The sequence below is a fragment of the Rhizobacter sp. genome, assembly GCA_019635355.1.
Taxonomy (GTDB): Bacteria; Pseudomonadota; Gammaproteobacteria; order Burkholderiales; family Burkholderiaceae_C; genus Rhizobacter.
In genome coordinates, this window is the sequence record JAHBZQ010000001.1 from 4,766,261 (window position 1) to 4,822,690 (window position 56,430).

51 protein-coding genes and 1 tRNA gene (2 of these 52 only partly in view) are annotated in these 56,430 nt (G+C 69.0%); 27 read left to right on the plus strand and 25 right to left on the minus strand.

Translation table 11 applies throughout. The features are described 5' to 3' along the window. The 4 genes in view from KF892_22140 to KF892_22155 are tightly spaced (at most 34 nt apart) and all read left to right on the plus strand, a layout consistent with a single transcriptional unit that may run on beyond the window. On the plus strand, positions 1 to 1,273 hold the 3' portion of the coding sequence (locus KF892_22140) for a potassium/proton antiporter (protein MBX3627725.1). 209 nt of this gene lie to the left of the window's left edge; the window shows 1,273 of its 1,482 coding nt (coding positions 210-1,482); its start codon lies off the left edge, out of view; it ends in the stop codon at positions 1,271 to 1,273. After that, complete coding sequence (locus tag KF892_22145; protein ID MBX3627726.1) at positions 1,273 to 1,671, plus strand: DUF1232 domain-containing protein; 399 nt, start codon at positions 1,273 to 1,275, stop codon at positions 1,669 to 1,671. The genes KF892_22140 and KF892_22145 overlap by 1 nt, the downstream gene beginning before the upstream one ends. Beyond that, the gene (locus KF892_22150) at positions 1,668 to 2,135 is read left to right on the plus strand and encodes a thermonuclease family protein (GenBank protein ID MBX3627727.1); all 468 of its coding nucleotides are present in this window, start codon (positions 1,668 to 1,670) and stop codon (positions 2,133 to 2,135) included. Before KF892_22145 ends, KF892_22150 begins: the two co-directional genes overlap by 4 nt. A 34-nt stretch (positions 2,136 to 2,169) precedes the next feature. After that, positions 2,170 to 2,964 (plus strand): MipA/OmpV family protein, encoded by a 795-nt coding sequence (locus KF892_22155; protein MBX3627728.1) that lies wholly within the window; start codon positions 2,170 to 2,172, stop codon positions 2,962 to 2,964. Here the strand turns inward: KF892_22155 and rocF are convergent, their stop codons facing one another. The 8 genes from rocF to KF892_22195 all read right to left on the minus strand — a co-directional run bounded on the left by rocF (position 2,965) and on the right by KF892_22195 (position 12,727). After that, positions 2,965 to 3,885 carry an arginase gene (gene rocF, locus KF892_22160; GenBank protein MBX3627729.1) on the minus strand — a complete coding sequence of 307 codons (921 nt, stop codon included), beginning with the start codon at positions 3,883 to 3,885 and terminating at the stop codon, positions 2,965 to 2,967. It lies immediately after the preceding gene. A gap of 5 nt (positions 3,886 to 3,890) precedes the next feature. After that, complete coding sequence (locus KF892_22165) at positions 3,891 to 4,805, minus strand: TIGR00730 family Rossman fold protein (GenBank protein ID MBX3627730.1); 915 nt, start codon at positions 4,803 to 4,805, stop codon at positions 3,891 to 3,893. Between the two features lie 21 nt (positions 4,806 to 4,826). Next, complete coding sequence (locus KF892_22170; GenBank protein ID MBX3627731.1) at positions 4,827 to 5,585, minus strand: HesA/MoeB/ThiF family protein; 759 nt, start codon at positions 5,583 to 5,585, stop codon at positions 4,827 to 4,829. Between the two features lie 67 nt (positions 5,586 to 5,652). Next, positions 5,653 to 7,104 carry a S41 family peptidase gene (locus KF892_22175; GenBank protein MBX3627732.1) on the minus strand — a complete coding sequence of 484 codons (1,452 nt, stop codon included), beginning with the start codon at positions 7,102 to 7,104 and terminating at the stop codon, positions 5,653 to 5,655. A 194-nt stretch (positions 7,105 to 7,298) separates the two neighbouring features. After that, a complete protein-coding gene (locus KF892_22180; protein MBX3627733.1) occupies positions 7,299 to 9,851 on the minus strand; it encodes a diguanylate cyclase in 2,553 nt (850 codons plus the stop codon). Then, complete coding sequence (locus KF892_22185; protein MBX3627734.1) at positions 9,848 to 10,108, minus strand: hypothetical protein; 261 nt, start codon at positions 10,106 to 10,108, stop codon at positions 9,848 to 9,850. Before KF892_22185 ends, KF892_22180 begins: the two co-directional genes overlap by 4 nt. Before the next feature lie 108 nt (positions 10,109 to 10,216). Next, positions 10,217 to 12,499, minus strand: a complete 2,283-nt coding sequence (locus KF892_22190) for an ATP-dependent DNA helicase (GenBank protein ID MBX3627735.1) — start codon at positions 12,497 to 12,499, stop codon at positions 10,217 to 10,219. 30 nt (positions 12,500 to 12,529) lie between these two features. Further along, positions 12,530 to 12,727, minus strand: a complete 198-nt coding sequence (locus KF892_22195) for a hypothetical protein (GenBank protein MBX3627736.1) — start codon at positions 12,725 to 12,727, stop codon at positions 12,530 to 12,532. A 148-nt stretch (positions 12,728 to 12,875) separates the two neighbouring features. Between KF892_22195 and KF892_22200 the strand changes: the two genes are divergently transcribed. From KF892_22200 to KF892_22255, 12 genes are all read left to right on the plus strand, one after another. Next, positions 12,876 to 13,766: a hypothetical protein gene (locus tag KF892_22200; protein ID MBX3627737.1), complete on the plus strand. Its 891-nt coding sequence runs from the start codon at positions 12,876 to 12,878 to the stop codon at positions 13,764 to 13,766. Between the two features lie 47 nt (positions 13,767 to 13,813). After that, on the plus strand, positions 13,814 to 15,598 hold the full coding sequence (locus KF892_22205; protein MBX3627738.1) for a cytochrome C: 1,785 nt from the start codon (positions 13,814 to 13,816) through the stop codon (positions 15,596 to 15,598). Next, the gene (locus KF892_22210; GenBank protein MBX3627739.1) at positions 15,595 to 17,094 is read left to right on the plus strand and encodes a hypothetical protein; all 1,500 of its coding nucleotides are present in this window, start codon (positions 15,595 to 15,597) and stop codon (positions 17,092 to 17,094) included. Before KF892_22205 ends, KF892_22210 begins: the two co-directional genes overlap by 4 nt. A gap of 20 nt (positions 17,095 to 17,114) precedes the next feature. Then, positions 17,115 to 19,535: a hypothetical protein gene (locus KF892_22215; GenBank protein MBX3627740.1), complete on the plus strand. Its 2,421-nt coding sequence runs from the start codon at positions 17,115 to 17,117 to the stop codon at positions 19,533 to 19,535. Further along, a complete protein-coding gene (gene ccmA, locus KF892_22220; protein ID MBX3627741.1) occupies positions 19,498 to 20,142 on the plus strand; it encodes a cytochrome c biogenesis heme-transporting ATPase CcmA in 645 nt (214 codons plus the stop codon). Before KF892_22215 ends, ccmA begins: the two co-directional genes overlap by 38 nt. After that, positions 20,139 to 20,804: a heme exporter protein CcmB gene (gene ccmB / locus KF892_22225; protein MBX3627742.1), complete on the plus strand. Its 666-nt coding sequence runs from the start codon at positions 20,139 to 20,141 to the stop codon at positions 20,802 to 20,804. The genes ccmA and ccmB overlap by 4 nt, the downstream gene beginning before the upstream one ends. Before the next feature lie 22 nt (positions 20,805 to 20,826). Further along, the gene (gene ccmC, locus KF892_22230; GenBank protein ID MBX3627743.1) at positions 20,827 to 21,564 is read left to right on the plus strand and encodes a heme ABC transporter permease CcmC; all 738 of its coding nucleotides are present in this window, start codon (positions 20,827 to 20,829) and stop codon (positions 21,562 to 21,564) included. Then, a complete protein-coding gene (gene ccmD, locus KF892_22235) occupies positions 21,561 to 21,734 on the plus strand; it encodes a heme exporter protein CcmD (protein MBX3627744.1) in 174 nt (57 codons plus the stop codon). The genes ccmC and ccmD overlap by 4 nt, the downstream gene beginning before the upstream one ends. A gap of 34 nt (positions 21,735 to 21,768) precedes the next feature. Further along, positions 21,769 to 23,061 carry an NAD(P)-binding domain-containing protein gene (locus KF892_22240; GenBank protein ID MBX3627745.1) on the plus strand — a complete coding sequence of 431 codons (1,293 nt, stop codon included), beginning with the start codon at positions 21,769 to 21,771 and terminating at the stop codon, positions 23,059 to 23,061. 35 nt (positions 23,062 to 23,096) lie between these two features. Continuing rightward, positions 23,097 to 25,127 carry a TonB-dependent receptor gene (locus tag KF892_22245; protein MBX3627746.1) on the plus strand — a complete coding sequence of 677 codons (2,031 nt, stop codon included), beginning with the start codon at positions 23,097 to 23,099 and terminating at the stop codon, positions 25,125 to 25,127. A gap of 69 nt (positions 25,128 to 25,196) precedes the next feature. Continuing rightward, a complete protein-coding gene (locus KF892_22250) occupies positions 25,197 to 25,622 on the plus strand; it encodes a hypothetical protein (GenBank protein ID MBX3627747.1) in 426 nt (141 codons plus the stop codon). A gap of 87 nt (positions 25,623 to 25,709) precedes the next feature. Next, positions 25,710 to 27,782, plus strand: coding sequence for a TonB-dependent receptor (locus KF892_22255; GenBank protein MBX3627748.1), 2,073 nt, complete (start codon positions 25,710 to 25,712; stop codon positions 27,780 to 27,782). Here KF892_22255 and KF892_22260 read toward each other — a convergent pair. The 4 genes from KF892_22260 to KF892_22275 form a co-directional block, all read right to left on the minus strand. Beyond that, positions 27,766 to 28,302 carry an RNA polymerase sigma factor gene (locus tag KF892_22260; GenBank protein ID MBX3627749.1) on the minus strand — a complete coding sequence of 179 codons (537 nt, stop codon included), beginning with the start codon at positions 28,300 to 28,302 and terminating at the stop codon, positions 27,766 to 27,768. The genes KF892_22255 and KF892_22260 overlap by 17 nt on opposite strands. Continuing rightward, a complete protein-coding gene (locus KF892_22265; protein MBX3627750.1) occupies positions 28,302 to 28,514 on the minus strand; it encodes a DUF2892 domain-containing protein in 213 nt (70 codons plus the stop codon). Before KF892_22265 ends, KF892_22260 begins: the two co-directional genes overlap by 1 nt. 87 nt (positions 28,515 to 28,601) lie before the next feature. Next, a complete protein-coding gene (locus tag KF892_22270; GenBank protein ID MBX3627751.1) occupies positions 28,602 to 28,904 on the minus strand; it encodes an antibiotic biosynthesis monooxygenase in 303 nt (100 codons plus the stop codon). A 54-nt stretch (positions 28,905 to 28,958) separates the two neighbouring features. Then, on the minus strand, positions 28,959 to 29,822 hold the full coding sequence (locus KF892_22275) for an AraC family transcriptional regulator (protein MBX3627752.1): 864 nt from the start codon (positions 29,820 to 29,822) through the stop codon (positions 28,959 to 28,961). A 110-nt stretch (positions 29,823 to 29,932) separates the two neighbouring features. Here KF892_22275 and KF892_22280 point away from each other — a divergent pair, with 110 nt between their 5' ends. Beyond that, entirely contained in the window at positions 29,933 to 30,478 is a 546-nt protein-coding gene (locus KF892_22280; protein ID MBX3627753.1) for a carboxymuconolactone decarboxylase family protein, read from the plus strand. On the opposite strand, the gene KF892_22285 is transcribed toward KF892_22280, so the two are convergent. Then, complete coding sequence (locus tag KF892_22285; GenBank protein MBX3627754.1) at positions 30,405 to 31,583, minus strand: helix-turn-helix domain-containing protein; 1,179 nt, start codon at positions 31,581 to 31,583, stop codon at positions 30,405 to 30,407. The two genes, KF892_22280 and KF892_22285, sit on opposite strands and share 74 nt — an antisense overlap. Positions 31,584 to 31,676: 93 nt before the next feature. Between KF892_22285 and KF892_22290 the strand changes: the two genes are divergently transcribed. After that, a complete protein-coding gene (locus KF892_22290; GenBank protein ID MBX3627755.1) occupies positions 31,677 to 32,942 on the plus strand; it encodes a M20/M25/M40 family metallo-hydrolase in 1,266 nt (421 codons plus the stop codon). Positions 32,943 to 32,954: 12 nt separating this feature from the next. Here the strand turns inward: KF892_22290 and KF892_22295 are convergent, their stop codons facing one another. From KF892_22295 to KF892_22320, 6 genes are all read right to left on the minus strand, one after another. Beyond that, entirely contained in the window at positions 32,955 to 33,230 is a 276-nt protein-coding gene (locus KF892_22295) for a hypothetical protein (protein MBX3627756.1), read from the minus strand. 148 nt (positions 33,231 to 33,378) lie between these two features. Continuing rightward, on the minus strand, positions 33,379 to 33,792 hold the full coding sequence (locus KF892_22300) for a hypothetical protein (GenBank protein MBX3627757.1): 414 nt from the start codon (positions 33,790 to 33,792) through the stop codon (positions 33,379 to 33,381). Positions 33,793 to 33,867: 75 nt separating this feature from the next. Next, positions 33,868 to 33,942 (minus strand) — tRNA-Arg (locus tag KF892_22305). Between the two features lie 238 nt (positions 33,943 to 34,180). Beyond that, positions 34,181 to 38,425, minus strand: a complete 4,245-nt coding sequence (locus tag KF892_22310; GenBank protein MBX3627758.1) for a translocation/assembly module TamB domain-containing protein — start codon at positions 38,423 to 38,425, stop codon at positions 34,181 to 34,183. Between the two features lie 10 nt (positions 38,426 to 38,435). Continuing rightward, entirely contained in the window at positions 38,436 to 40,322 is a 1,887-nt protein-coding gene (locus KF892_22315; protein MBX3627759.1) for a BamA/TamA family outer membrane protein, read from the minus strand. Between the two features lie 25 nt (positions 40,323 to 40,347). Next, positions 40,348 to 41,532, minus strand: a complete 1,185-nt coding sequence (locus tag KF892_22320) for a VWA domain-containing protein (protein ID MBX3627760.1) — start codon at positions 41,530 to 41,532, stop codon at positions 40,348 to 40,350. 108 nt (positions 41,533 to 41,640) lie between these two features. Here KF892_22320 and KF892_22325 point away from each other — a divergent pair, with 108 nt between their 5' ends. Both KF892_22325 and KF892_22330 read left to right on the plus strand, forming a co-directional pair. Then, positions 41,641 to 42,810, plus strand: coding sequence for a diguanylate cyclase (locus tag KF892_22325; protein ID MBX3627761.1), 1,170 nt, complete (start codon positions 41,641 to 41,643; stop codon positions 42,808 to 42,810). 85 nt (positions 42,811 to 42,895) lie between these two features. Further along, complete coding sequence (locus KF892_22330) at positions 42,896 to 43,534, plus strand: hypothetical protein (GenBank protein ID MBX3627762.1); 639 nt, start codon at positions 42,896 to 42,898, stop codon at positions 43,532 to 43,534. Positions 43,535 to 43,537: 3 nt separating this feature from the next. Here the strand turns inward: KF892_22330 and KF892_22335 are convergent, their stop codons facing one another. Together KF892_22335 and KF892_22340 are read right to left on the minus strand one after the other, a co-directional pair. Continuing rightward, positions 43,538 to 44,128, minus strand: coding sequence for a GNAT family N-acetyltransferase (locus KF892_22335; GenBank protein MBX3627763.1), 591 nt, complete (start codon positions 44,126 to 44,128; stop codon positions 43,538 to 43,540). Continuing rightward, positions 44,128 to 44,970 carry a MoxR family ATPase gene (locus tag KF892_22340; protein MBX3627764.1) on the minus strand — a complete coding sequence of 281 codons (843 nt, stop codon included), beginning with the start codon at positions 44,968 to 44,970 and terminating at the stop codon, positions 44,128 to 44,130. Before KF892_22340 ends, KF892_22335 begins: the two co-directional genes overlap by 1 nt. 165 nt (positions 44,971 to 45,135) lie before the next feature. On the opposite strand from KF892_22340, the gene KF892_22345 reads away from it, so the two are divergent. The 5 genes from KF892_22345 (at position 45,136) to KF892_22365 (ending at position 51,013) form a co-directional block, all read left to right on the plus strand. Beyond that, entirely contained in the window at positions 45,136 to 45,798 is a 663-nt protein-coding gene (locus KF892_22345; protein MBX3627765.1) for a cytochrome c4, read from the plus strand. 132 nt (positions 45,799 to 45,930) lie between these two features. Continuing rightward, positions 45,931 to 47,181, plus strand: coding sequence for an HD-GYP domain-containing protein (locus KF892_22350; GenBank protein MBX3627766.1), 1,251 nt, complete (start codon positions 45,931 to 45,933; stop codon positions 47,179 to 47,181). A gap of 68 nt (positions 47,182 to 47,249) precedes the next feature. Continuing rightward, entirely contained in the window at positions 47,250 to 48,815 is a 1,566-nt protein-coding gene (locus tag KF892_22355) for an ABC transporter substrate-binding protein (GenBank protein MBX3627767.1), read from the plus strand. Between the two features lie 11 nt (positions 48,816 to 48,826). Further along, positions 48,827 to 50,233 carry an FAD-binding oxidoreductase gene (locus KF892_22360; GenBank protein MBX3627768.1) on the plus strand — a complete coding sequence of 469 codons (1,407 nt, stop codon included), beginning with the start codon at positions 48,827 to 48,829 and terminating at the stop codon, positions 50,231 to 50,233. 24 nt (positions 50,234 to 50,257) lie between these two features. Then, positions 50,258 to 51,013 carry a sulfite exporter TauE/SafE family protein gene (locus KF892_22365; GenBank protein MBX3627769.1) on the plus strand — a complete coding sequence of 252 codons (756 nt, stop codon included), beginning with the start codon at positions 50,258 to 50,260 and terminating at the stop codon, positions 51,011 to 51,013. A gap of 6 nt (positions 51,014 to 51,019) precedes the next feature. Here KF892_22365 and KF892_22370 read toward each other — a convergent pair whose 3' ends face one another. Continuing rightward, positions 51,020 to 51,451: a DUF1841 family protein gene (locus KF892_22370; protein MBX3627770.1), complete on the minus strand. Its 432-nt coding sequence runs from the start codon at positions 51,449 to 51,451 to the stop codon at positions 51,020 to 51,022. 111 nt (positions 51,452 to 51,562) lie between these two features. Here KF892_22370 and KF892_22375 point away from each other — a divergent pair, with 111 nt between their 5' ends. Next, positions 51,563 to 52,717 carry an iron-containing alcohol dehydrogenase gene (locus KF892_22375; GenBank protein MBX3627771.1) on the plus strand — a complete coding sequence of 385 codons (1,155 nt, stop codon included), beginning with the start codon at positions 51,563 to 51,565 and terminating at the stop codon, positions 52,715 to 52,717. Between the two features lie 3 nt (positions 52,718 to 52,720). On the opposite strand, the gene KF892_22380 is transcribed toward KF892_22375, so the two are convergent. The 3 genes from KF892_22380 to KF892_22390 are packed head-to-tail and all read right to left on the minus strand — an operon-like array spanning position 52,721 to position 56,177. Further along, positions 52,721 to 53,692 (minus strand): succinylglutamate desuccinylase/aspartoacylase family protein, encoded by a 972-nt coding sequence (locus tag KF892_22380; GenBank protein ID MBX3627772.1) that lies wholly within the window; start codon positions 53,690 to 53,692, stop codon positions 52,721 to 52,723. Next, positions 53,689 to 55,542: a glutathione-regulated potassium-efflux system protein KefC gene (gene kefC, locus KF892_22385; protein ID MBX3627773.1), complete on the minus strand. Its 1,854-nt coding sequence runs from the start codon at positions 55,540 to 55,542 to the stop codon at positions 53,689 to 53,691. The genes KF892_22380 and kefC overlap by 4 nt, the downstream gene beginning before the upstream one ends. After that, the gene (locus KF892_22390; protein MBX3627774.1) at positions 55,542 to 56,177 is read right to left on the minus strand and encodes an NAD(P)H-dependent oxidoreductase; all 636 of its coding nucleotides are present in this window, start codon (positions 56,175 to 56,177) and stop codon (positions 55,542 to 55,544) included. Before KF892_22390 ends, kefC begins: the two co-directional genes overlap by 1 nt. Before the next feature lie 135 nt (positions 56,178 to 56,312). Here KF892_22390 and KF892_22395 point away from each other — a divergent pair, with 135 nt between their 5' ends. Then, on the plus strand, positions 56,313 to 56,430 hold the 5' portion of the coding sequence (locus KF892_22395) for a ParA family protein (GenBank protein MBX3627775.1). 500 nt of this gene lie beyond the right edge of the window; 118 of the gene's 618 nt are visible here — the first part of the coding sequence; its start codon is at positions 56,313 to 56,315; the stop codon falls past the right edge of the window.

A 56,430-nucleotide genomic window follows, 5' to 3' on the forward strand; every position in this document is an offset into this window, starting at 1 on the left:
CCTGCTCGAAGGCGGCGTGAGCACGCCCATCAAGACCTTCCGTGCCGGCATCAAGCCCGCGGTGCTGCTGGCCACGGTGGGGGTGCTCGTGACCGCCGGCGCGGTGGGCGTGGCCGCGATGCTCGCGATGGGGATCGACTGGCGCTACGGCCTGCTGCTCGGCGCCATCGTTGGCTCCACCGACGCGGCGGCCGTCTTTTCGCAACTGCGCCAGAGCGGCGTGCACCTGAGCGAGCGGGTGGCGGCCACGCTCGAGATGGAGTCGGGCCTCAACGACCCGATGGCGGTGTGCCTGGTGCTGGCGCTCATCGACGTGATCCGCGCCGAGGCCGGGCCGGGCGAAGTGGCGATGCTGCTGCTGCGCCAGGGTGGCTTTGGCGCAGCGTGCGGCCTGCTCGGCGGGCTCGGTGTGGCGTGGCTGCTGCGCCGCGTGGCGCGCCGGCTCGAGCTCACCGCGGCGCACAGCGGCATGCTGGCGCTCATCATCGTGTCGGCGGGTGTGGTGGTGTTCGCGGTGGCCGGCCTGCTCGAAGGCTCGGGCTTTCTCGCGGTGTACCTCTTCGGGCTGATGGTGCGCGAGCGGGCCGACGTGGCCGCGCATGCCGCCTCGTCGGCACTCGACGGCTTCGCCTGGGCGGCTCAGGCGAGCATGTTCCTCCTGCTGGGCCTGCTGGTGGCGCCACATCAGCTGCTGGCGAGCGCCGGGCCCACGCTGGCGATCGCGGCGGCGCTGATGTTCGTCGCGCGGCCATTGGCGGTGGGCCTGTGCCTCGCGCCGCTGCGCTTCAGGCGCGGCGAGATCGCATTCATCAGCTGGGTGGGGCTGCGTGGCGCGGTGCCCATCGTGCTGGCGCTCTTCCCGCTGCTCGCGCGTGTGCCCGACAGCTACCGCTTCTTCAACGTCGCGTTTGCCGTGGTGCTGGCCTCGCTGCTGCTGCAAGGCACGACGCTCGCCCGTGCGGCCCGCTGGACGGGCGTGGCCCTGCCGCCACCCGAGCCGCCGCCCGGCGAGGGGCCGGTGGTGGGCCGGCTGCTGCTCGATGCGGCGCTGCCGCTCGACGAGGTGTTTGAATTCTTCAAGCTGCCCCCACCTGAAACGGCTGGCCCGAGCTTGCGCGACTGGATGACCGACACGCTGGCGCGCGGGCATGGGGTGGGCGACGGTGTCGACTGGCACGGCGCCCGTTTCGAGGTGCACGCGATGCAGGGCGAGGTGATCGCCAGCGTGGGCGTGACGCTGCAACCGACCGCGGCACAGACGACGAGGACCTGATGGTGTTCAAAGTGGGCAAGCTCGTGCGGGCCGCCAACAAGGCGCGGCTGGCCACCTACCTCATCGCGCTGTGGAAGCTCTTCAAGCACCCGCAGACGCCACGCGCCGCCAAGGTCACCGCCATCGCGGTGCTCGCGTATGTGCTGAGCCCGATCGACCTGATCCCCGATTTCATTCCGGTGCTGGGCCTGCTCGACGAAGTGGCGCTGGTGCCGCTGGGCATCGCGCTCGTCGTGCGCCTCACGCCCAAGCCGCTGTGGGAATCGCTGCTGAAGGAGGCCGAGGCTTCGCGCGACAAGCTGCCCCGGCTGTGGTGGGGCGCGGCCTTGATCGTGCTCGTGTGGTTGGTGCTGATGGGCCTCTTCGTGTGGTGGCTCGTGAGCCTCTTCGGCGCATGAGGCGGCTCGTCGCCTTGCTGGCCCTGCTCGCGTGTGCCTCGGCGCATGCGCTGAGCGGCGTGGTCACGCACGTGACCGACGGCGACACGCTCTGGGTGCGCCCCGAGGGCGGCGCGCCGGTGAAGGTGCGGGTGCAGGGCATCGACGCACCCGAGCGCTGCCAGGCCTGGGGGCCGCAGGCGCGCGACGCGCTGGCGGCGCGTGTGCTGCACCGGCAGGTGGAGGTGCGCACGCGCGCGAAGGATGCCTACCACCGCACCATCGGCACCGTGGCACTCGACGGTCACGACGTGGCCGCGTGGATGGTGCGCGAAGGCCACGCGTGGAGCCAGCGTTACCGCCGGAGCCCCGGCCCGTATGCGGCCGAGGAGGCCGAGGCACGGCGATTGCTGCGTGGCCTGTTCGCAGCACCCGCGGCGATCGAGCCGCGGCAGTTCCGCAAGGCGCATGGGCCTTGCGAGTGACGATGTTTGATTTCTTGACTGCAGGGATGTCCTGATGAAGCTGATCGCAAGAGGGGTGGTGGCGTGTGGGCTGGCGCTGGGTGCCGGTGTCGCGGGGGCACAGGCTTTCGACACGGTGCGCCTGGACGGGCCCGAGGGCGAAGGGCAGGGCCGCATCGGCCTGGCGGCGATTGCTGGCCACCGCTACCTGGGCTCCGACGAGGAGCGCTACATGCTCTTCCCGACCGTCGACTACCGCTGGGCCAACGGCTGGTTTGCGGGTGTGGGCAACGGCGTGGGCTACCGCTTCAAGAGCGCGAGCCCGCAGTGGCAGTACGGGGTGCGCCTGGCCGCCGACTTCGGCCGCAAGGAGAGCCGCTCCGAGGTGCTGCGGGGCTTGGGCGACATCCCGCGCAGGCCGCAGGCGGGTGTCTTCCTCAACTGGCATGCGGCGCGCGCACTCGCCTTCCACAGCTCGCTGCGTTATGGCTCGGGCGAAGACCGTGACGGCTTGGTCGTCGATGTGGGCCTCAACACCGGCACCCAGATTGCGCCGCGCTGGCGCCTGGGCCTGGGTCTCGGGGCCACCTGGGTCAACCGCGCGTGGATGCAGTCGTACTTCGGCATCACGCCCGAGCAGAGCGCCCGCAGTGGCTATGCGGTGTCAACGGTCGGCGCGGGCGTGCGCGATGTGAAGCTGAGCACCTCGCTCATCTACTTCATCAACCACGACTGGAGCGCCTCGTTCATCGTGAGCGCCACATCGCTGCAGGGCGACGCGAGAGACAGCGTGATCGTGCGCGAGCGCAACCCCGTGACGGGCATCCTTGCGGTCGGCTATCGCTTCTGACTACTTCCGCATCAGCGTGCTCTTGCCGAAGAGGCTGCCGATCAGGTCGACCGCCACTTCGGCGGTGCGGTTGCGCACGTCGAGCGCGGGGTTGAGTTCCATCACGTCGAGCGAGCCCATGCGGCCGGTGTCGGCGATCATCTCCATGCACAGCTGCGCTTCGCGGTAGGTGGGCCCACCCATGACAGTAGTGCCCACGCCGGGCGCGTAGTCGGGGTCGAGGAAGTCGACGTCGAAGCTCACGTGCAGGTGGGTGTTGACGTCGAGCGTGGCGAGCGCCAGCTCCATCGCGTGGCGCATGCCCATCTCGTCGATGTAGCGCATGTCGAAGACTTCAAGGTCCATCTCGTGCACGAAGCGCTTCTCGCCCGCGTCGACGCTGCGGATGCCGATCTGGCGGATCCACTTCGGGCTGATCGCCGGCACGTGGCCGCCGATCTCGATCAGCTCCTTCGGACCTTTGCCGCACAGGCAGGCCACCGGCATGCCATGCAGGTTGCCGCTCGGGGTGAGGATGTTGGTGTTGAAGTCGGCGTGCGCATCGAGCCAGAGGATGCGCAGCTTCTTCTTCGCTTCTCGGCAGTGGCGCGCCACCGCGCTGATGCTGCCCAGGCCGAGGCAGTGGTCACCCCCCAGCAGGATGGGGAAGCGGCCCTGCGCCAGCTCGGTGTGCACGGCGTCGTGCACGAGGCGGTTCCAGGTCACGACTTCTGCGAGGTGGCGGTAGCCGTCGACCGGCGGTTGCCAGGGGTTGGCCGGGCCTGAGAGGTTGCCGCGGTCGATGACTTCGAGGCCCTGGCCTTGGAGGGTGGTCACGATGTTGGCCACCCGCAGTGCCTCGGGGCCCATGCTCGCGCCGCGATCGCCAGCGCCGATGTCGGTCGGGGCTCCGATGATGCTGACGGTTTGCGCGGCGTTCATTGGCGTCAGTCTTCCATGTCGAAGCTTCCGAGGTCGCCGATCTCGGTGGCGGGCAGGTCGAAGCCGTATTCAGCCTCCAGCGCTTCCCACGCTTCTTCCGCCGACTCGACGAACTTGAAGAGCTGCAGGTCGACCTCGCTGATCATGCCGGTCTCGACCAGGTGCTCGAAGTTGACGAGCTTGGTCCAGAACTCGCGGCCGAAGAGCAGGATGGGGCGGCGGCGGCACTTGCCGGTCTGGATCAGCGTGAGCACCTCGAACATCTCATCGAGCGTGCCGAAGCCGCCGGGGAAGCACACCAACCCGATCGAGCGCATCAGGAAGTGCATCTTGCGCAGGCCGAAGTAGTGGAACTGGAAGCACAGCTCCGGCGTGATGTAGGGGTTGGGCGCCTGCTCGTGCGGCAGCACGATGTTCAAGCCGATGCTCTTGCCGCCCACTTCGTGCGCACCGCGGTTGCCGGCTTCCATGATGCCGGGGCCGCCGCCGGTCACCACGTAGATCGGTGCGGCGAGCTCGCGCGATTTCTGCGTCACGAGTGCGCCGAAGCGGCGGGCCTCGTCGTAGTAGCGCGACATGCGCACGTGGTTCTCGGCGATGCGGATCGCGGTCTCGTTGTTGGCGCTGGTCGCATCGGCCAGCAGGCGCTGAGCCACGTCGGGGGGCACGATGCGGGCGCTGCCGAAGATCACGATGGTCGACTCGATGGCCTGTTCCTTCTGCACCATCTCGGGCTTGAGCAGCTCGAGCTGCATGCGCACCGGGCGCAGCTCGTCGCGCAGCAGGAATTTCTCGTCGGTGAAGGCGAGGCGGTATGAGCTCTCCGGGCCGTCGTAGAGCGAAGGCGGCGGGCCTTGCAGCTCGGCTTCCTTCTTGGCCGGGAGGATGTTGCGGGCGGTGAGTTCTGTGCGCTTGTCCATGGGGTGCAGCTTACCCCCGGTTCACAGCAATGAGCGTTCCTTGCACACGACGCAATCAGGGGCGCGCGCGGTCTTGATTTCCGTCCACTCCATGCTGCGGGCATCGAGCATCTGCAAGCGCCCGGCGAGCGACTCGCCCGTGCCGGCAAGCAGCTTCAGCGCCTCGGCCGCCTGCATGCTGCCGACGATGCCCACCAGCGGTGCGAAGACGCCCATCGTGGCGCAGCGCACCTCTTCGAAGGCGGCGTCTGGCGGGAAGAGGCAGGCGTAGCAGGGCGCGTCGGGCTGGCGGGTGTCGTAAACGGAGATCTGCGCATCGAAGCCGATGGCCGCGCCCGAGACCAGCGGCTTCTTGTGTCTCACACAGGCGGCGTTCACCGCGTGGCGGGTGGTGAAGTTGTCGGTGCAGTCGATCACCACGTCGGCGCCGGCCACCAGTTCATCCAGCCGCTCGGGGCCGGCACGCTCGGTGAGGGCCACGACCTGCACCTCGGGGTTGATCTCGCCGATCGACTGCGCGGCCGATTCGGCCTTGGGCCGGCCCACGCGGCTCATGTCGTGCGCGATCTGGCGCTGCAGGTTGGTGAGGTCGACCGTGTCGTGGTCGACGAGGGTGATGCGGCCCACGCCGGCCGTGCCGAGGTACAGCGCCACCGGCGAGCCCAGGCCCCCTGCGCCGATCACCAGCGCATGCGAGTCGAGCAGCTTGCGCTGGCCTTCGATGCCCAGCTCGTCGAGCAGGATGTGGCGCGAGTAGCGCAGGAGCTGGTCGTCGTTCATGGGGCAATGATGGCGCAGAAAGACAAACGCCCGCAGGCAGCGGGCGTTGTCGCGGGGAGCCGGGTGATCAGTTGGTCGTCGAGGCCTCGGGCTTGCGTTCCACCGCGCTCTTGGACACCAGCACCGGCTTGCCTTTCAGGCGGTTGAGCGCCTGGGCGAGCTGGAAGTCTTCGGCGCTGCCGAACTCGGGCAGCGGCTTCGGGGCAGCCGTGTTCTTGGCGGCTTCTTCTTCCAGCTTCTTGCGCTGCTCTTCGCGGGCCTTCTCACGGGCGGTGTCTTTCACCTCGGGGCCCTGGCCGCTGTTGAGGTGCTTGTCGAGGTCGGCCTCGCGCATGCGCAGCGCGGCGAAGACATTGCCTTCGGCGGTCTCGTCGAGCATCACGTCGGGCACGATGCCGCGCGCCTGGATCGACTTGCCGCTCGGCGTGTAGTAGCGGGCCGTGGTGATCTTCACCGAGGTGTTGGCCACCGGCAGCTGGCGGATCTCGGTCTGCACCGAGCCCTTGCCGAAGGTCTGCGCGCCCATGATGGTGGCGCGCTTGTGGTCTTGCAGGGCGCCGGCCACGATCTCGCTGGCCGAGGCCGAGCCTTCGTTGACGAGCACCACCACCGGCACCGTCTTCATGGCTTCGGGCAGGCCCTTGAGCGGGTCGAAGCCGGAGCGGCGGCTGTAGTCGCGCTGCACCGCCTTGAACTCGGCGCGCGACTGCGGGATCTGCCCATTCATCGACACCACCGTCACACCTTGCGGCAGGAAGGCGGCCGAGATGGCGACGGCCGCGTCGAGCAGGCCGCCCGGGTCGTTGCGCAGGTCGAGCACCAGGCCCTTGAGGTTGGGATCTTGCGTGTACAGGTCGTTGACCTTGCGCACGAAGTCGATGACGGTGGGCTCCTGGAACTGGCGCACGCGCACCCAGCCGTAGCCGGGCTCGATCATCTTGGCGCTCACGCTCTGCACGTTGATCTCGGAGCGGGTGATGGTCACCGGGAAGGTGCGGCTCTCGGCCTTGCGGAAGATGGTGAGGATGACCTTGGTGTCACGCTCGCCGCGCATGCGCTTGACGGCCTGGTCCATCGTGAGGCCGCGCACGGCGGTGTCGTCGATCTTGGTGATGAGGTCACCCGACTTGATGCCGGCCTTGAAGGCGGGCGAGCCTTCGATGGGCGAGACGACCTTCACCAGGCCGTCTTCCATGCCGATCTCGATGCCCACGCCGACGAACTTGCCCGAGACGCTCTCGCGGAACTCGGTGAAGTTCTTGCCTTCGAGGTATTGGGAATGCGGGTCAAGGCCGGAGACCATGCCGCCGATGGCGTCGCGGATCAGCTTCTTCTCGTCGACCGGGTCGACGTAGGAGGTCTTCACCACATTGAAGACCTCGGCCAGCTGCTGCAGCTCTTCGAGGGGAAGCTGGTTGACGGGATTGCTGCGGGCCGTGGCCTGCAGTTGCATGGTGGTCAGACCCCCGGCCAAGGCCCCTACGACAACCCAGCCAGCGACCTTGAGTTTGGCGCCCATATATGACCTGCTTCCTGCAAAAGACGGAGATTTCACGCGAATTCAGTATAAAACTGCGACCCCGCTTGGAGGGGCGTGGTAGCACTAAGTTTCACGGCATTTTCCCGCGGCGCCGCACGCAGTGGCGAAGGGTGTGCAAACAAACACGCAGGGCGCAAAAGGGCATCGTGTGCGTGGGGTCGGCGGCGGGGTTTTCAACCCTCGGCCGCGGCCATTTCGAAGCGCCCGCGCCCGGCGCGTTTGGCCTGGTAGAGCGCGACGTCGGCGCGCTGTGCGAGCGACTGCACCGAGTCTTCGCCGTGGCGCGCCACGGCCAGGCCCACGCTGGCGCCGATCGACAGCTGCTTGCCTTCGAGGGCGAAGGTCTCGCCCAGCGCACCGACGATCTTGCGGGCGACGGTGGCGGCCGCCGCGGCGTCTTTGACGTCGGGCAGCACCACGGCGAATTCGTCGCCGCCCAGTCGCGCGAGCAGGTCGGTCGGGCGCAGCACCTTCTGCAGCCGCTGGGCCACGGCCACGAGCAGTGCATCGCCGGTGGCATGGCCGTGTTCGTCGTTCACCGGCTTGAAGCGGTCGAGGTCAACCATCAGCAAGGCGAGGGGGTGGTGGTCTTCCTGGGCGCGCAGCAGGGCTTCGCCCACCCGCAGGTCGAAGCCGGCGCGGTTGAGCGTGCCGGTGAGGGGGTCGGTCTGCGAGGCGTCGAGCAGGATCTGGTGCTGGCGCTTGTGGCTCGTGATGTCTTGCGAAAGCGCCACCAGCCCGGCCACCTGACCCTCGGCGTCGCGGAAGGGGATGTAGGTGGTCTCGAAGTACTGGTGGCCCGCGGTGCCCGACTCGAACATCACCCGCTGGCCCGAGAGCGCCGCCTCGATGAACGGGCGGCGGCGCTCGTATTCCGTCTCGCCCAGCACCTCGCGCGCATGCTGGCCGGCGATGCGGCCGCGCGGGTGGCCCACCCACTGGTCGAAGGCGTCGTTGGTGAAGAGATAGCGCTGGTGCTTGTCGGCCACGGCCACCAGCACCGGCAGCGTGGCCGCCACCACCTTGAGGATGGATTCGCTGCGCTGCAGCTCGGTGCGGCTCCGGATCTCGTGCGAGATGTCGCGCATCACGATGGAGTAGGTCTCGACCTCCTGGCGCTCGTCGCGGTGCACGATGAGCATCTCGCTGACGTCGATCTCGCGGCCGTCGCCGCGCAGCACGGAGGTCTCGCCCAGCCAGAGGCCGGTGGCCAGCGCGGCCGGCATGATGATGTCGCGCACCTGGGGCTCGCGGTGCGCGGGCAGGAAGTCGTCGAAGCGCAGGTGCTGGATCGGGTCGTCGGGCTTGAGGTCGAGCATCGCCCGGCCGGCCGGGTTGAGGTAGAGCATCTGGCCCTGGGCGCTGACCTGGGCCACGATGTCGGTGCTGCGCTCGAAGATGGCGGTGAGCATCCGCTGCGCGCGCTGCTGCTGGGCGCGCTCGGTCACGTCTTCGATGGAGCCCACGTGGCCGATGAGCCGGCCGTCGACCGTGAGCGGCGCGGTGCGCACCGAGAGCATGGCCGGCTCGCCATCGGGCTTGGTCACGTAGAGGGTGTTGCGCACCGGCTCGAGGCTGGCTGTGGCCTCGCGCCAGACGGTCATGAGCTCCTGGCGCTGCGTGGGGGCGACCAGGTCGCTCCAGCCCCAGGCCATGCGCTCGCGCGGCAGGCCGAACTTCTGGAAATAGGCGTCGTTGGCGTAGGTGGTCTCGCCCCGCGTGTCGGTCATGAAGAGGCCGAGCGGGAAGGCGTTGCTGACCGCGTCGAACTGCGCCTGGCTGTGCCGGGCCGCCCGCTGGGTGCGCGCCAGGACCCAGGAGAACACCGCCCCGCCCACGGTGAGCAGCACCAGCACGCCGATGCCGAGGTTGCGCCGGGTGTAGAAGGCGGCGAGCAGCTCGTCGCGCTCCTGCGAGACGAGCACCGTGACCGGGTAGTCGACCAGGCGCTCGAAGGTGGCCAGGCGCGGCTGGCCGCCGGTCAGGCTGCCGTCATGCTCGAAAGCCCCTTGCACGACGCCGGCCGCCGCGGGGCGCGGGCGGTTGGCGAGCACGTTCTGGCCGATCAGGGTGTCGGAGTAGGGCGCACGCACCACCACGATCCCATTCGAGGTGGTCAGCGAGATGCCGCCGGCCGGCTTCTCGCGCAGGCGCTCATGGATGGCGCTGAGCTTGGGCAGGTTGACCCAGGCCACCACGCCGGCGGCATTGCCGACGGGTGTCGCCAGGCGGCGCGTCATCGGCCAGCGCCACGGCTCGGTGGTGCTGCCGCGCATCGGGTTGCCCACGTGCATGCCGTCGGCGCTGGCGGCGAATTCGACGGGCGGCATCGCCTCGGCCCAGGCCGGCGCGCCCGGCACCGCGATGCCCTTGCCGGCCGCATCGACCAGGCTGAGCTGCACCAAGTCTTCGGACTGGCGGCTGAAGGTCTGCAGCAGCTCGCCGAGACCGGCATCGAGTTCGGGCGAGCGGTGCAGCCACTGCTGCACCACCGCGAGCCGGCCTTCGGTGACACGCAGCAGGTCGCGCGTCTGCTGGGCCGCGGCGTTGTTGATGAGGCGCAGCTGCTTGTGCGCGTTGGCTGCCATGCGCCGCTCTTGTGCGACGGCAAAACCCAGCACCAGCCCCCACAGGATCGCCAGCAGCAAGGCGACTGCGACGAACGGCCCCCAGGCGATGAGCCGGGAGTAGGGCTTGGCCGCGGTGGGCAACTGGTGCGGCGTCACTTCTTCGCGGGTTTGCGCGCGGGCGGGCTGGCCTCGGGCGGCCGCCCGGAGCTGCCGGGCACGATGCCGGGCGTGTTGATGCAGCGCAGGCTGCGGGGCGCCATCGCGTAGGTGCTGGTGCCGGCCACGTTCTGCTCGAGCGCGGTGGACAGCAGGGCCGAGCGGGCCGTCTCGCAGGCGAGGTTCGAGTTGAACGTCGCGACCAGGTACGGGTTCATGCCGTAGGCGGTCACCATGAAGGCGAAGAGCGATACCACGGGAGTCTCCTTGCGAGGACCTGTTGAGATGCGAGAAGAGAGATGCGAGAACGAACGTACCCCGATGATCGGGCACCTTAGCCCAAGCGCATTTTGTTACGGCGGGGATCAGCCGGGAATTTGGGGCTCACTTCGCTGGATGGTCCACCAATCCGGGAGCAGCCGGCGCACCCGGGGGCCGGCGAAACGGTCGTCGATGAGGTGGATCACGCCAACGTCGTGTGGCGTGCGGATCACGCGGCCGGCCGCCTGCACCACCTTCTGCAGGCCGGGGTAGAGGTAGGCGTAGTCGTAGCCGCGCTCGGCGCCGAAGCGCTGGTCGAGGCGCTTCTTCATCTCTTCGTTGACCGGGTTGAGCTGCGGCAGGCCGAGGGTGGCGATGAAGGCGCCGATGAGCAGCCGGCCGGGCAGGTCGATGCCTTCGCCGAAGGATCCGCCCAGCACCGCGAAGCCGATGCCCTGGCCTTCGGGGGTGAAGCGCGCGAGAAAGGCCTCGCGCTCGGGCTCGCTCATGCCGCGCGACTGCTCCCACACCGGCACCTCGGGCGCGAGCGCGCGGAAGGCGGCCAGCACCTGCCGCAGGTAGTCGAAGCTGCTGAAGAAGGCGAGGTAGTTGCCCGGGCGCGCGGCGAACTGGCGCGCGATCAGCCCGGCAATGGGGTCGACCGAGGCGCTGCGGTGCTGGTAGCGGGTGGAGATGTGGCGCGCCACGCGCACTTCGAGCTGCTCGGGCGAGAAGGGCGTGGGCACGTCGAGCCAGACGGTGTCGTCGGGCAGGCCCAGCAGGTTGGCATGGAACTCGTGCGGCGTGAGCGTGGCCGAGAAGAGCGTCACCGAATGGGCCACGGCGAGCCGGGGCCCGAGCTGCGGGGCGGGCACCACGTTGCGCAGCGTGAGCAAGGCGGTGGGCTTGCGCGGCCCGTTGAGGGTCACGTCGAAGAGCCAGTTCTCGTCGGCCAGCTCGTGCACGCGCGAGAAGTGCAGGGCGTCGAAGTAGAAGCGCTGCAGTTCGCCGTCGACGGCTGCGGTGGGGTGCTCGGTGAAATGGTCGGTGATCGTGGCCGTGGCCTTCTGCAGCGCCTGGCTGAAGTCTTCGGGCACGCCGGGGTGCACCTGGTAGGGCACGGCCTGCGCTTTCGCGATCGCGTTCCAGGCCTTGTTGAGCTTGGTGAGCGGGGTCTTCAGCGAGGCGGGTGCATTGCGACGCACGAACTTCAGCGTGGCCTGGTCGAGGTCGGCGCTGTACATCATCCGACCACGCTCGACTAGGTTGTGCGCCTCGTCGATCAGCACGCCGATGCGGCTGCCGCGCGCGAGCGTGAGGCCCATCAGCAGGCCGCCGAGGTCGAGCAGGTAGTTGTAGTCGCCCACGATCACGTCGGCCCAGCGCGCAAGTTCCTGGCTCAGGTAGTAGGGGCAGACCTGGTGGGCGAGCGCCACCTCGCGCACGCCTGCCTTGTCGAGCATCGGGCGCGTGAGCGCCTCGGCGCGGGCGGCGGCCAAGCGGTCGTAGAAGCCCTTGGCGAGCGGACACGAGTCGCCGTGGCAGGCGAGCTCGGGGTGCTCGCAGGCCTTGTCGCGGGCCACGAGTTCCAGCGTGCGCAGCAGCGGTTGCCCTGCCTGCACCCGCTCAGACGCTTCGAGCGCCAGCTGCCGACCCGAGCCCTTGGCGGTGAGGAAAAACACATGGTCAAGCTGCTGCCCCGGCATCGCCTTCAGCATGGGGTAGAGCGTGCCCACCGTCTTGCCGATGCCGGTGGGCGCCTGCGCGAGCAGCACGCGCCCCTGCACCGTGGCGCGGTACACCGCCTCGGCCAGCTCGCGCTGGCCGGTGCGGAACTGCGCATGCGGGAAGGGCAACGAGACGAGCGCCGCGTCGCGCTGCGTGCGGTGCGCGAGCTCCTGTTCGGCCCAGGCGAGAAAGCGTTCGCACTGCTGCTCGAAGTGCGTGCGCAGCGCTTCGGCGCTGTAGGTGTCGGTGAACACCGTCTCGCGCTGCGTGACGATGTCGAAGTAGACGAGCGAGACGTTCATCTCGTCGAGCTGCTCCTGCTCGCACATCAGCCAGCCGTACACCTTGGCCTGCGCCAGGTGCAGCGCACGGTGGTTGGCCGGCTGGCGCGCGAGGTCGCCGCGGAAGGTCTTCACTTCCTCCAGCGTGCGGGTGTGGCGGTCGTAGCCGTCGGCGCGGCCGCGCACGGTGAGCACCTTGTACGTGCCGCTCACGCTCACTTCGGATTCATAACCGCTGCGTTGCCGCCGCGCGGCCACCGTCGCATGGCCGGCCTGGCCTTCGAGCGCCGTGGGTGCGGGAGTGAAGCGCAGGTCGAGATCGCCCGCCTTGGCGGTGAACTCGCACAACGCGCGAACGGCAACGACGTACTGCTTCAAGGCGCCAGATGCACGCCGGTGAGGGTGCTGCTACAGCAGCGAGGCCGGTGGCTTGGCCGGCTGCTCGCGTGCCTTGTCGACGATGGCCTGGGCTTTCTCCAGCTCGAGGTAGACCGACGCGAAGAGCGCTGCCACGTCGGCCAGCTTGGAGCGGGACACCCCGGGCGACGGGTTGGTGATCAGAGCCGCCGTGATCGTGGCCGTAGGTTGCAGCAGGTCTTTGTTCATCACGGGCTCCAGGAGTGTGGGTCATCGTACCCGGCTTGTGGAAAAACGCGGTTACAGCTTGGGACGGCAGTTCAGCGGGCCTTAAGGAAAGCTCTCTAGCCTGCGTTCTCCACTCCAGCCAGCCGATGTCTGCCAGCCACGAGACCCCATGAGCGCCGTTCCAGACCGCCGCGACGCGGCCCTCCCGAGCGCGCCCCGATCCAGCACCGCCCTTGGCGACGGGCTGCTGTACGCCACGCTCGCCCTGCTGGTGCTGCTGGCCTGGGCCATCAGCCGGCGCGGCTACTTCAAGGCCGGCGACGACGTGGGCTACTGGCTCGGTGTGGCGGGCGGGCTGATGATGCTCACGCTCTTCACCTACCCGCTGCGCAAGCACTTCCGCTTCATGCACCGGCTCGGAAAGGTCAAGTGGTGGCTCGTGATGCACATGGTGCTGGGCATCGCCGGGCCGCTCTTGATCCTCGTGCATTCCACCTTCCACATCGGCTCGCTCAATGCGGGCGTGGCGCTGTGGAGCATGGTGATCGTGGCGCTGAGCGGCGTGGTGGGGCGCTTCATCTACATGCGGGTGAACCGCGGCCTGCACGGCGAGCAGACCACCCTGCGCGAGCTGCAGGTGCGCGCGGGGCTCGACCAGAGCGAGACACGCTCGCGTCTGCACTTCGCGCCTGCGGTCGAGGCGCGACTGCTCGCGTTCGAGGCACGCGAACTCAAGGCGCCGCCGCGCTGGGGCACCTACCTGCGCCAGGTGTTGTGGCTGCGCTGGCAACGCTGGCACGCCTACCGGCAATGCCTGTCGGATCTGCACCAGGCCATCGACCGTGTGGCCCACAAGCGCGAGTGGGACGCCGCCGAGCGCGCCAGGCGCGAGCGCCAGGCCCGCAAGCTCGTCGACCGCTACCTGGGCAACGTGGTGCGGGTGGCCCAGTTCACCGCCTACGAGCGGGTGTTCGCGCTGTGGCATGTGGCACACGTGCCCTTCGTCTACCTGTTGATCCTGAGTGCCGCGTTCCATGTGTTCGCGGTGCACGCGTACTGACCGCGATGGGCTGGCGCGCATGGGCCCGGGCCTCTTGCCTCTCTGCGTTGCTGGCCCTGGCACTGCCGGTGGGGGCGCAGAGCCTGGAGTCGGTGCTGGCGCCGGGCAAGCTCAGCGACGCCCACGCCAAATGGGACGACGACTGCAAGCAATGCCACGTGCGCTTCGACCGCAACGCGCAGGACGGCCTGTGCACCAGCTGCCATAAGGACGTGGGCCACGACCTTCGCGAGCGCGCCGGCTTCCACGGCCGCCAGAAGCCCCAGGCCTGCCGCAGCTGCCACACCGAGCACAAGGGCCGCGGCATGCGCCTGGCCGAGTTCGACCGCCAGCACTTCGACCACATGCAGACCGACTACCCGCTGCGCGGCCGTCACCTGAAGGCCCCGTGCAGCGCCTGCCACCTGCCCGCCCAGAAGTACCGCGAGGCGCCGAAGGACTGCCTGGCCTGCCACCGCAAGGACGACACCCACAAGGGCAGCCTCGGCCCCAAGTGCCACGAGTGCCACACCGAGACTAGCTGGAAGGAAGCGAAGCTCGACCACGACAAGACCCGCTTCGCGCTCACCGGCAAGCACGCCGACACGCCCTGCGCCAGCTGCCACAAGGACACGCAGTACCGCGAGACCCCGCGCACCTGCATCGGCTGCCACAAGCGGGTGGACGAGCAGCGCGGGCACAAGGGCCAGTTCGGCGAGCGCTGCGAGAGCTGCCACGGCACCAAGTCGTGGAAGGGCAGCCTCTTCAACCACGACACCGACACCCGCTACGCATTGCGCGGCAAACACCGCCTGTTGGCGTGCACGAATTGCCACACCGGGCCGCTCTACCGGCAAAAAACCGCAAGCGACTGTTACGGCTGCCACCGCCAGGACGACAAGCACCACGGCTCGCTTGGCCGCGAGTGCGCGAGCTGCCACACCGAGCGCGACTGGAAGGAGCGCGCGAAGTTCGACCACGGCAAGACCGCCTTCCCGCTGCTCGGCCGCCATGCCGATGCCGAGTGCAAGGCCTGCCACAAGAGCGCGCTCTTCAAAGAGGCCCCGAAGGACTGCATCGGCTGCCACCGCAAGGATGACCGCCACCAGGGCACGCTGGGCGAGAAGTGCGAGAGCTGCCACGCCGAGAAGAACTGGAAGACGACCGCCGGCCGCTTCGACCACGACAAGACCCGCTTCGTGCTGCGCAACGCCCACGCGCGCACCACCATTCCATGCGCGGCCTGCCACCTCGAGATGAGCGGCCCGCGCCTCGTCTTCCGCACCGCCTCGACCGACTGCGTGGCCTGCCACCGCAAGGACGACCGCCACGACGGCCAGCTCGGTACGCAGTGCAGCCAGTGCCACACCGACCTGAACTGGCGCGTGCCCGGCTTCGACCACGCGAAGACACGTTTCCCGCTCACCGGTGGGCACCTCATCGCCAACTGCAAGGCCTGCCACCTCACGCCGCGCTTCAAGGATGCGAAGGCCGAGTGCCACTCCTGCCACCGCAAGGATGACAAGCACCAGTTGCGCTTCGGCCCGCGCTGCGACACCTGCCACACCACGCGCGACTGGAAGACCTGGCGCTTCGACCACGACCAGCGCACGCGCTATCGACTGGACGGCGCCCACGCCAAGGTGGCCTGCGAGTCGTGCCACACGCGTGAAGCACCGCGCGGGAAAGACATCGCGCCCGTCGGCACCCACTGCAGCGCCTGCCACCGCAACGACGACGTGCACGACGGCCAGTTCGGCCCGCGTTGCGAGCAGTGCCACGTGCCGCAGTCGTGGAAGCGCGTGACCAACCTGCGCACCGGCAGCCTGCAACGCCCGAGGTGGCTCCAATGACGACCCAGACGACAACGAAGAACCTGATCCGGCTGTTCGCCGCTGTGGCGCTCGCCGCGCTGGCCGCCTGGGGCATCGCCCAGGTGCCGGTGCGCGATTTCGACCACGTGAAGACCGGCTTCCCGCTCACCGGCGCACACGCCAAGGAGCGCTGCGAGAGTTGCCATGTGAACGGCGTCTTCAAGGGCACGCCACGCGACTGCGCCACCTGCCACGCCGCTGGCTCGCTGCTCTCGCGCACCAACATCGTCAAGCCCTTGCGCCACTTCCCCACCACCCAGGCCTGCGATGCCTGCCACAACACGCAGACCTTCACCGGCGCCCGCTTCACCCACGGTGGCGTGCTGCCCGGCAGCTGCCAGAGCTGCCACAACGGCAGCTTCGCCACCGGCAAGCCGGCTGGGCACCTGCAGACGCAGGCCTCGTGCGACAGCTGCCACCGCACCGCCGCGTGGGTGCCGGCGACGGGCTTCGACCATGCGAGCGTGACGCCCGGCACCTGCGCCACCTGCCACAACGGCAGCCGCGCCGTGGGCAAGCCGGCCATGCACATGCCGGTGGGCACGCAGTCGTGCGATGCCTGCCACGCCACCACGCGCTGGCGCCCATCGAGCTGGAACCACACGCAGGTGCCGGTCACCAACCAGTGCGCCACCTGCCACAGCGGCGCCTACCCACCGGCCGACGGCCGCTCGCCGAGCCACATCCCCTACCAGCTCGTGACCGGCACGCCCATCACCAACTGCGACACCTGCCATCGCAGCGGCTACGCGGCGTGGACACCGGCCCGCTTCCACAGCAGCGTCACGGTGTCGAGCCAGTGCGCCACCTGCCACACCGGCAGCTTCTCGCCGGCGGTGGGCAAGCCCAACACCAGCACGCACGTGGGCGTGACCGCCTGCGAAGGCTGCCACCGCTCCACCACCAGCTGGCTCACCGTGACCTTCGCGCACTCGCCGGCCAACGCGGTGGGCACGGGCACCTGCGACACCTGCCACAACGGCAGCGTCGCCCGGGGCAAGTCGCCCACGCACGTGCCGGTGACGACCGGCGTGGCGCGCTGCGATTCGTGCCACCGCTCGCAGTCGAGCTTCGCGACCGCGGTGACGATGAACCACAGCGTGGTCACCACCACCGCCTGCAAGACCTGCCACAACGGCAGCTACCTCTCCGAAGGCGTGACCGGCGCCCTCGCCAAGCCGGCCAACCACATCCCCGAGGCCACGCAGCTGCTCAACGGCGGCGCGCTGGACTGCAACGCGTGCCACACCAGCACCACGAGCTGGGCGTCGATGCGCATGAACCACAACGCGAGCCTCGGCAACGGCGCCGGCTGGTGCAAGGGCTGCCATGCCACGGGCACGTCGTTCCTCGGGAGCATGGAGAAGAAATCGCTGACCCACCAGCAGCGAACGCCGGCCCCGACCGACTGCTCCCAATCCGGCTGCCACCGCCCGCTGGGCAACAAGGGCGCGGCTTATTCCAAGTGGGACTGAACCAACGAGGCCGTGCGCGCTTGAAGACCTTCTACCGATTCGCCCTGGCGCTGCTGACCGCGGTGCTGGCCCCGTGGGCGCAGGCCCAGCTCATCGACGACGTGACCATCCGCCCCGAGGGCAGCGATGCCGTGGTGCAGGTGCGCTTCACCGCGCCGGTGCAATACCGGCGTGCGGTACTCATGCCCTCGGGCGATTTCGTGCAGGCCTTCTACGAAGTGCTGCCGCCGCACGACGGGCTCAACTTCGATTCGGGCCAGCGGCGCGTGATCGGCGGTGACCGCCTGCCCCGCGTGACCATCACCGACGAGGCCACCGACCGGGCCGGCATCGCGCGCAAGCTGGTGGTGCGCTTCGCCGAACCGCAGCGGGCCCGCGTGCGTGCGGGGCGCGGTAACCGCAGCATCGAGTTCGTGCTCACGGCGATGGGGGCGCGTGCGCCGGCACCTTTGCCTGCAGCTTCGCCTGCATCGGCGCCCGCACCGGCCCCTGTCCTGCCGCCGACGCTGCCGGCGGCTTCGGCGCCGGCTGAAGCGCCACCCGTGGCCGTCGTGCCCACGCCGTCCGCTTCGGCCGTCGCACCGCCCGAGCGCTACGTGGTCGTGCTCAAGGCCGTCACCGCGCCGGGCGAGCAGGGCGATGCGCCCGTGCCGCGCTCGCTGCAGGACTACACCGTCTTCACCGAGAAGCGCCAGGTGGGCGCCCGTGTCGTCTACGAGATCAACCTCGGCTACTTCGACACCCGTGCCCAGGCCGAACGCGCGCGCGGGCTGCTGGCCGAGCGCTTTCCGCAGGCGATGGTGGTCGACCTCAACAAGCCGCGCGAGCCCGAACCCGAAGTGCCGCCCACGCGGGTGGCTGCCGCGGTGCCGGCCCCCGTGCCGGAGCCAGCCGCGCCCGCAACGCCACCGCCACCGCCACCGCCACCGCCACCGCCACCGCCACCGCCACCGCCACCGCCACCGCCGGCCCCCGCCGTCGAGCCTGCACCACTGCCACCCCCGCGCCCGCGCATCCGTGCGCCCATCACGCCCACGACCACGCTCGTCGGCTCGGTCTCGCAGTTCTACTACGGCGGCCAGAGCAAGGTGCGCACGCAGGAGTTCCAGGAGTCGCCCATCAGCGGCCTGCCCGAGCTGCAATCCGACAACACCTTCTCCGGCACCGACCAGAAGCAGTCGGTGAGCAGCGTCGACCTCAACTGGCGCCACCGCGATGCCGAGCGTGACATGCGCTTCGTCTTCCGCGACAGCTACTCGGCGGACCTGCTCGACAGCCAGCGCAGCAAGAACCGCCTCTCGGCGCTCTACTTCGACCACCGCTCCACGAGCCTCGGCACCAACCTGCGCGTGGGCCGCCAGTCGGGCACGGGTGCCGGCGTGCTCGGCCGCTTCGACGGCGTGCAGGGCGGGGTGCTCGTGGCGCCGAAGTGGCGCGTCAATGCCGTGGCCGGCAGGCCGGCCGACAAGCTGCTCGACAGCCGGCGCCAGTTCTACGGCAGCTCGGTCGATGCCGAATCGCTGACCCCGGAGCTCAGCGGCAGCGTCTACGCGATCCAGCAGACCATCGACGGCGAGGTCGATCGCCGCGCGCTTGGCAGCGAGCTGCGCTACTTCAGCGGCGCCACCTCGGCCTTCGGCCTGCTCGACTACGACCAGGTGCTGAAGGGCGTCAACATCGCCATGCTGCAAGCCACCTGGCAGCGCGCCGACAACACCGTCGTCAACCTGCTCGTCGACCGCCGGGCCACGCCGATGCTCTCGCTCGGCAATGCGCTCTTCTTCCAGACCGCGAGCCCGCCGGCGCAGAGCGTGCGCGAGCTGCTGGCGAGTGGCGCCACCGTGGGCGACCTGCGGGCGCAGGTGAAGGGCCTCAACTCCTACACCACGCAGTCGGTGCTGGGCGTGACCACGCCGCTGTCGGCGCGCTGGCAGATCGGCGGCGACATCCGCTCCACGCAGATCGGCGAGATCGCCCCCGTGGCCAACCTGCTGCCCTACGGCCAGAAGCCCACCCGCGTCTTCAGCCTCGGCTCGCAGCTCATCGGCAGCAACCTCTACTCGCCGCGCGACACGCACGTGATCGGCCTCACCTGGCTGCGTGGTGCGACCCAGCTGGTCGACGTGCCCGACCCGGTGGACCCGGCCAATTCGACCTTCCGGGACTCCACCTACACTGCCGTGCTCCTGACCTACAACAACTCTTCGTTGATCCGGGAAGCCCTGACGCTCGAGCCTTCGATCAAGTTCTACCGGCAAAGCGACAATGCGGGCCTCAAGACCACCCGCTGGACCCCCGGCCTGCGCCTGAGCCACCGGCTCGGCAAGCAGCTCACGACCGAATCGGAGCTGACGTCGGAATTCAGCAAGACCACGTCACCGGCACGCAACGAATCGTCCAACCGTGTCTATTACTACCTCGGCGCCCGCTACGACTTCTGATGCTTCGGCGCCGCTGCTGGCGGCAAACGCACTGGCCTGCCGGCGTGGCGACCGGATTCTCTTCAAGGGACTCGACCTCACCCTCCTGCCCGGCCAGGTGCTGTGGCTGCGCGGCGCCAACGGCCGCGGCAAGACGAGCCTGCTGCGCCTGCTGGCCGGTCTCTCCACCCCGGAGGCCGGCACGGTCGAGCGGCGCCAGGGCCTGCTCTACGTGGCGCACGCCAACGCGCTGAAGGAAGACCTCACGGTGCTGGAGTCGCTTCGCTTCCTCGCGCGGCTGCAGGGCCGCGACACCGCCGACACCTCGCTCATCGAGGCGCTGCGCCTATTCGGCATGGCCTCGCGCCGCGATGCGCCGGTGCGCACGCTCTCGCAGGGTCAGCGTAGGCGCGTGGCGTTGTCGCGGCTGGCGCTTGCGCCGCAGACGCCGGTGTGGGTGCTCGACGAGCCCTTCGATGCGCTCGACGTCGACGGCATCGCCACGCTCAATGGCCTGCTCTCGCGCCATGCGCAGGCCGGCGGCGGCGTGGTGCTCACGAGCCACCAGGCGCTGACACTCACCGAGCCGGCGCCGCACGAGATCCAGCTCGACGAGGTGGCGCGATGAGCGCGTTCTCGGCGGTCCTCGCCCGTGACCTGCGATTGGCGGCCCGCCGTCGCGTGGAAGCCTTGCTGCCGGTCGCCTTCTTCACCGTTGCGGTGAGCCTCTTCCCCTTCGGCGTGGGCCCCGAGGCGCAGACCCTGCGCGTCATCGCCCCCGGCGTGGTGTGGGTGTGCGCGCTGCTCGCCGCCATGCTCTCGGTCACCCAGCTCTACGCCACCGACCATGCCGACGGCTCGCTCGAGCAGATGCTGCTGTGCGGTGAGTCGCCGGTGCTGATCGCCGCGGCCAAGGCGCTGGCGCACTGGCTGCTGACGGGGCTGCCGCTGATCCTCTTCGCGCCGCTCTTCGGTCTGATGTTCGACATGCGCGGCGAGGCCATCGCCGCACTCACCTTCGGCCTGCTGCTGGGCACGCCCATCCTCAGTCTCCTGGGTGGCGTGGGCGCGGCGCTCACGCTCGGCCTGCGCAGCGGCGGGGTGCTGCTGATCCTCTTGATCCTGCCGCTGTGCATTCCGGCGCTCATCTTCGGCGCCGGCGCGGTGGGGGCGGTGGAGTCGGGCGTCTCGGCTCAGGGACACTATTCGCTGCTGGGCGCGCTGCTCATCGTCACCCTGCTGCTCGCCCCCTGGGCCACGGCGGCGGCCCTGCGCATCTCCACCGAATGAACCCTTCGCGACGATCCACATCATGAGCTTCTACACCTTCGCCGCACCCTCGCGCTTCTATCAGCTCGCGGGCTGGGCCATCCCCTGGCTGTGGGCGGCGGCCATCGTGCTCGCCGCCATCGGCCTGTACATCGGCTTCTTCGTCGCGCCCACCGACGCGACGCAAGGCGAGTCGTACCGCATCATCTTCATCCACGTGCCGGCCGCATGGATCTCGATGGTGCTCTACCTCGCGATGGCCTTCTGGGCCGGCATCGGCTGGGCCTTCAAGACGCGCCTGTCGTCGATGGTGGCGCGTGCCATCGCGCCCACCGGCGCGCTCTTCACCTTCATCGCGCTGTGGACCGGCGCCTTCTGGGGCAAGCCGACCTGGGGCACCTGGTGGGTGTGGGATGCGCGGCTCACCTCGTACCTGATCCTGCTCTTCCTCTACCTCGGCTACATCGCGCTCACCGAGGCGATCGACGACACGCGCCGTGCCGACAACGCCGGCGCCCTCGTCGCGCTCGTGGGCGCGGTCAACGTGCCCATCATCTATTTCTCGGTGAAGTGGTGGAACACGCTGCACCAGGGCGCCACGGTCAGCATGACGGCCGCACCGAAGATGGCGCACACCATGCTCACCGCCATGCTCATCATGACCTTCGCGTTCTGGGCCTATGCCTTCGCGGTGGTCTTCATGCGCACGCGCGCCATCGTGCTGGAGCGCGAGCGAGACGCCGAGTGGGTGGCCAAGCAGCTGAAAGGAGAACGCGCATGAACTGGGGCAGTGCATCGGAGTTCTTCGCGATGGGGGGCTACGGCCTCTATGTGTGGGGCGCCTATGCGGTGACGCTGGTGCTGATGCTGGCCGAGCCGGTGCTCGCCCTGCGGCGCCATGCCGCCGCCCGGCGCACGGCGGCGCTCCCGCACGACGACGAGGCGGCCTGAGCACGGCTGAAGTGGCGCACACCGCGAGGCCGCGATGAACTACCTGTGGCTCTATGGCGCGGTGTTCGCGGTGGTGCTCGTGGTCTACCTGCGCCGGCACTCACGCCGCCAGCGCGAGCACGTGGCGGCGTTGCAGCAGTCGGTCGAGGCCGGCATGGTGGAGCCGGCCTCGCTGCACCCAGTGATCGACCCGGCGCGCTGCATCGGCTCGGGGTCGTGCGTGAAGGCCTGCCCCGAGCAGGCGATCGGCATCGTCAACGGCAAGGCCGTGCTGACCAACGCCTCGGCCTGCATCGGCCACGGCGCCTGCCTGAGCGCGTGCCCGGTCGAAGGCATCCAGCTCGTCTTCGGCACCGAGCGGCGTGGCGTGGAGATCCCGCACGTGAGCCCCGATTTCGAGACCAACGTGCCCGGCATCTTCATCGCCGGCGAACTGGGCGGCATGGGGCTCATCCGCAAGGCGGCCGAGCAGGGGCGGCAGGCCATCGGCGCCATCCGCCAGCGCCGCGGCGGCCAGCACGACTTCGACGTGGTGATCGTCGGCTGCGGCCCGGCTGGGCTGTCGGCAGGGCTTGCGGCCATCCAGCACGGCCTGCGCTACAAGCTGCTGGAGCAGGAGGCCTCGCTCGGCGGCGCCGTCTTCCACTACCCGCGCCACAAGATCGCGATGACGGCGCCGGTGGAGCTGGCGCTGGTCGGCAAGGTCAAGTTCGGCGAGGTGCAGAAAGAAGAGCTGCTCGACTTCTGGAACAGCACCGTGCAGCAGACCGGCCTCAAGATCTCGTTCCGCCAGGAGCTTGCCGGCATCGACCCGCGCGACAACGGCTTCGTGGTGCACACCCGCAGCGGCGAGCGCTACACCACCCGCACCGTGCTGCTGACGATGGGCCGGCGCGGCACGCCGCGCAAGCTCGAGGTGCCGGGCGAGGAGTCGTCGAAGGTCGTGTACCGCCTCGTGGATGCTGCGCAGTACCGCGGCCAGGCGGTGCTCGTGGTGGGCGGCGGCGACAGCGCGGTCGAGGCCGCGGTGGCGCTGTCGCAGGAGCCGGGCACGCAGGTCACGCTCTCCTACCGCGGCGAGGCCTTCTCCCGCATCAAGACCAAGAACCGCCAGCTGCTCGACCAGCAACGCGAAGCAGGGCGTTTGCAGGTATTGCTCGGGTCGGTGGTCAAATCGATCGAGGCCCGCAGTGTTCGCATCGAACACGAAGGCCGTGAACGCAGCCTGCGCAACGATGTCGTCATCGTCTGCGCGGGCGGCCAGTTGCCCACCGAGCTGCTGCGCAAGGTGGGCATCCGGTTCGACACCAAATTCGGCACCGCCTGAGTCTCTCGGGCGTGCCCACGCCCAGGAGACGCCTCATGCCGCACACCACGGCACGCATCCTCGCCATCGCTGCTGCCTGCGCAGCAGCCACCTGCGCCGCGCAGGCCCAAGACGGCGCCCCGCCGCCCACCAGCGCCGCCTCGGCGCCCGAGCAGCCTGCCCTGCCACGCGTGGTGATCACCAACCGGAGCGAGCGCGCCCCCACCAGCCGCAGCGTGATGAGCGGCGACGAACTGCGCACCGTGCCCGGCACGGCTGGCGACACGATGAAGGCGCTGCAGGCGCTGCCCGGCGTCGCGGTGGCCGACGACAGCAGCGCCGCGCCCGCGGTGCGCGGCTCGCGGCCCGACGACAACCTGTACTACGTCGACTTCCTGCCGGTGGGCTACCTCTTCCACATGGGCGGCCTCGTGAGCACGGTGCACAGCGACCTCGTGCGCCAGTTCGAGCTCTACAGCGCGGCCTTCGGCCCCGAGTACGGCGACGCCATCGGCGCGGTGCTCGACGTCACCTTGCGCAACCCGCGCACCGACCGCCTGGGCGGCGTGCTCAACGTGAGCCTGCTCGGCGCCGACGCGCTGATCGAGGGCCCGGTCAACGAGACGCAGTCGTTCTACTTCGCGGTGAAACGCAGCTACATCGACCTGCTGCTCGACACCGTGGAAGACGACGACTCCGGCGTCATCATCAGCGTGCCGCGCTACTGGGATTACCAGGGCAAGTACCTCTGGAACCTCAACGCCGACCACCAGCTGAGCTTCCACGCCACGGGTGCGGCCGACAAGCTCGAATTCCGAGTGCCCGCCGGCTCCACCCTCGCCACGCAGGAGCCGGTGCTGGCCGGCGACAGCGCCCTCAACACCGGCTACGCCACGCAGGCGCTGGTGTGGGATGGTGACTTCGGCGGTGGCGTGAACAACAAGCTCGCCTTCGGCCGCACGATCGACCGCAACACCAGCAGCGTGGGCACCGCCTTGCGCGCCACCTCGCGGGCGAGCACCGTGTTCCTGCGCGAGCAGCTGCGCTTCAAGCCGGCGGCGGGGCACGACACCTCCGTGGGCGGCTCGGTCGAGTCAATGAAGATCGACTACGACATCGATGCGCAGAACGCCCGCTGCACCGAGTTCGACCCCGAGTGCGACTACACCAGCGCCCCGCGCACGCAGGCGCGCGACACCCTGAGCGCGAAGTTCGGCAATGCCTACCTGAGCCACCGCTGGCAGGCCACCGACGCGTGGGGCCTGAGCCTGGGCGCGCACCACACCCGCGATGGCTACCTTGGCCGCCGCTACACCGAGCCGCGCGTGGGCCTCGAATGGAAGGCGACACCCAGCACCACCTTCACCGCGGCCTGGGGCCGGCACAACCAGTTCCCCGCAGGCGAGCAGGTGATCCCGGGCTTCGGCAACACCGGCCTGTGGCACCTGCGCGCCACGCACAGCGTGCTGGGTGTGGCACAGACGCTCGATGCCGGCTGGTCGTGGAAGCTCGAGGCCTACCAGAAGAAGTTCAGCGACTTCGTGGTGGCCGACCCCACGGTCAACTACGTCAACGGCGGCAGCGGCCGCTCGCATGGCGCCGAGTTGCTGATCAAGAAGGACCCGAAATCGGGCGGCAAGCTGTCGGGCTGGCTCGCGCTGAGCCTGTCGAAGGCTCGTCGCCAGAACGACCTCACCGGGCGTGAGTTTCCCTTCGACTTCGACCAGCCGGTGATCGCCCACCTGGTGATGCAGTACCGCCAAAGCGAGCGCTGGATGTACGGCGCGAAGTGGAGTTACCACACCGGCTCGCCCTATACGCCCATCACCGGCAGCTACGTCGACACCGACGGCCGCACCCGCCCGACCTACGGCGAACTCAACGGCGAGCGACTCCCGGCTTATCACCGCCTCGACCTGCGCGCCGACTGGAAGCTCTCGCCGCGCTACAGCTTCTACGGCGAGCTGATCAACGCCTATGCGCGCAAGAACCTCTCGGGCTACAGCTACAACGCCGACTACAGCGAGCGCAAGCCGGTGACGCAGCTGCCGCTGCTGGTGTCGTTCGGGGTGCTGATCAAGTTCTGAAGTCCCGCTGCATCCAGCGAGGCGTTCACAGCGTACTCAACGGGCGGCGCGATACTTGGCCGCCCACCCATGAGTCTTCTCGCTTCCTCGCTCTTCGCCCGTGACCTCGCCCGCCTGCTCGCCGGCTGGCTGGCGGTGATCGTCTTCGTGCAGGCGATGGCGGCGGCGCTCGGCATGGTGCAGGGGCCGCGCCATGTGCACGCCAACGCCGCGGCAGCGTTCGTCCATGCCGATGCCGCGCATGAGGCGGCGCACCACGAGCACGGTGGCTGGGCCCGGCATGTTCACGCCGAGCCTGCTCACGACCGCATGCTGGGCGACGAGGCGCAAGACCTGAGCGCTGTCGCGGGACTCGTGCTGTCGGCGATGGTGGCGCTCGACACGGTGCGCGATGGCGTGCGCAGCGTCGACGTGGGCCATGTGATGTGCGCCTCGCCTGCCTGGAGCTGCCTCACCCACACCGCGCCCTTCCCCGAGCGGCCCCCTCGGGCCTGACGCTGCCCCGCCGAAGCCGCCTGCACCTGCAGGCGTTCACCCCACCGGCTGTCGCAACACCGCGGCGGCTCTTCGGACATCGTCGTCATGAAACCCCGTTTCCACCCCATCGCCCTGGGCGTGCTGGCCCTGTGTGGCCCCACGTTCGCCCAGTCCACCGACACCACGCCCAAGGAAAAAAACACACCCGCCCAGGTGGCCGCCGTGCACCTGGAGCCCGTCGAGATCACCGGCCGCCACTACGACAACGCCGTGGGCACGTCGGACGCCGCCTCGCAAGGCGTGATCCGCGCCGAGCTGATGAAGAGCCGCCCCGCGCTGCGCCCCGGTGAAGTGCTCGAGTTCGTGCCCGGCGTGATCGTCACGCAGCACTCCGGCGACGGCAAGGCCAACCAGTATTTCCTGCGCGGCTTCAACCTCGACCACGGCACTGACTTCGCAACGTCCATCAACGGCATCCCGGTCAACATGCCTTCGCACGGCCACGGCCAGGGTTACACCGACCTCAACTTCCTGATCCCCGAGCTGGTCGACCGCATCGAGTACCGCAAGGGCCCGTATTTCGCGAAGAGCGGCGACTTCTCGTCGGCCGGCTCTGCCGACATCGCCTATCGCAGCACCTTCGACGCCCCGTTTGCCTCGCTCGGCGTGGGCCAGCGCGGCTACCGGCGCGGCCTCGTCGGCGGCTCGACGACGCTCGGTGGCGACCACGCCCTGCTCGGCGCCTTGGAGCTGCAGCACAACGACGGCCCGTGGACGGTGCCCGAAGACTTGAAGCGCGCCAACGGCGTGCTCAAGCTCGGCGGCGGCAGCAAGAACAAGGGCTGGAGCGCCAGCCTCATGGCCTACGACGCGAGCTGGACGGCCACCGACCAGATCCCCGAGCGCCTGATCTCCGAGGGCTACAACGGCCAGCCCTTCAGCCGCTTCGACACGCTCGACCCGACCACCGGCGGCAAGACACGCCGCACCAGCCTGTCGACCGAATGGCGCGACATCGGCGACGACCGCGCGACGCGCTTCTCGGCGTATGCCATCGACTACCGGCTGTCGCTCTACTCCAACTTCACCTATGCACTCGACAGCGCCGACGACCAGTTCTCGCAGCAGGACAAACGCACCGTCTACGGCCTGGCCGCGAGCCACAGCGTCGACCATGCGCTGGGCTCGCTTGCGGCGCGCAGCGAGGTGGGTGTGCAACTGCGGCACGACCGCGCGCGTGTCGGGCTCTTCGAATCGTCGGCCCGCGTGCTGGGCGCGGCGGTGCGTGACGACAAGGTGCGCGAAACGCTGCTCGGCGTCTACGGCCAGACGAGCCTGGAGCTGAACTCGTGGTTGCGCAGCGTGGTCGGCCTGCGCGCCGACAGCGTGCGCTTCACGGTCGACAATCAGGTGGTGCCAGGCTCCGCCACCGATGGCGACCAGCATCTGTCACCGAAGTTCTCGCTCGTCGCCGGGCCCTGGGCCAAGACCGAGCTCTTCTTCAACGCGGGCCGCGGCTTCCACAGCAACGATGCGCGCGGCGCGACCGCGGCCACCGACCCGGCACCGGGCCTCGCCACCTCGCGCGGCATGGAACTCGGTGCACGCACCGAGTGGGTACCCGGCCTGCAGAGTTCGCTCGCGCTGTGGAAGCTCGACTTCGATTCCGAACTCGTCTACGTGGGCGATGCCGGCAACACCGAGGCGGCGCGCCCGAGCAAGCGCCACGGCGTGGAGTGGAACAACCGCTGGGCGCCGAAACCCTGGTTGCTGGTCGACGCCGACCTCGCCTGGAGCCACGCGCGCTTCAAGGGTGACGACCCGGCGGGCGACCGCATCCCCAACGCCGTCGACAAGGTGGCCTCGGTGGCGGTCAGCCTGAAAGACCTCGCCGGCTGGTCCGCCAGTGTGCAGTGGCGCTACCTCGGCAGTGGCGCGCTGGTCGAAGACAACAGCGTGCGCTCGTATTCCTCGGCCACCACCAACCTGCGCGTGAGCCGCAAGCTCTGGAAAGACGCGGAGCTGACGCTCGACGTCTTCAACCTCTTCGACCGCGACGTGTACGACATCCAGTACTACTACGAGTCGCAGCCGGCGGGGCAGGCCGCGCAGTTCGATCGCCACGTGCACCCGGCCGAGCCGCGCACCGTGCGGCTCACGCTCAAAGTCGGGTTCTAGACGCCTCCGGCTGCAGGTACTCGCGCAGCAGTGCGCGCGCTCGGTGCAGCCGGCTCTTCGTCGCTTCGCGCGTCAGCCCGAGGCGCTCGGCGGCTTCCCCGATGGTCAGCTGCTCCATGTCGCGCAACAGCACGATCTCGCGGTACATCGCGGGCAGCGACTCGAGCGCACGCACCAGGTCGAGCCGCAGTTCGTCGATCGGCATGCGGGCGAAGTGCGCGGCTTCGTCGCGTTCGGCCAGCTGCTCGGTGCCACGCAGCACGCCGAGCACCGGCAGCATGCACAGTCGCGTGACCACCCGCAGCACCCAGCCGGGCAGCGCCATCGGGTCGCGCACCGAGCCCACGCGCCGGTAGAGCACGATCAGCGCTTCCTGCACCACGTCCTCGATCGACGAGCTGCGGTGGCACTGGCGCCGCGCGTAACGGCGGATGTCGGGCTGCAGCTCGCGCAGCAGGCGCTCCAGCGCGGCCGGGTGGCCGGCCTGGGCGGCGGCGAAGAGCGCGCCGTCGAGCTGCATCACGAGCCGGGCTCCACGGGCTTGCGACCCACCATCGCGCAGGCTGGGCAGTAGCCGAAGAGGCCGGTGAGCACCATGCTCGCGCCGCTGGCCGCCAGCACCCAGCCAAGCGGCGTGGTGCCGATGAGCGCCAGCGAACCTGCCGCCATCAGCACGCCGCCGACCACCCGCACGATGCTTTCCTTCGATCCCACATTCTTGCGATAGAACATCACGTCACCTTGGCTGCCCGACACGGGGGCATCGCAGGTGAGGAGGGGTACTTGCGCCAAAAGGATTCGGCGGCCTGCAAAAAAAGTTCAACGCCCGGCGGCGATGCCCGTGCCGCCGATGGGCAGCGTGGGCTGGTGCATACCGAAACCGGCAATCAGCGGCATCGCGCGCGAGATCGCGTCTTTCACCGACGGCAGCTGGAGCGAGGCCTTGTGGCTGGCTTCGTCGGCCCAGACTTCGGTGATCCAGATCGCCTCGGCGTCCTTCGGGTCGACCGCGACCACGTAGCTGATGCAACCGGGCATGCCTTCGACGTTCTCCAGCAGGATGGCGACCAGCGCGTCGCGCTGGCCGGGGTGCGATCTGAACTGGCCGATGAGTCCGTACATGGGATGCTCCTGCGTAGAGCTGCGATCTTCGCCGCTCTCGGTGCCGCCAAGGCGCTATGGCAGGAGCGTGTCATGGCGAAGCCAGTCGCGGGGTGACTGCCCGACCTTCTGCGCGAAGACGCGCGACAGCGCCGACGCACTGCTATAGCCCAGTTCTTCGGCGATGGTCTTGAGCGCCGACCCCTGGCGCAGCCGGGTCTGCGCGATCGACAGCCGCCACTGTGCGAGGTATTCAGCGGGGCCTTCGCCCACGTGCGACTTGAAGGCCGCGGCGAAAGCGCTGCGCGACATGCCCGCACGTTCGGCCATGCGTGGCAGCGTCCATGCATCACCCGGCGCTTCATGCAGTGCGACCAGCGCCTTGGCGAGTTGCGGGTGAGACAGCCCGTTCAAGAGCCCGGCGGGAACGCCGCTTTCCTCGGGATGGTCGAGCAGCCAGCGCAGCAGCTGCAGCAGCAGCACCTCGAAGAGCCGGTTGGCCAGCAGGCGGTGCCCGCAGCGCACCTGCTCCGTCTCGGCAAAGAGCAGCGTGAGGGTGTGCTCCAGCGTGGGCAGCTGCGCCAGCGGCAGCACCACCACCGGCGGCAGGGCGCGCGCGAGCGGGTGCTCGTCGCCGCCTTCGAACTCGACCGCGGCACAGGTGAAGTCGCAGCCTTCGGCCGGTGCATTGTGGAAGTCGTGTGCGAGCGGGCGGGGGTAGAAGAGCAGCGTGGGCTCGGTGACGTGCAGCTTCTTGGGCGCGCCGCTGCGCGCACGGTGCGTGAGAGTCATCTCGCCGTGGCGCATCACGTGCAGGAAGCCGCGCCCGGGCTCGGCGGCGTAGTGCGTCACCCCGCACAGGGGCCCGTGGTGGAACAGGTGGGCGCGCACCCGGAAACGCTCCAGCAAGGAGGACAGCCGATCGACACTCTCGTTCATGTCTGGACGAATTGGTATGTATCGTGGATAAAACGATACCGATGATACAGGTTGCCACGCCACACTGACTGCACTGGAACTTGCCAGTGCAACCGAAGAAAGGAATCAACATGCCCCGCGTTCCCCTGCTCGATGCCCACACCGCCTCGCCCGACAGCAAGGCCCTGCTCAGCCAGATTCACGGTGCCTTCGGCGCCACGCCCAACATGTTCAAGGCCGTGGCGAACTCGCCGGCCGCGCTGAAGAGCATGTGGGGCTCGTTCGCCGCCTTTGGCCAAGGGGTGCTCGAGCCGAAGCTCACCGAGAAGATCGCCGTCGCGGTGGCCGAGCGCAACGCCTGCGAGTACTGCCTGGCCGCGCACATGGCGCTGGGCCGCAAGGCCGGCGCGAGCGCCGGCGAGATGGCCGCGGCGCAGATGGGCGAGGCGAGCGATGCCCGCACCGCTGCGGCGCTGCGCTTCGCGCTGCGGCTCGTCGATCAGCGTGGGCAGGTGGGCGATGGCGACGTGCAGGCCCTGCGCGCGGCCGGCTTCAACGATGCCGAGATCGTGGAGGTCCTCGCGCACGTGGCGCTCAACCTCTTCACGAACTACGTGAACGTGGCCTTCGCGGTGCCGGTGGACTTTCCGGCGGTGCCGCTGCGCCGCGCGGCGTGACGCCGGCGCTGGGCACGGGCTGGCGCTCCACGCGCCAGTGCGGGCGCCGCGCCCGCAGCGTGTAGCGGCTGCGGTACTCCGACAGCGACATGCCCGTCTCGCGCAGGAAGAGCCGCCGGAACGAAGCGGTGTCGCTGTAGCCGCAGGCTTCGGCGATGCCGTGCACGCCGTGCAGCGTCACCTCGAGCAGCATCTTGGCGCGCTCGATGCGCAGGTGGTGCAGGTAGTCGAGCGGTGTCATGCCCGTCACCTGGCGGAAGTGGCGCAGCAGGGTGCGCTCGCTCGCGGCGGCTGCGGCGGCCACGGGTGCCAGGCGATAGGGCTTGTCGACGTTGGCCTGCAGCCATTGCATCGCGCGGTAGACAGGGCTGTCGGAGGTCTTGGTGATCCACTGGCTCGCCACGAGCGTGGGCGTGAGCTGCTGGCGCAGCGGCTGGTGCAGCAGCACCTGCGACGAGGCCTGGGCGAGGTCGGGGTCGTGCAGGTGGCCGAGCACGCGCAGCATGAACTCGGTCATCGAGGCCGGGGCCACGCAGGTGAACACACGCCCGGCGGTGCCCATGCTGTCGTCGGCGCTGAAGTCGCAGCGTGGGTAGCGGCGCCCCATCCAGCTCTGGTAGACCCACGGCGCGGCCACACGGTGGCCGTCGAGCAGGCCCAGCTCGGCGGGCACCACGATGCCGCCACCACAGGCGGCCACCCAGCCGCCCGCCTGCGCGTGGCGCTCGACGAGGCGCAGCGCGGTGGTGGCACGTGCGACCGTCTCGCCGAGATGCGGCGCGTTGTCGGCGGCCAGGGCCGGGATGAGCAGCAGGCTCTGCGCCGGTGGGCGCCGTGGTACGCGGCGACCCTCGGGCTTCGTGCCGCGGGGTGGCGAAAACGGCGACGGCATCGCGCGGCCACCGGCCGAGACGATCTGCCAGCTCAGCTCGCGCGGCGACCCGGGCCGCTGCAGTGCCGCCACCTGCGCGGCCACGCGCAGCACGTCGAGCGCGGCGAAGAGGGTGCCGGGCAGTGCCTGCGGCAGCCACAGCAGGCGCACATGCAACGGGGTGCGCCGGCTGGTCTCGGCGGTGGTGTCTTCGGCGACGCATGAAAGGCGCATGGCGAAATCGGCAACTCAAATGGCGGAATCGGCTCGCCCCATTTTCCGCCCGCGCGCCTAGACTTTTTTCACGTTCATTTCCTGGCGCACGCCATGCCTCTCATGCTTCGACACCTTCGCCTTCTCTCCTTGTGCGCGAGCCTTGCCGCGTCGTTCGCCGCCATGGCCGCACCCGATGCCCGGCTCCTGGCCGCCAGCCAGAAGGCCGAGCCCGAGGTGATCGAGACCCTGCGCGAGCTGGTGCACATCGAGTCGGGCACGGCCAACGTGGAAGGCATTGCGAAGATCGCCGAGTACTGCGAAGGCCGCCTGAAGGCGCTCGGCGCGAAGACCGAGCGCATCAAGGCCACCAAGGGCCACGGCAGCATCGTGAAGGGAAGCTTCAGCGGCACCGGCATGCAGCGCATCCTGCTGATCGCGCACATGGACACGGTGTACGGCCCCAACACGCTCGCCACCCAGCCCTACAAGCGCGACGGCAACAAGCTCTATGGCCCCGGCATCGCCGACGACAAGGGCGGCATCGCCGTCATCCTGCATTCGCTCAAGCTGCTCAACGATGCCGGCTGGAAGAACTACGCGCAGCTCACCGTGCTCTTCAATCCTGATGAAGAAGGCGGCTCGGGCGGATCGAGCGAACTGATCGCCACGCTTGGCAGCGAGCACGATGCGGTGCTGTCGTTCGAGCCGACCGCGGCCAAGGCGGTGGCCAAGACCGAAGGGGTGCTGCTGGGCACCTCGGGCATCGCGTTTGCGACGATGGAGGTGCAGGGCCGCTCATCGCATGCCGGCGCCGCGCCCGACGCCGGCCGCAACGCGCTGGTGGAACTCTCGCACCAGATCGTGCAGACGAAAGACGTGGCCAAGGGCATCCCCGGCACGCAGCTCAACTGGACGCTCGCCTCGGCCGGCTCGGTGGGCAACCAGATCCCCGAGAAGGCGAGCGCACATGGCGATGTGCGCCTGCAGGTGAGCGATGGCGCCGAGAAGCTGCGCGCCGCGCTGCAGGAGAAGGTCGATGCCAACCGCCTCGTGCCCGACACCACCACCACCATCAAGATGCAGGTGAACCGCCCTGCGTTCAACGCAGGCGAGCGGGGCCGTGCGCTGGCGCAGCATGCGCAGAAGATCTATGCCGAACTCGACGGCCGGCCGCTGTCGCTGATCCCGATGACGGGCGGCGGCACGGACGCGGCGTTTGCCGCGCGCTCCGGCAAGGCCGTGGTGCTCGAGAGCCTGGGCCTCGCCGGCTTCGGCTATCACGCACGCGACGAGTACATCGAGATCGACTCGATCGTGCCGCGCCTGTACCTCGCCTCGCGCCTGATGGTGGACCTGGGCGCGGGCGTGGCGAAGTGAGGTAACCCGGCTCTACTTGCGCGGGCTTTTCGGTTCGCTCTTGCTCGGGCCGAACAGCTCGTCGAACAGATCGTCGGGCACGGTGTTGGGGTTGTCGTCGATCTCCACGCCTGCGAGCAGGTCGTAGGTCGAGCGGCGCCAGCCCCCGGGCACTTCGTCGGGGGCGTCGGTGTGTTCGGGCTTGGGTGAGGGTGGCAGGTTCGGGTCGACCCACTCGCCCAACGGCGCGTGGTCAGAGATTCGCCAGACCAGGCGCTTCGTCTTGGTCGGGGCCTTGTGGCGGGCCATTCGCATTCCTCCGGTACGGCTTGGATGAAAGGAATTGCGCGCGAGCGCAAGGGGACGAATCTACCGAGAGCCGGAGGCGAGCACCAGCGAATGCCCGGAGTACCGGAGCCTCACGGAAGGTCTGGCCGCGAGGTGATCTTTCACACTGTTACTTCGCCTTCGGCGCAGGGGCTTTCAGGCCCGCGCAGGCATCGCGCCGCGGCTTGTCGGGCATCGTGCGGCCACGCTCCTTGGCCCGATCGGCCATCTGCCCGTGGTGCTGCTCCATGTAGACGCGGCACTGCTCGTAGTCGCTGAACGAGAGCATCTTGTCGCGGTGCTGCTGTTGCTCTTCGCGCGACATCATTCCCCAGCCGGGCGTGAAGTCGCGGCCCCAGCGCGCGCGGGGGCCCATGCCACCGCGCATGCCTTCGCGCGGGCCCATGCAGTTGGCGGCGCCCGGGCCGCTGGCGGCAGAAGCGGCGACACACGGACGGCCCGCCCCGGGCCCCGGCTGCGCCATGACGGCAGACGACGAAACGATCAGGCCGGCGAGCCCGATGAGAAGTGGGAGGGTGCGCATGGTGTGGTCCTCGGCTGAGTCGATGCCACCACCTTAGGCGCTGCGAACGCAGCAGACCTTGCGCGAAATCAGAGTTGGTCCCGCCGACAGGAATCGAACCTGTATTTGCCGCTTAGGAGGCGGCCGTTCTATCCATTGAACTACGGCGAGAGCGGCTGGATTATGGCCCCCCAGTCGCTGCGCTCCTGCCCCCGAGGGGCGCCGCCTGGCGGACCGGCAGAGCCGGATCCGCGGGCGTGGCTCTGTCACGCTTCGCTGCGCTCGCTGGGGTGCGCGCACTTGCACGAGCGAAGCGCAGTGCCCATCGAGCCACGCCCCGGGGAACCGGCTTTGCCGGGCCCCTGGGGTGGCGCCCCTTGGGGGCAGGAGCGAAGCGACTGGGGGGCCGTCATTCCCAGCGCCAGGTGCCGATGAGGTCGATGGAGCGGTCGAGGCCGGATTGCAGGCGCATCACGAACCGCTGCGCGATGCGGTAGGTGACCTGGAAGCTGCCGGCGCTGGTGGCGAGGTTCTGCTCGTAGGCCACGTACACGCGCTTCGACAACTGCTTGCCCACCGACACGACCGTCTCGCGGCTGTCGCCTTCGGTCTGGCGCAGGCCGACGTCGTCGATGCCGAAGGCCTTGGTGATGGCGCCGGGGCCGCCATCGCCTTCGCCGGCGAGCAGGGCGAAGGCGGCGCGTTGCACAAGGGCGGTGTCGGTCTTGCCGAGGCCGTCGCTCGCGCGGCCAAGCATGAGCCACGAGAGTTTCTCGTTGTTGGTCATGTCGGGGTTGGAGAAGAGCTTCACGCGCAGGTTCTGCAGCGGGCCGGTGACCTGCACGCCCACGCGCACGTCGAGGTTGGGGCGGGTGGCCTCGATGTCGAGCCGCATGTCGCTTGGGGCGCCGTTGAAGACGATGTCGCCGCGGTCGATCTCGAGCTTCTGGCCGTAGTTGGCGAAGGTGCCGTCGACTGCGCTCACGCGGCCGACCAGCGCCCACTTGCCGGCCGGGCGCGACACGCGCAACTCGCCGCGCAGCCGGGTGTCGATGCCCAGGCCACGCATGCGCAGCTTGTCGCCAAGGTTGACGAGCAGGTCGAGCGAGATGCGGTTGCCGCTGGGCGCGTTTGGCGTGGTCGGTGCGGCTTCGCGCGGGTCGTTGGCGCGGCCGGTCACGATCACGTCGTCGCCGAGGCCGGGCGAGCTCAGGCGGGTGAAGTCGATGAGGCCTTCGTCGACGGTGAAGCGGCCGTCGCCCTTCACCGACTCGCCGTCGATGGCGACGTTGGCCTCGCCGCTCGTGACGACCTTCAAGTCGACGCGCCCGAGCAGCTGGAACTTGTCGGCCACGAGCTTCAGGCGCGAGCGCCAGGTGTCTTCGAGCCTGGCGTCGCCCTCGATGCGCACGCTGCCGTTGCCGCCGCGGGCGCTGAATTTGTTGATGCGGGCGGTGTTGCCGTCGAGCGAGATGTCGACTTCGCCGTCGGTGACGTTGACGCCTTCGACCATGTTGCGCACGCCGATGCCGGTGCCGATCATCTTGCCGGTGTATTCGGGTGCGTTGAGATGCCCGCCGATGCTGGCGCTGACGTTGAGTCGCCCGTCGAGCCGCCAGCCGGCCGGCACCCAGGGGCCCCAGGTGCCGAGGTTGGCCACCTGCGCTTCGAGCACGCCCTGGATGGGCGCATCGGGCGGCGGCGTGGCCACTTGCGGCGAGGTGCGGATGACCACGGCGCCGCCGAGCACGCCGAGCTGCTCGCCCGCCAGGCCGGCGGTGAGGTTCCACACGCCGTCTTTCGCGTCGAGGCCGATGCGCAGGTCGGTCAGGCCGAGCGCCTGCGTGCCGCTTTCTTCGGTGACGGTGAGGTCGCCCTTGATGCGCTCGAAGACGATGTCGGCGCTAAAACGGTCGGTCTGCTTGACGTAGACATGGCCGCCCACCATCAGGTCACCGCCCCAGCCGAAGTTGGGGTGCACGCGCTTGAGCAGCGGGGCCACCGCCAGCGGCTCGAGTTCGGCCTGCATGTCGAGCTGCTGGCCGACGAGGCCGCGGCCGGCTTCCCAGTCGAGGCGGCTCCACTTGAGGGCGGCGCCGAGGATGTCGGCGCGGCCGGCGCCCACGGTGGCGTGCAGCGGCGGGCCGCCTTGCAGCTCGAGCGTGATGTCGCGTGTGACGAGCAGCGGCGCCGCACCGGCCTGCGTGGTGCGCAGCTCGAAGCGCTGCAGCAGGCCCTTCCACGACCACGGCGGCGTGGTGTCGCCCGGCTGGCGGGTGTGCCACACGGCGCCGGCCAGGCTGCCCTGTGCCGCGGCGCTGACGAGCGTGCGCACGGGGGCACGCTGGTCGGCGGGCACGGGGCTGCGCCCGCCTTGCAGCGTCTCGGCCCACACCGGAGGGGCTACGCGCAGCTGGCTGGCGAGCGTGAACTGGTGGTTGCGCCCGCTGCCGCTGAGCTTGAGCCGGGTGTCGTCGATCTTGCGGTCGGACCAAGCGGCCTGGCCGATGTCGACCTGCACGTCGAGCGGGGCGTCGAGGTCGCTGCTGGCCTGCCAGCGGGCCTGGCCCTGGCCCACCGTCCAGGCGCCAGCTTTCACGCCCTCGAGCGCGGCCTGGCCCTGGGTGCTGAGGTCGGGCCAGCGGCCACGCACCTGCGCGTCGGCGGTCAGCGAGCCGGCGAGGGTGTCGGCCACCTGCGAGGCCTGCTCGCTCGGCATCAGGGCGCGCAGCAGCGGGGCGAGGCGGGCGAGGGCAGGCGCGCGGGCCTGGAGCGACCAGCGGTCTTGCTGGCCGCGGGCGTCGGTGGCGAGCTGGCCGTCGACTTCGACATGGTTGCCGCCAACGTCGAGCTTGCCCTGGGCCTGCATGGCGTCGCGGCCGGTGTGGCGCCACTGCAGCTGGCCAGCCAGCGGCACGTTGGCCACGCTGCTGTCGGCGAGCGTGACACGCGCTTCGCCGCGCAGCCCGGCCAGGCGCTCCATCAGCACGCGCTTGTCGGCGGGGCTGCTCGTGCGCACGCTGTCGGCGATGGTGAGCTGGGTGTCGCCTTGCAGGTTGAAGCGGTGCGTGCCGGCGCGCCAGCCGCCGCGCGGGCCGGCGGGGAACCAGGGCTTGGGGTCGAAGTCGACGAGCGCGGCGCGGGCCTGGAGCTGCCACGCGTCACCGCTGCGCTCGGCGGTGCCCTTGAGTTCGGCGCTGGCGCCGTCGGCGCGGGCCCGCAGCTCGCGCAGCTCGATGCGCTCTTCGGAGCCGGTGGCGTCGAGCTTGAGCTGCACCGGGCGTGGTGGGTCGACGAGTTGGCCGCTGAGGTCGGCCAGCGCGGTGAAGCGCGGCGGGGCGGGCGCGCCGGTGGGCGTGCGCGGGGCGAGGGTGCCCGACAGCTTGACGGGGCCGCTCAGGGTCATCGCCATCAGGCGGTTGTCGAGCGCGCTTGGCTGCACTTTCGTGAGCGTGGCGTCGACGGCGAAGTCGCGCCCCTTCCAGCTCGCGGTGCCCTGCAGCGTGCCGGCGGCGCGCTGCTCGTCGAAGAGCTTGGCCTCGAAGCGCTGCAGGCTCAGCTCATCGGCCTGGTCGCTGCGCCAGCGGGCGTCGGCCACGAGGCTGCGCACGGGCAGCTGTTGCCGGTCCCAGCGGCCGGGTTGGGTGTTTTCCAGGTTGGCCGCGAGCGCGAGCGTGTTGGCTGGACCGCCGCTTTCGGGCGTGATGCGCAGCGTGCCGTTGAGCGCGGTGAGCGGCGCTTGCGGCAGCAGCGCCGAGAGGTCGAGGCCCTGGGTCTGGGCGTCGAGCCGCGTGAGTGCCCAGCGGGCTTCGGGCTCCACCTGTGCACTCGCATCGAGCGACTGGCCTTGTGCGCGCAGCTTCGCACGCAGCTCGAACTTCGCGAGTGGCCCGGTCGACTGCGCTTCGGCCTGCCAGTCGGTGCGCAGGGCCTTGGCCCAGGCAGGCAGCGCGGCCTGGCCTTGTGCGCTCTGGGTGGCTTGGAGGGCGACGTCCATCGCCATCGGGCCCAGCGTGTCGATGCGCGCGTGGCCGGTGAGGTGCAGCGGGTCGAGGCGGGCACTCAGCTTCTCGAAGCGGTGGGCGCGGCCCCGGTCGTGGCCCAAATGCACGCTGCCGCGCACGTCGCGCAACGGGTGGCCGCTGCCGAGGCCTGGCACCTGCAGCTCGCCGGCCTGCACGTCGTCGATCTGCAGCTCGACCGGCAGGTGCAGGTTGCGCGGCAGCGTGAAGGGCGTGCTCTCGCCGCTCGACTCCACCGTGACGATCACCCGCTCGGCCACGAGCGAGGCCACGTGGATGCGGGCCCACACGCCTTGCGCGTAGGGGTAGTCGAGGCGCAGCGTGCGCCACGCCGGCCGGTCGACGACGACACGCGTGTGGCCCACGGTGACGACGACCTGCTGCGCCTTGAAGTCGCCGCGCAGGCTGCCTTCGGGTTCCGTCACCTGCACCTGCACGCCGACGAGCGCCAGCCGCGCCAGCAGCCACTGGCTGCCGCCGGTCGTGCCGGTGGCCCAGTAGAGGCTCGACACGAGGCCTGCGAGCAGCGCGCACAGGGCGAACACGATGGCGAGGCTCCACCACAGGCGGCGCCAGCTGCGCGGTTTGGCCGCGCGCGGTGGCGGTGCGGTGGGGGTTTCGTTCGTGTCCATCAGACCACCATCAGAACGCAATGCCCACGCTGAAATGCAAGCGACCCTTGCGCACTTCTTCACCGTAGGCCCAGTCGATGCGCAAGGGGCCCACGGGGCTGCGCCAGCGCACGCCCAGGCCGTAGCCGAGGGCGGGCTCGTAGTCGGACCACTGGTTCACCGCATTGCCGGCGTCGATGAAGACCGCCCACCACAGCGCCGGCCGATTCACCGAGAAGGGGCGTGCGATCTCGAAGCTGGCGGTGAGCAGTTGGCGGCCGCTCGTGAGCACACCGTTGACCACCGGGCCGAGGTCGCGGTAGCCGTAGCCGCGCACCGACTCGTCGCCACCGGCGCGGAAGAGCAGGGTGTCGGGGATGCCTACGGCCGCTTTCGCGAACACCTCGGCCACTTCGAGGCGGGTCTGCGTGTACCACGACCACGGCAGTGGCCAGTAAAGCGTGTTGCGGGTGTAGATGCGGGCGAAGGGGCCGTCCTGCTGGCTCTCGGACAACGCATACCCAGCACCGCCCTGGATCACGGTGGTGAGGCCGCGGGTCGGCAGGATGATGTCGTCGACGTCGCGCCAGGTCCAGTGGTAGTTGCCGGACAGCGCGCGGCTCGTGAATTCGCCGAGGCCGTTGGTCACGGTCGCGTTGAGCAGCTCCGCGAAGATGAGCCGCTCGATGCGCTCGGTGTAGAGCGTGCGGCCCACGCGTGTCTTCCAGGAGAAGGTGGTGTCGTTGTCGGTGTCGAGGCGGCTCACGCCACCGGCCAGCAGCTTGCGGTACTGCGCGTCGCCGGGGTCGCTGAGCAGCTCGCCTTCCCAGGTGCGCTGGGTGCGGCCGAGTTCGAACTTGTTGCGCATCTGCACCTGGAAGCCGAAGGGCCGCAGGTGGCGATGTTCGAGCGTCAGGCGCTCGCGGGTGTTGTCGGAAAAGCCGATGCCGGCCACGGCCTGCTGCAGCGATTGTTCGGTCACGCGCACCATCACTGGCACGGCCTTGGCGTGCGCTTCGTCGGGCTCGATGCTCACCGCCACGCTGTTGAAGAGGTTGAGCTTGAGCAGCCGCTCCTGGTAGTCGTACAGGCGCTTTTCGCTGTAGGGCGTGCCGGGGCCGAAGTCGGCCACGTGGCGGATGCCTTCTTCGTTGTAGCGCTTGAGGCCTTCGATGTGCAGATCGCCCAGGATGAAGAGCGGGCCGCTCTGCAGCTCGACGGCGAGCGTGGCTTCGTTGGCCTTGGCGTCGATGTGGGCGGTGGTCTCGCCCGCCTTGGCGGCGGCGTAGCCCTCGGCGCGCAATTGCGCCAGGGTGCCGTTCTTGGCGCTGTTCCAGGCCGACTGGCTGAAGGGTTTGCCTTCGTCGAGCGGCCAACGCTTGCGCAGGCGCTCGATCAATTCGAGAGCGTCCTTGTCGCCGGCGTCGATGCGGGCCTTCAACTCTCCCGTCACGGTCAGCTCCCAGGCGCCAATGACCGTGCGCGGGCCGGGGCCGACGTTGAGGGTGATGAGCGGCGTCTCATCCGGCGGGTCGACGCGCGTGACGGCGATGGTCGCGTTGAAGTAGCCCTCGGTCTCGAGCAGGCTGCGCGCCTGCGAGGGCGAAGCCGCGGTCAGGCGCACGAGTTCGGCGTTGGTGATGCCTTCGGCCTGCGGCGCATTCTGGAAGCGTGCGAGGTCGAGGTAGGTCAGCAGCAGCTGGCGCAGGTTGGGCGGGGCCTGCACCTCGACGCGGTAGGCCACGGTGGCCGGGGCCGAGGCGGCGCTGGCGGCCGGCGCCGCCGGCTCGGCAGCTTGCGCTTGCGGGGTGTTTTCGGGGGGCGGCGTGGGGCCGTCCTGGGCCAGGTTCGCGCAGCCCCAGAGGCCTGCCGCCATCAGCAAGCCCAGGCCCAGGCGGGCCAGCGAACGAAGGGTCATGTGCGCTGCGTCGACGGGCCCGGGGTCACTTGCTCAAGAGACGCATCGCCCCTTCGAGCCCCTGCAGGGTCAGCGGGAACATGCGGTTGTTCATCAGCTGCTGGATCACCGAGATGCTCTGGCGGTAGCTCCACACGCCTTGCGGCTCGGGGTTGATCCAGGCGAACTTGGGAAAGGCGTTGGTGAGCCGCTGCAGCCATTCGGCACCCGGCTCCTCGTTGTTGTATTCGACGCTGCCGCCGGGCTGCAGGATCTCGTAGGGGCTCATGGTCGCGTCGCCCACGAAGATCAGCTTGTAGTCCTTGTTGTACTTGCGGATCACGTCCCAGGTGGAGAACTTCTCGCTGTAGCGGCGGCGGTTGTTCTTCCACATGAAGTCGTAGACGCAGTTGTGGAAGTAATAGAACTCGAGGTGCTTGAACTCGCTCTTGGTGGCTGAGAACAGCTCTTCGACGCGGTGGATGTGCTCGTCCATCGTGCCGCCCACGTCCATCAGCAGCAGCACCTTCACCTTGTTGTGCCGCTCGGGGATCATCTTGATGTCGAGCATGCCGGCATTGGCCGCGGTGCTGTGGATGGTGTCGTCAAGGTCGAGCTCGAGCTCGTTGCCCTCGCGCGCGAAGCGGCGCAGGCGGCGCAGCGCGACCTTGATGTTGCGCGTGCCGAGTTCGAGCGTGTCGTCGTAGTCCTTGAACTGGCGCTGGTCCCAGACCTTCACCGCGCTCTTGTTGCGGCTCTTGTCCTGCCCGATGCGGATGCCCTGCGGGTTGTAGCCGTAGGCGCCGAAGGGCGAGGTGCCGCCGGTGCCGATCATCTTGTTGCCGCCTTCGTGGCGTTCTTTCTGTTCCTCGAAGCGCTTCTTGAGCGTTTCCATGAGTTCGTCCCACCCCATCTTCTCGATGGCGGCCTTGTCTTCGGGGCTGAGCTCGAGCTCCATCTTCTTGCGCAGCCAGTCGAGGGGGATGTCCTGGCTGAAGTCGGCCAGCAGCTCCACGCCCTTGAAGTAGGCGGCGAAGGCGCGGTCGAACTTGTCGTACTGGGCTTCGTCCTTCACCAGCGTGGCGCGCGACAGGTGGTAGAACTTGTCGACCGTCGGCCCGGTGTCGTCATCGATCACACCGGCCTTGATGGCTTCGAGCAGCGTCAGGTACTCGGGCACGGTGACCTTCAGCTTGGCGGCGCGCAGGGTGTAGAAGAAGTCGATCAGCATGGCGGCATTCTCAGGGCAAGTGGCCGACGGCGGGCGCAAACCCACCTTACCGGTTTGGAACGCCCAATGCTATAAGGATCGCCGCCCGCCGGCTGTCCCCGACGCTTCATGCCCACCTTGTCCGCTACCGAGATCGCCTTTCTGATGGTGGCGTGCCAGCAGGCCGTGCTGGCGCTTGGCTGGGCGATCGGCGCCGCCGTGGTGCCGATCGACCGCCGCTCGGCCCTGCAGTGGGCGTGTTACGCCCTGTTGACGGGCGCTTCGGTGGTGATCTTCATCGGCGCCAGCCAGACCCGGAGCGAAGAGCTGCGGGCGGTGGCCAACGTTTGCGTGGCCGCCGGCATCCTGCTCATGGAGCGCGGCGTGCGCCAGTTCACCGGGCGACCAGCACCGTGGTGGATCTACGCCTTGCTGATCGCCGGGGTGGCGGCGCTGTCGTGGCTGGGCCTGACGCCGCGCTACGGGGCGCTGCGGGTGGCCGCCGTGTCGGGCCTGGTGGCCCTGCTGTGTGGGCTGACCGCCTGGAACATCTACGTCTACGCCCGCCGTGACCTCGGGCTCAGCTTCGGCCACTGGCTGGCGCTGCCGCTGCTGCTGGGGGCCATGGTGTTCGCCAACCGCAGCGCACGGGCCGTGGTGTCGCCATACACGGTGGCGGCCGAGATGGCCGGCAACAGCTCGCTCAACATCGGCTCGGCCGTGATCTTCCTCGTCACGGCCTTGGTGTTCCATCTTGCCCTGGTGGCGCTGGTGGGCGTGCGGGTGACGGCCGAGCTGCGCCGGCTCTCGCGGCTCGACGGCCTCACCGAAGTCTTCAACCGCCGCGCCATCGAGGAGCAGCTGCACGACGAGGCCCGGCGCACGGGCCGCAGCCCGCGCCCGTTTTCGGTGCTCATGATCGACGCCGACTACTTCAAGGACATCAACGACCGCTTCGGCCACGCCGCTGGAGACGACGCCCTGCGGCACCTGGCCCGGATCATGAAGGCGCAGATGCGCGACGTGGACCGCATCGGCCGCTTCGGCGGGGAGGAGTTCGTGGTGCTGCTGCCCGGCACCGCCTCGACCGAGGCGCTCAACGCCGCGGAGCGGCTGCGCGACGCGCTGCTGCGCCGCCCCTGGGCCTGGCAGGGCGAGAGCATGAGCCTCACGGTGAGCATCGGCGTGGCGGCCTGGCGCGGGCCGCAGGACGAGGTGACTGCGCTGCTCAAACGGGCCGATGCGGCGCTCTACCGCGCCAAGGCGCTGGGCCGCGACCGCTTCGAACTCGGCACCTGAGGCGGGGCTTTCGCGAAATCAATCACGGAGTTCCGACCAGGTGCGCATGACAGCGCCGGGGTGATTTCGCATCATCCCCACCATCATGGTCGTGCTGTGCTCCCGACTCCTCACGATGCTGGCGCTCACCGCCTGCGGGTCGGCGTGGGCTGCGCCGGACTGTCCCGTCACCCCCTTCGGCGAGGCCTCGCCGGTGCAGTTCGAAGCCGGCCTGTCCGGCCGCTGCCAGGCCGAAAGCACGCGCTGGAAGGTCGAAGCGCCCCGGGCCAAGCCGTCCGACGTCGGCCCGAGCGTGATGAAAGCCGAGTTCACCTCGCTGACCGGCGTGCGTGTCTCTTCCTTGTTGGCGGCGTTCCGCCTGGATTGGTCGGGCCTGCGCGGCAGCGAAGCGGCGGGCAACCCCAAGGCCGAGCGGGCGGCCTTCGCGGTGGGCGGGCTGCTGCGCCTGCACGAGCAGCTTGCCGTGCAGACGAGCGTGGGCCTCGAGAACACCGGCGTGCAGCGCAGCCGCGCCACCATCAGCAGCGTGTGGCAGCCGAGCAAGCTGGGCGTGCTCTTCGCCGAGTGGGCGGGGTCAGAACTGGGCACCGAAGCGCACCGGGTCGGTGGCCGCTGGTGGATCGTGCCGCGTCGCTTGTCGATCGACCTTGGCGCACGCCGCCTGCCCGACGTGCCGGGCTGGGTCGACCCGCGGGTGGGGCTCTCGCTCAGCCTGCCGTTGTAGCGTTCAGCGTGGCTTGTCGAGTTGGAAGCGCAGGTGCGCTTTCACCGCTGGCCATTCGCTGGCGACGATGCTGTAGACGCAGGTGTCGCGCAGCGCGCCATTGGGCGTGCGCTGGTGGCTGCGCAGGATGCCGTCGAGCTTGGCGCCCAGGCGCTCGATCGCGCGGCGGCTTTGCTGGTTGAAGAAGTGCGTGCGGAACTCGACCGCGATGCAATCGAGCTGCTCGAAGGCATGCGTGAGCAGCATCAGCTTGCACTCGGTGTTGAGCGGGCCGCGCTGGGCGCTCTTGGCCGTCCAGGTGGAGCCGATCTCGACGCGCTGGTGCACCGCGTCGATGTTCATGTAGGTGGTCATGCCGACCAGGCGCCCCGAGGCATCGCGGACGGCGAAGGGCAGCATCGAGCCTTTTTCCTGCAGGCCGATACGGCGCTCGATCTCGGCACGCATGCGGCCCGGCTCCGGGATGTTCGTGTACCAGAGCTGCCAGAGTTCACCATCTTTCACGGCCTCGATCGCCTCGGCCTCGTGGGCCAGCGACAGCGGCTCCAGCGTGGCGTGCTGGCCTTTCAGCGTGACCGGGGTGGCAAATGTCATCAGCGGTTGTGTCGCTGCATGAAGACGAGCTTCTCGAAGAGCGACACGTCCTGCTCGTTCTTCAAGAGCGCGCCCACCAGCGGCGGCACCGAGACCTTTTCGTCCTTGCTCTGCAGCACTTCGAGCGGGATGTCTTCGGCCACCAGCAGCTTCAGCCAATCCAGCAACTCGGAAGTCGACGGTTTCTTCTTCAGGCCGGGCAGGTTGCGCACGTCGTAGAAGTTCTTGAGGGCCGCGGCCAGCAGCTCCTTGCGCAGCTTGGGGAAGTGCACGTCGACGATCTTGCCCATCGTGGCCGCGTCGGGAAACTTGATGTAGTGGAAGAAGCAGCGGCGCAGGAAGGCGTCGGGCAGCTCCTTCTCGTTGTTGGAGGTGATGAACACCAGCGGGCGGTGCTTGGCCTTGATGAGTTCGCGCGTCTCGTAGACGTAGAACTCCATGCGGTCGATCTCGCGCAGCAGGTCGTTCGGGAATTCGATGTCGGCCTTGTCGATCTCGTCGATCAGCAGCACGACCGGCTGGTCGGCGGTGAAGGCCTGCCAGAGCACGCCCTTGACGATGTAGTTCTGGATGTCCTTGACCTTCTCGTCACCCAGCTGCGAGTCGCGCAGGCGGCTCACTGCGTCGTACTCGTACAGGCCCTGCTGCGCCTTGGTGGTGCTCTTGATGTGCCACTGCAGCAACGGCATGTTGAGCGACTGCGCCACCTCTTCGGCCAGCATCGTCTTGCCGGTGCCGGGCTCGCCCTTGATGAGCAAAGGCCGCTTGAGGGTGGCCGCTGCGTTGACGGCCAGCATCAGGTCGTCGGTGGCGACGTAGTTCTCGGAACCTTGGAATTTCATGGGGCGCAGCCGGTAAAAAAGGGGTGACGGACCAGTATATAAGCCGCCTTTGGCGTGCCGCTGTCTACCACATGACACCCGCCGGCCGCTTGCGCTGAGGCAGAAGCACCGTGGCGCCTCCCTATAATCCGCGGTCACCTTGAAGACCCTCAGCCACGCCGAACCATGAAGAAACTGCTTTCCTCGATCGTTGCCCTGGCCGCTTTCACCGCCGCTGGCGCCCAGGCGCAAGACGTCAAGGCCAGCCCCGAAGCGGGCCAGAAGAAGGCCGCCATGTGCATCGGCTGCCACAACATCCCGGGTTACCAGGCCAGCTTCCCGGAGATCCACAAGGTGCCGATGATCTCGGGCCAGGGTGCCAAGTACATCGCTTCCGCGCTGAATGCCTACAAGAAGGGCGAGCGCAAGCACCCGACCATGCGCTCCATCGCCGGCAGCCTGACCGACCAGGACATCGCCGACCTGTCGGCCTTCTACGAACAGCAAGGCAAGACCGCCCCGGCGGCAGCCGACACCAAGGCCCTGCCGCAGCCCAGCCCCGAAGTGGCCAAGCTGCTGACCCAAGGCAACTGCAACAGCTGCCACGGCGCCAACTACAGCACCCCGATCGACGGCACGTACCCCAAGATCGCCGGCCAGCATGCCGACTACCTCTTCGTGGCCCTGAAGGCCTACAAGACCGCCAACAACCCGAACGTGGGCCGTGGCAACGCCATCATGGCCGGCATGGCCGCGCCCTTCACCCCGGCGCAGCTGAAGCAGATCGCGCAGTACCTGTCCACGCTGCCGACCGACCTGCACACGGTGCCGCAGTCGCGCTTCCGCTGAAGCGGACTTCCGTCACAGAAAACGCCGCTGGGAACAGCGGCGTTTTTCTTTTCCGGGGTGTGTGTCGCAACGGCGGTCAAGTTTTGGCGGGCGCCGCCGATAGCAACGGACAGCCGGCTCGCTCGCTGCCCCATGCTGAAGAAAATTCCAATCGAACAGCTCCGCCTTGGCATGCACCTCCACGCGCTGGAAGGCTCGTGGCTGGACCATCCCTTCTGGAAGACGAAGTTCGTGCTGCGGGAGCAGGGCGATCTCGACAAGCTCGTCGCCTCGGGCGTGCAGGCGTGCTGGATCGACAGCAGCAAAGGGCGCGACGTCGAGCCCGAGGTGGCCCGGGCGGCGCCCGCGCCCGCCCCGGCCGCGCAAGCCCCAGCGGCCAAGCCGGCCGCCCCGGCCGTGCTCACCCAGGCCACCAGCCTGTCGCACGAGGTCAAGCGGGCGGCCGTGCTGGTCGCGAAATCCAAGCAGGCGGTGACGGCGCTCTTCAACGACGCCCGGCTCGGCAATGCCGTCGACGCCGAGCGCTGCCTGCCGCTGGTCGACGAGATCGCCAGTTCCGTCTACCGCAACCCGAGCGCGATGATCAGCCTCGCGCGCCTCAAGACACACGACGACTACTCGTACATGCACTCGGTGGCGGTGTGCGCGCTGATGGTGTCGCTGGCTCGCCAGCTCGGCATGGACGACGGGGCCACGCGCGATGCGGGCCTCGCCGGCCTGCTGCACGACATGGGCAAGGCGGTGATGCCCACCGACGTGCTCAACAAGCCCGGCAAGCTCACCGACGACGAATTCAAGATCATGAAGGCCCACCCTCTGCGCGGCTACGAGATGCTGCGCGAAGGCGGCACCGCCACCGAAGGGGCGCTCGACGTCTGCCTGCACCACCACGAGAAGATCGACGGCAGCGGCTACCCGCACGGCCTGCGCGGCGAGCAGATCTCGCTGCTCGCCAAGATGGGCGCGGTGTGCGACGTGTATGACGCCATCACCTCCAACCGCCCCTACAAGAACGGCTGGGACCCGGCCGAGTCCATCCGCAAGATGGCCGAATGGCGCGGCGGGCATTTCGACGACACCGTGTTCCAGGCCTTCGTGCGCAGCCTGGGCATCTACCCGGTGGGCTCGCTGGTGCGCATGCAGTCCGGGCGGCTGGCGGTGGTGTGCGAGCAGAACCCCGAATCGCTCGTGTCGCCCAAGGTGAAGGTCTTCTTCTCGACACGCTCGCAGCTGCACATTCCGCCCGAGCTGCTCGACCTCTCGAGCAGCGCCTGCAGCGACCGCATCGCGGCGCGCGAGTCGAATGCGCAGTGGAAATTCACCCACCTCGACGAGCTCTGGGCCGGCCCCGAAAGCCTCAAGCGACACGGCGTGACGGCCTGACCCTTCGCCGGCGTCGCGCCGCCAAAGCCTCCTAAACTCGCCGCTTCCTCTTGCACGTGGGAGCGCGAATGAAACGCAGCCTGTTGACGCTTTGCTTGCTGGTGGCCGCCACCGCCACATCGGCGCAGACCCTGCGCTGGGCATCACAAGGTGATGCGCAGACCATGGACCCGTATTCGCAGAACGAGCTGCTCACCAACGCGATGAACGGCCAGGTCTACGAGATGCTGGTCAACCGCGACAAGAAAATGGCGCTCGAGCCGGTGCTCGCCACCGAGTGGACGCAGGTGAGCCCGCTGCAGTGGCGCTTCAAGCTGCGGCCCAACGTCAAGTTCCACGACGGCACGCCCTTCACCGCCGACGACGTGGTGTTCTCGGTGCTGCGCGGGCGCGAGGCCAGCTCCGACATCAGCGCCTATGCCAACGCGGTGGGCGTGCCGAAGAAGATCGACAACCTCACCGTCGAGTTCAACCTGGCGACGGTGAACCCGATCTTCCTGCAGCACATCAGCCTCCTGCCCATCATGAGCAAGGTGTGGGCCGAGAAGCACAAGGCCACCAAGCCGATCGACTTCAAGAACAAGGAAGAGGGCTATGCCTCCTTCCACACCAACGGCACCGGCCCGTTCATGCTCGTCTCGCGCCAGCCCGACGTGAAGACCGTCTACAAGCGCAACCCCAACTGGTGGGGCAAGTTCGACGGCAACGTGCAGGAGGTGGTCTACACCCCGATCAAGAGCGATGCCACGCGTGTGGCCGCACTCATCTCGGGTGAGATCGACTTCGTGCTCGACCCCGCGCCGCAAGACCTGCCGCGCCTGCGCAACACGGCCGGCGTGAAGGTGGTCGACGGCCCCGAGAACCGCATCGTCTTCATCGGCATGGACCAGCACCGCGACGAGCTGCTCTACAGCAGCGTGAAGGGCAAGAACCCGTTCAAGGACGTGCGTGTGCGCAAGGCGCTTTACCAGGCCATCGACATCGAGACCATCAAGACCAAGCTGATGCGGGGTCAGTCGGTGCCCACCGGCGCCATCACCCCCTCGCCGCTCGGCACCTACAACGACCCGGCGCTCGAGAAGCGCCTGCCCTACGACCTGGACGGCGCGAAGAAGCTGATGGCCGACGCCGGCTACCCGCAAGGCTTCGAGGTCACGCTCGACTGCCCCAACAACCGCTACATCAACGACGAAGAGATCTGCCAGACGCTCGCCTCGATGTGGGCGCGGCTCGGTGTGAAGGTGCGCGTCAACGCGATGCCGCGCGTCACCTACTTCCCCAAGATCCAGAAGCTCGACACCTCGATGTACATGCTGGGCTGGGGCGGCGCCATCACCGACGCCGAGACCACCTTCACGCCCGTGCTGCGCGCCCGGGGCGAAGGCGGTGTGGGCGCCTGGAACTTCGGCAACGCCAAAGACGCGAAGCTCGAAGAGCTGGCCGCCGCCTCCAGCAAGGAAGCCGACCCGAAGAAGCGCGAGCAGCTGGTGAAGGCCGCACTCGCCCGCCACAACGAACTCGTGCTCAACATCCCGCTGCACCGCCAGGTGATCCCGTGGGCGGCGCGTGCCAACGTAGAGGCGGTGCACCGCCCCGACAACTGGCTGGAGTGGCGCTGGATCACGGTGAAGTGACCTCGCCTGCGCTGACCCGGCGCCGGCTCTGCCAGGCGCTGGCGAGCGCCGGTGTGCTCACCGCGCGGCCCGGCCGGGCCGAAGCGCCCCGCGAGCTGCTGGTGCCCAACGTCACCGGGCTCTACACGGTGAAGGTGGCGCGCATCGAAGTGCCGCGCAGCGCGGCTGAGATCTCGGGCCTGCTGCGAGCCTGGCCCGGCCAGGTGTCGATCGGCGGCGGGCGCTACAGCATGGGCGGCCAGGTCGCGATCGCCGGCGGCCTGCACCTCGACCTGCGCCAGATGAACCAACTCGTCTGGCTCGATCCCGACAAACGACGGGCGCGTGTGCAGGCCGGCATGCGCTGGCGTGACCTGCAGGACCTGATCGACCCGCTGGGCCTTGCGGTGAAGACCATGCAGAGCTACGCCAACTTCACGGTGGGTGGGGCGGTGTCGGTGAACGCACACGGCCGCTACGTGGGCCACGGCGGTGTCGGCCACTCGGTGCGGGCCTTGCAGCTGGTGTTGGCCGACGGCAGCCTCGTCGAGGCCACCCGGGAGCAGCACGCTGAACTCTTCCGTGCGGCGATCGGCGGCTATGGGGTGGTGGGGGCGATCACCGAAGTCGAACTCGATCTCGTGCCCAACGGGCGCATCAAGCGCGTGGTGCAGAAGGTGCCGCTCGAGGCCTACCCCGAGTTCTTTCAACACGCGGTCGCGGGTGACGCGACCAGCGTGATGCACAACGCCGACCTGATGCCGCCCCACTTCGACCTGCCGGTGGCCGTGACCTGGCGCGAGACCGACGAGCCGCTCACCGAAGCCGCGCGCCTCGTGCCCCGCGGCCAGCGTTACGCGCTGGAGCAGAACGTCGTGTGGGCGCTGACCGAGCTGCCCGGCGGCGCCAAGGTGCGCCAATCCATCCTGCACCCGCTGTTGACGGCGAGCCCCGCGGTGAAGTGGCGCAACCACGAGGCCAGCCTCGACGTGGCCGAACTCGAGCCGCGCACGCGCAGCCTCTCGACCTACGTGCTGCAGGAGTACTTCGTCCCGCCCCGCCACTTCGTGGCCTTCGCGCGCAGCATGGCGCAGGTGCTGCAACGGCACGACGTGATGGCGCTCAACATCTCGGTGCGCCACTCGCCCGCCGATGCGCTCTCGCTGCTGCCCTGGGCGCGCGAAGAGGTGTTCTCCTTCGTGCTCTATTACAAGCAGCGCACCCATGCCACCGCGCAAGAGGCCGTGGGCCGCTGGACGCGCGAGCTGATCGACCTCGCGCTCGCCCACGATGGCCGCTACTACCTGCCCTACCAGCTGCATGCGAGCCAGGCGCAGTTCGACCGCGCCTACCCCGAGGCGGCGCAACTGCGTGCGCTCAAGCGCCGTGTCGACCCGGCCGGCAAGCTCAGCAATGCGATGTGGGCCCGCTATCTCTAGCCTCACCCCCAACCCGACACGACCGTGAGCCTCGACCTCATCACCGACCCCGGCTTCTACCTGGTCGCGATCCCGGCGGTGCTGCTCACGGGCCTGGCCAAGAGCGGCTTCCTGAGCGGCTTCGGTGCGCTGGCCGTGCCGCTCATGGCGCTCTCGGTGCCTGTGCCGCAGGCGGCGGCCATCATGCTGCCCTTGCTGCTGGTGATGGACGCGACCGGCCTGCAGCAGCTGTGGCGCCAGCAAGACCGCGCGCTGCTGCGGCTGCTGCTGCCCGCGGGCCTGATCGGCATTGGCGTGGGCACCGCGCTCTTCGGCGTGCTCTCGGGCAAGACGGTGTCGGCGGTGGTGGGCGCGCTGACGCTGCTCTTCCTGGCGCAGCGGCTCTTCTTCCCACCCAAGGCCGAAGCGGCGGTGCCGTCGAAGCCCTTGGGCTTCCTGCTCGGCATGGCCTCGGGCTTCACGAGCTTCGTCTCCCACGCAGGCGGCCCGCCGATCAGCGCTTACGTGCTGCCCCTGCGGCTGCCGCCGATCACGATGGCGGCCACGGTGGCCGTCTTCTTCGCGGTGGTGAACCTGACGAAGTGCGTGCCGTATGCGTGGCTGGGCCTCTTCGACACGCGCAACCTCGCGACTTCGCTGGTGCTGATGCCGCTCGCCCCCCTCGGCGTGTGGCTGGGCGTGGCGCTCACGCGGCGCATCGACCCGGCGTGGTTTTACCGGCTGGCCTACACCGGCATGTTCCTCGCGGGCGCGAAGCTGCTGTACGACGGTTTGCGCTGAGCGGCCTCAGCGCGTTGCGCGCCGGCGCACGCAGTCGATGTAGGCATGCCCGTCGGGCGGCCGGCCGCTGCGCTGCGACTCCCACATCATCTTGCCCAGGCATTCCATCACCTCGTGCTGCGCGTCGTGCGCCGAGCCGAGCCTGGCAGCGAGCAGCTCGTAGGCCTGCTTGATGCCGTGCGGCTGGTCGATGCTCACCTGCTCGCTGATCGACAGGTGCATCGACAGGTGCAGGAAGGGGTTGGTGCGGCCGCTCTCCACCGCGTAGTTGCGGGCCACCGCTTCTTCCACGTTGTCGAGTTCGGCGTGGTACTCGGGGTGCTGGGCTATCCAGTCGGCCGCCACCGTTTCCATCGGGGTCAGGGGGAGCTGCTCGCGCCGCTTGCGAAAGGCTTCGCAGAAGAAGCGGCGCACGTCGTGTTGAGAGGGCGCAAACATGCGGGGGATTGTCACGCGTCCCCTGCAATCGGGTATTCGCACGATCGTGCACTTTCAGGGAAAATGGTGGGCTTCGCTCTCCCGCCTTCCCTCAAAACACAAGGAACCCCCATGCCCACCCGCCAATTCCTCATGACCGCCGAAAACATCATGGGCGCCGGCTGCCTGCCCGACGCGATGAGCCTCGTGCAATCGCGCGGCTACAAGCACGCGCTGATCGTCACCGACGCGCCGCTCACCGCCCTCGGCGTCACCGAGAAGGTGGCCTCGCTGCTGCGCGAGCGGGGCGTGGCGGTGACGGTGTTCGACGGCGTGCAGCCCAACCCGACGGTGTCGAACGTGAACGCGGGCCTCGCCGCGCAGCAGCAGGCCGGGGCCGACTGCATCATCTCGCTCGGCGGCGGCTCGCCGCACGACTGCGCGAAGGTGATCGCCGTGCTGGCCACCAACGGCGGCGAGGTGATGGACTACCGCGGCGCCGACAAGGTGAAGAAGGCGCCGCTCGCGCTGATCGCGATCAACACCACCGCCGGCACCGCCAGCGAGATCACGCGCTTCGCGGTGATCACCGAAGAGACCAAGCATCTCAAGATGAACATCGTCGACCGCCAGCTTGCCCCGCTGATCTCGGTCAACGACCCCGAGCTGATGCGCGGCATGCCGCCCTCGCTGACGGCCGCCACTGGCATGGACGCGCTGACGCACGCCGTCGAAGCCTATGTGTCGAAGCTCGCCACGCCGGTGACCGATGCCTGCGCGCTGCACGCCATCAAGCTGATCGGCCAGTACCTGCCGCGTGCAGTGTCGAATGGCAAGGAAGACATCGAAGCCCGCGAGAACATGACCGCGGCGCAGTTCCTCGCCGGCATGGCCTTCAACAACGCCTTCCTCGGCTACGTGCACGCGATGGCGCACCAGCTGGGTGGCCAGTACAACCTGCCGCACGGTGTGTGCAACGCGCTGCTGCTGCCGCACGTGGAAGCCGCCAACGTGAGCGCCTGCGCGCCGCGCCTGGCCGAGGTAGGCCGCGCACTTGGGGTCAACACCATCGACATGAGCGTCGAGGCCGCCGCCCATGCGGCGGTGAAGGCGATGCACGATCTGGCGCGTGCGGTTGGCATTCCGGCCAAGCTGTCGGAGCTGGGCGTGAAGCGCGAAGACTTTGCGCTGATGGCTGTGAACGCGATGAAGGACGGCTCGGGCGCGACCAACCCGCGCAAGTTCACGCAGCCCGAAATCGAAGCGATCTTCGAAGCAGCCTATTGAGGCCTATGGGCGCAGCGGGCGTGTGCTCCGCTGCGCGAAATAGAACCACTCGTTGCCCGGGAGGGCCGCGGGGTTCGGGAACACGATGAAGCCATCGGCCGGCGCGCGCACCTCGGTGCTGTCGGCCCGTGTGCCGATCAGCTCGCCAGCGCGCAGCGGGTCGTAGCTGGCCCAGGCCTTGGCGAAACGATCGGCCGGGTCGTGCAGGTCGGTCACCTCGGCCAAGCGCAGGAACTCGATGTCGGTGCGCGCCGGTGGCGGCGCTTCGTCGACCAGGCCGAGCTGCGCGAGCGTGGCGCGGATCGCGCGGTAGCCCACCTCGGGCGCCTTCGGGTCCTGGTGTTGCCCGCATTCGAGCGTGATCGCGTAGCCGCCCTGCGTGCGCATGTATTCGGTGGTGCCCACGCCGTAGCTCGGGTCGGTGCTGAGCATCTGCGCCCGCTCGCTCGGGGCGCTGCGCTGCAGGCGGTTCTTCACGCCCGCGGCATAGGTGTCGAGCCAGCCTTCGACGATGCGGCGTGGGCCGAGGCGCAGCGCCAACGCTTCTTCTTCGGCGGCGTGCGAGAAGGGTTCGAGCGGGCCGCTGTTGTCGGCCGGGCCGATCATCGCGAAGGGCTCGCCGCCGGTGTGGAAGGAGTGCAGGTCCAGCAGCACCTCGTGCTCGGCGAGCAGCGGGCACAGCGCGTTGGCGATGCGGTCTTCGTAGTCCTGCGGCTGCGCGTTGGGGCGCAGGTTGCGGTTGAGGTTGCGGTCGCCGGCACGCTGGCCCTTCGAGTAGGCGAGCGGGTTGGTGACGGGCACGAAGGTGACGCTGCCGCGCACGAGCTTCAGCGTGCCGCTGTCGAACTCGGGCAGGATGCGCTCGATGGCGCGGGTGCCGCAGGTTTCGTTGCCGTGCACGGCGCCGAGCACGATCAGGCGCTTGCCGGGTTGCAGCGCGCGGAAGCTGTGGGTGCGCAGGGTGTTCTGGTTCATGGGGTGATTCCTTCGCCGGGCGTCGTCGACGCGTCCGGGCTCCAGCTGCCGGTGCGCTTGCGCGTCTGCGCTTCTTCGCGCTCCTTGGCCCAGAGTTGCTCCAATTGTTGGCGCCCCTGTTTGGCCACGGCGATGAGCTGGTCTTCGTTCTCGCGGTGCTGGCGCATCTCTTCGAGCAGCTCGATGCTGTGCTTGCGGAAACGCAGTGCGAGGTTGCGCGCCTGGTGCGGCTGCCAGCCGAGGAGTTCGAGCACGCTGCGCCCGCTCATCAGCGCCGAGTCGAGCGTCTCGCGTTCGATCAGCGTCACGCCGCGCTCACGCAGGCCGTAGTAGTGCGTCACGTTGCGCGCGCGGGCCACGATGTGCAGGTGCGGGAAATGCTCCCGAGCCATGTCGACGACCTTGAGGCTCTGCTCCACGTCGTCGATGGCGACCACCAGCACGTGGGCCTGGTCGGCCCCGGCGGTGCGCATCAGGTCGAGCCGGGTCGCGTCGCCATAGAAGGCCGGCCAGCCGAAGCGGCGCACGCCTTCGACCTGCTCGGCGTCGTGGTCGAGCACGGTGGCCGAGATGCCGTTGGCGAAGATGAGCCGGCCGACGATCTGCCCGTAGCGGCCGAAGCCCGCGATGATCACCGGCGCGTGTTGAGGCTCGTGGATCTCGTCCATCTGCGCCTGCTGTTTGTGCTTGGCGAGCAGTGGAATCCACCACTTGTCGGCAGCCACCAGCAGCAGTGGCGTGAGCAGCATCGAGATGGCTACCGCGGCGACGAGCAGCGAGGAGGTCGGGTCATCGATGACCTTGGCTTGCGCGGCCGTCTGGAACACCACGAAGCCGAACTCGCCACCCTGCGCCAGCAGGATGATGAACACCGGCCGCTCCGGTTTGGGCAGTGGCATCGCACGCCCCATGCCCCAGAGCACGCCTGCCTTCAGCACCAGGAACGCGAGCACGATGGCGGCGATCAAGAACGGCTGCTGCATCACGACCATGAAGTCGATGCTCATGCCCACCGCGATGAAAAAGAGCCCGAGCAGCAGGCCCTTGAAGGGCTCGATGTCGGTCTCCAACTCGCGGCGGTATTCGCTCTCGGCCAACAGCACACCGGCCAGGAAGGCGCCGAGGGCCATCGACAAGCCCACCACCTGCATCAGCGCAGCGGTGGCCACCACGAGCAGCAACGACGCGGCGGTGAAGATCTCGGGGGTGTCGCTGCGGGCGATCCAGCGCAGGGCGGGGCGCAGCAGCAAACGGCCGCCGAGCACGATGGTGGCGATCACGCCCACGGCCTTGAGCGCGCCGAGCCAGGCGTTGCCATCGGTGTGGCCGGTGCTGGCCGCCAGCAAGGGCACGAGCGCGAGGATGGGGATGGCCGCGATGTCTTGCAGCAGCGCCACGCTCAGGAGGCTTTGCCCGCCGGTGGTGGCCATGAGGTTGCGCTCGGCCAGCACGCCCAGGCCGATGGCGGTCGAGGACATGCCCAGGCCCAGCGCGGCCACCAGTGCGATCTGCCACGTGACGCCGGCGGCCGCGGCCACGGCGAACAAGAGCGCGGCCGAGCCGAAGAGCTGCACGCTGCCCCAGCCGAAGATGGGCTTGCGCAGCGACCAGAGCCGGCGCGGCTCCAGCTCCAGGCCGACGAGGAAGAGCATCAGCACCACGCCAAACTCGGCGAAGTGCAGCATGTCCTGCGGGTCGGTCACGAGGCGCAAGCCCCAGGGCCCGATCGCGATGCCCGCAGCGAGGTAGCCGATGATGGAGCCGAGCCCGAGCTTCTTCGCGATGGGCACGGCCAGCACTGCGGCCGCGAGGTAGATCAGGCTGCCGGTGAGCCAACCGCCGTGTTCCATCAGGCAGCCTCCACCGGCTGCGGCGCCACGCTCGCGGGGCGTGCCGAGGGCGGCACCTCGCAGGCGAGGCATTGCTCCAGCCCTTCGAGTTCGGGCCAGTTCGGGTAGCTCGCGAGGCGGTCGACGAGCGTGTCGGCCTGGTGGTCCAGCTCGCCGGGGCTGGTGCGGTGTGCGCCGTGCAGCACCATGGGGGGCAGGAAGCGCATGCCGCACAGCGAGGCGGTCTGCTCGTAGGGCGGCAGGAAGGCGTCGAAGTGGTAGCGGTTGTAGCCGGTCGGGTGGTAAGAGTCTTCCGGCCCGCCGGTGCTCGTGACGAGCCAGAGGTCCTTGCCCTGCAGCGCCGTGCCGCCCGGCCCGTAGGCCCAGCCGTAGGCGAAGACCTCGTCGACCCAGAGCTTCATGAGCGGCGGCATGTGGTACCAATGGATGGGGTGGAGCCACACCACGAGCTGCGCGGCGGCGAGCGCGGCCTGTTCGGCGGCCACGTCGATGAGGTAGTCGGGGTAGAGCGCGTAGAGGTCGCGCACATGGGCGCGTTGGGCAGTGCCGGCGGCCTCGTGCAGGCGCCGGTTCACGCGCGACAGCTCCATCTGTGGGTGGGCGCTGATCACGAGGATGTCTGTCGCATCGGCCATGAAATGGTGGGTAAGTCTTGAGAAGGGCGCAAGGAAGCGCCCGTTAACATAACCGCAAACAGCGTCTGCGGTGCGGGGCTGCAGGTTCCGCGCCACCATCAAGGGCTCGCCAAGGGCACATCAAGGGGAAAGCGCATGCCGGTGATCGTGGTCGCCAATCCGAAGGGCGGTGTAGGCAAGAGCACCTTGTCCACCAACATCGCGGGGCTGCTGGCCCACCAGGGGCATGCGGTGATGCTGGGCGACGTGGACC

Excerpts from the sequence above, each read along its gene's own strand:
- KF892_22145 (MBX3627726.1), top strand. The coding sequence starts at position 1,273 with ATGGTGTTCAAAGTGGGCAAGCTCGTGCGGGCCGCCAACAAGGCGCGG.
- KF892_22150 (MBX3627727.1), top strand. The coding sequence starts at position 1,668 with ATGAGGCGGCTCGTCGCCTTGCTGGCCCTGCTCGCGTGTGCCTCGGCG.
- KF892_22155 (MBX3627728.1), top strand. The coding sequence starts at position 2,170 with ATGAAGCTGATCGCAAGAGGGGTGGTGGCGTGTGGGCTGGCGCTGGGT.
- rocF (MBX3627729.1), bottom strand. The coding sequence starts at position 3,885 with ATGAACGCCGCGCAAACCGTCAGCATCATCGGAGCCCCGACCGACATC.
- KF892_22165 (MBX3627730.1), bottom strand. The coding sequence starts at position 4,805 with ATGGACAAGCGCACAGAACTCACCGCCCGCAACATCCTCCCGGCCAAG.
- KF892_22170 (MBX3627731.1), bottom strand. The coding sequence starts at position 5,585 with ATGAACGACGACCAGCTCCTGCGCTACTCGCGCCACATCCTGCTCGAC.
- KF892_22175 (MBX3627732.1), bottom strand. The coding sequence starts at position 7,104 with ATGGGCGCCAAACTCAAGGTCGCTGGCTGGGTTGTCGTAGGGGCCTTG.
- KF892_22195 (MBX3627736.1), bottom strand. The coding sequence starts at position 12,727 with ATGAACAAAGACCTGCTGCAACCTACGGCCACGATCACGGCGGCTCTG.
- KF892_22200 (MBX3627737.1), top strand. The coding sequence starts at position 12,876 with ATGAGCGCCGTTCCAGACCGCCGCGACGCGGCCCTCCCGAGCGCGCCC.
- KF892_22210 (MBX3627739.1), top strand. The coding sequence starts at position 15,595 with ATGACGACCCAGACGACAACGAAGAACCTGATCCGGCTGTTCGCCGCT.
- ccmB (MBX3627742.1), top strand. The coding sequence starts at position 20,139 with ATGAGCGCGTTCTCGGCGGTCCTCGCCCGTGACCTGCGATTGGCGGCC.
- ccmC (MBX3627743.1), top strand. The coding sequence starts at position 20,827 with ATGAGCTTCTACACCTTCGCCGCACCCTCGCGCTTCTATCAGCTCGCG.
- ccmD (MBX3627744.1), top strand. The coding sequence starts at position 21,561 with ATGAACTGGGGCAGTGCATCGGAGTTCTTCGCGATGGGGGGCTACGGC.
- KF892_22240 (MBX3627745.1), top strand. The coding sequence starts at position 21,769 with ATGAACTACCTGTGGCTCTATGGCGCGGTGTTCGCGGTGGTGCTCGTG.
- KF892_22245 (MBX3627746.1), top strand. The coding sequence starts at position 23,097 with ATGCCGCACACCACGGCACGCATCCTCGCCATCGCTGCTGCCTGCGCA.
- KF892_22250 (MBX3627747.1), top strand. The coding sequence starts at position 25,197 with ATGAGTCTTCTCGCTTCCTCGCTCTTCGCCCGTGACCTCGCCCGCCTG.
- KF892_22255 (MBX3627748.1), top strand. The coding sequence starts at position 25,710 with ATGAAACCCCGTTTCCACCCCATCGCCCTGGGCGTGCTGGCCCTGTGT.
- KF892_22260 (MBX3627749.1), bottom strand. The coding sequence starts at position 28,302 with ATGCAGCTCGACGGCGCGCTCTTCGCCGCCGCCCAGGCCGGCCACCCG.
- KF892_22265 (MBX3627750.1), bottom strand. The coding sequence starts at position 28,514 with ATGTTCTATCGCAAGAATGTGGGATCGAAGGAAAGCATCGTGCGGGTG.
- KF892_22270 (MBX3627751.1), bottom strand. The coding sequence starts at position 28,904 with ATGTACGGACTCATCGGCCAGTTCAGATCGCACCCCGGCCAGCGCGAC.
- KF892_22275 (MBX3627752.1), bottom strand. The coding sequence starts at position 29,822 with ATGAACGAGAGTGTCGATCGGCTGTCCTCCTTGCTGGAGCGTTTCCGG.
- KF892_22280 (MBX3627753.1), top strand. The coding sequence starts at position 29,933 with ATGCCCCGCGTTCCCCTGCTCGATGCCCACACCGCCTCGCCCGACAGC.
- KF892_22285 (MBX3627754.1), bottom strand. The coding sequence starts at position 31,583 with ATGCGCCTTTCATGCGTCGCCGAAGACACCACCGCCGAGACCAGCCGG.
- KF892_22290 (MBX3627755.1), top strand. The coding sequence starts at position 31,677 with ATGCCTCTCATGCTTCGACACCTTCGCCTTCTCTCCTTGTGCGCGAGC.
- KF892_22295 (MBX3627756.1), bottom strand. The coding sequence starts at position 33,230 with ATGGCCCGCCACAAGGCCCCGACCAAGACGAAGCGCCTGGTCTGGCGA.
- KF892_22300 (MBX3627757.1), bottom strand. The coding sequence starts at position 33,792 with ATGCGCACCCTCCCACTTCTCATCGGGCTCGCCGGCCTGATCGTTTCG.
- KF892_22310 (MBX3627758.1), bottom strand. The coding sequence starts at position 38,425 with ATGGACACGAACGAAACCCCCACCGCACCGCCACCGCGCGCGGCCAAA.
- KF892_22315 (MBX3627759.1), bottom strand. The coding sequence starts at position 40,322 with ATGACCCTTCGTTCGCTGGCCCGCCTGGGCCTGGGCTTGCTGATGGCG.
- KF892_22320 (MBX3627760.1), bottom strand. The coding sequence starts at position 41,532 with ATGCTGATCGACTTCTTCTACACCCTGCGCGCCGCCAAGCTGAAGGTC.
- KF892_22325 (MBX3627761.1), top strand. The coding sequence starts at position 41,641 with ATGCCCACCTTGTCCGCTACCGAGATCGCCTTTCTGATGGTGGCGTGC.
- KF892_22330 (MBX3627762.1), top strand. The coding sequence starts at position 42,896 with ATGGTCGTGCTGTGCTCCCGACTCCTCACGATGCTGGCGCTCACCGCC.
- KF892_22335 (MBX3627763.1), bottom strand. The coding sequence starts at position 44,128 with ATGACATTTGCCACCCCGGTCACGCTGAAAGGCCAGCACGCCACGCTG.
- KF892_22340 (MBX3627764.1), bottom strand. The coding sequence starts at position 44,970 with ATGAAATTCCAAGGTTCCGAGAACTACGTCGCCACCGACGACCTGATG.
- KF892_22345 (MBX3627765.1), top strand. The coding sequence starts at position 45,136 with ATGAAGAAACTGCTTTCCTCGATCGTTGCCCTGGCCGCTTTCACCGCC.
- KF892_22350 (MBX3627766.1), top strand. The coding sequence starts at position 45,931 with ATGCTGAAGAAAATTCCAATCGAACAGCTCCGCCTTGGCATGCACCTC.
- KF892_22355 (MBX3627767.1), top strand. The coding sequence starts at position 47,250 with ATGAAACGCAGCCTGTTGACGCTTTGCTTGCTGGTGGCCGCCACCGCC.
- KF892_22370 (MBX3627770.1), bottom strand. The coding sequence starts at position 51,451 with ATGTTTGCGCCCTCTCAACACGACGTGCGCCGCTTCTTCTGCGAAGCC.
- KF892_22375 (MBX3627771.1), top strand. The coding sequence starts at position 51,563 with ATGCCCACCCGCCAATTCCTCATGACCGCCGAAAACATCATGGGCGCC.
- KF892_22380 (MBX3627772.1), bottom strand. The coding sequence starts at position 53,692 with ATGAACCAGAACACCCTGCGCACCCACAGCTTCCGCGCGCTGCAACCC.
- kefC (MBX3627773.1), bottom strand. The coding sequence starts at position 55,542 with ATGGAACACGGCGGTTGGCTCACCGGCAGCCTGATCTACCTCGCGGCC.
- KF892_22390 (MBX3627774.1), bottom strand. The coding sequence starts at position 56,177 with ATGGCCGATGCGACAGACATCCTCGTGATCAGCGCCCACCCACAGATG.